Raw genomic sequence first — 57,671 nt, 5'->3', positions numbered from 1 at the left:
ATCAAACAGACTGATCTGTCGGCGGTCTGGCCGCTGAACAATAACTGGCGCCTGCTCGGTCGATGGAACTATGACCACAGCAACAGCAGGAACCTTGAAACCTTCGGCGGTGTCGAATACAGTAACTGTTGCGCCACCATACGGCTCATCGCCCGCGACTGGGTCAACGACTACGAATTCTTTGACCAGAACAGCCGACAGAACCGGGGCATCTTCTTCCAGCTGTCATTGCACGGTCTCGGCGATCTGACCGGTGGCGGCCTGGACAATCTGATAAGAAACAGCATTCCCGGCTTTAAGGAGCAAGACGTAAATGAATAAGTACACCAGCCAACTATTTTCGGGCTGCAAAGCCGTCAGCATCTGCGCCATCGCTACTCTGGTGCTGCTGAGCAGCAATGCCTTTGCGCAGGAGCGCCAGGTGCTGGACCGCGTGATTGCGCTGGTTGATGAAGGCGTCATCCTGCAAAGTGAGTACGACGAGCGGATACAGGAAATATTGCAACGCGCCCGCGAGATGGATATGCAATTGCCGCCGCCTGAACAACTGCAAGAGCAGGTCATGGAAAACCTCATTATTGAAAATCTGCAGTTGCAACTGGCAGAACGGGTCGGCATCCGCTTCGACGACGACACCCTGAACCGGGTCATGACCGACATGGCGCAACAGAACAACATGACGTTTGAGCAGTACGTTAATGCGCTGGAATCACAAGGTGTTTATCTGACCACGCGCGAGCGCATCCGCAAGGAACTGGCAGTGAATGAGGTACAGCGAGGCATGGTCAACCGGCGCATCAATATCACCGATCAGGAAATCGAAAACTACCTGAACTCGGAAAGTGGCCGCGAAGCCATGGCGCCCGATTACCTGGTCGATCAGATCCTGATCCCGGTGCTGGAAACAGACAGCGCCGATGTGGCGCGCGCTAAAGAAGCTTTCGCGCAGGATTTGGTCCAACGCATCCGCGACGGTGAGGATTTCGTTGACGTGCGTATGCAAGCGCAACAGGCCGCATCGGGCTTTGCAGTCAGCGGCGGTGAGTTGGGCTGGCGCAAAGCTGACCGATTGCCTACGCTGTTTGCGAGTATTGTTCCGGACATGACCACCGGCGAAGTATCGGACCCAATACGCAGCTCCAACGGCTTCCACCTGATCAAACTCAGCGATGTCCGCGGCGACTCCACCCGACTGGTAGAACAGACCGAGGCGCGACACGTGCTGATCGCACCCAATGAAATCCGCACCGAAGAGCAGGCACGTCGCCTGGCACAGGAAGTTTACGAACGCATCAGTGGCGGCGAAGCCTTTAACGTGGTCGCACGTCAACTGTCGGACGACACACAGTCGGTAGTTGCCGGTGGCGATCTGGGCTGGGTCAGTGACGGCGGCATGCCACCCGAGTTCGAAGAAGTTGTGCGCGACCTGGACATCGGCGAACTGAGCGAACCGTTCCGAACCAGTTTCGGCTGGCATGTCGCCGAAGTCACCGGACGCCGCGAGCAGGACCTGAGCCGGGAGTATCGGCGCCAGCAGGCGACCAATGCTCTGCGCGAGCGGAAGTTCGAAGTCGAGCTGGAAAACTGGATGCTCGAAATTCGTGATGAAGCCTACGTTAAACTCATCAATTGATCACCATTCAGATAACCTGAGCCAGGCGGCACTTCCCTATGTCACTGCAACCAGTGTCACGGCAACCAGCTTCACGCAGACCAGCGCCACTGCAATTGGCGGTCACGCCTGGTGAGCCCGCCGGCATTGGTCCGGATCTGCTTGTGAAACTGGCGCAGGATATCAGCCAACTGCCGGCAGGTTGTGAACTGATCGCCGTTGCCGATCCTGAGTTGCTCAGCCAACGCGCCGCTGCCCTTGGTCTGCCGTTGACCACATCGCTCTGGCAGCCAGGCGATCCGGTAAAACGAGCCAACTCTCACATGAGCGTGCTGCCCGTTGCAATGTCATCACCCTGCATTGCCGGCCAGTTGGATACCCGCAACGCCGACTATGTATTGCAGACGCTACGCACTGCCGCCCGCGCCTGCATCGATGGCGACCTGCAGGCGATGGTGACCGCTCCCGTTCACAAAGGTATCATCAATGATGCCGGCATCCCCTTTTCCGGCCATACGGAATTTCTGGCTGACTTCTGCCATGTTGAGCTGACCGTGATGATGCTGGCGACCCAGGATCTGCGAGTCGCCCTGGTGACCACTCACCTGCCTTTACGCGATGTTGCCGACGCCATCACTGCGCCCCTTTTACGCAACATCATCGGCATCCTGCATCAGGATCTGCGCCGCAAGTTCGGCATCGCCGAACCCCGGATTCTGGTCTGTGGCCTCAACCCGCATGCGGGTGAAGGCGGCCATCTGGGCCGGGAGGAAATTGATATCATTGCACCGGTCCTGCAGGAGATGCGGAATCAGGGCATGCAATTGACGGGTCCATTGCCCGCCGATACCTTGTTCACCGACAAATACCTGTCACAATGCGACGCCGTGCTGGCCATGTATCATGATCAGGGCCTGCCGGTACTGAAATTCAAAGGTTTTGGCCGCGCCAGCAATATCACACTGGGACTGCCCATCATCCGCACCTCCGTCGATCATGGCACAGCACTGGATCTGGCGGCGACAGGCAGGGCCGACGGCGGCAGCCTGATGAACGCCATTGCAACTGCCTGTCTGATGGCCGAACAACAACATATTCCCGACCATCAACATCAACCCGGTTGATGATCTCGAGGCAGAAACCAAGAGAACTCTTATGTCGCAACACAACGTGGGCACATCCATTGCCTTGCCAGACCACCGGGCCCGCAAGCGCTTTGGTCAGAATTTTCTGCAGGACGACAATATAATCCGCCGTATTGTGGCGGCCATCAACCCCAAGGCAGGCGAGCATATTGTGGAGATCGGGCCGGGTCAGGGCGCGATCACGACGCCCCTGCTGGCCAGCGGCGCGCGTCTTGATGCGATAGAGCTCGACCGTGATCTGGCCGCCTGGCTGCAGTCGCGTTTTGCTGACGTGGCAGGCTTCCGTCTGCACCAGGCCGATGTGCTGAAGTTTGACCTGGCAAGCCTGACCACCGAACCACATAGTCTGAATATTGTCGGCAACCTGCCCTATAATATTTCCACGCCATGCATTTTTCACCTGCTAAAGTACCAGCCACTGATTCACGAAATGACCTTCATGCTGCAACTGGAAGTGGTACAACGCCTGGCCGCGCAGGTGGGTGACAGCCAGTATGGTCGCCTCGGTATCATGGCGCAGTATTACTGCCAGATAGACCACCTGTTTGATGTGCCACCCGGCGCGTTCCATCCCCAACCGAAAGTTACCTCGGCGATCGTGCGCCTGACACCGCACCGGGAACAAAAACTGGTTGCGAGCGACACGGCCATGTTGCAGGATGTGGTACGGACCGCTTTTTCCCAGCGTCGCAAGACCCTGAGAAATTGCCTGAAACCACTTATAGCCGACATTGACCCAGAGGTTTTGCCGGTGGATCTTGGCCTGCGCCCGGAAAATCTGAGCCTGGCCGACTACGTCAATCTGAGCAATTTACTGAGCACCGCACGACAGGAGCAGTAATCGATGGCCACGACCGATACGGACGGCGATACCGAAATCGATATTTCCGTGCAGACCCAATACCTGAGTGAACAATCTGACCCGGGCAATGATCGCTTTGCTTTCGCCTATACCATCGGCATCGAAAATCGGGGCGAAGAACCTGTCAAACTGCTGTCACGCCACTGGTTTATAACCGATGACAACAACCGGGTAGAGGAAGTGCGTGGTGAGGGCGTTGTTGGCCTGCAGCCGCTGATCCAGCCGGGACAGAAATTTGTTTACAGCAGTGGTGCTGTACTCACGACACAATTTGGTACCATGCAGGGCAGTTACGAATTGGCAAAACCAGACGGCAGCCGGTTTGATGCAGAAATACCCGCTTTCCTGCTGTCGCGACCACACTCGGTACACTGATGGCGACCTACGCAATCGGAGACATCCAGGGCTGCTACAAATCCCTGCGCAAACTTCTCAAGGCGGTGGCGTTTCAACCCGGCGCCGACGAGCTCTGGTGCGTCGGCGACCTGATCAATCGCGGCCCGAAATCCCTGGATACACTGCGCTATCTGCGTGACATTGGCGATGCTGCCACCGTCGTGCTGGGCAACCACGATCTGCACTTTCTCGCGCTCTACTACGAATGTACACCCGACAGCATCAATGGCAAGCATACGCTTGATGAACTGCTTGCCGCGCCGGACTGTGGCGAGTTGGCCGAGTGGCTGCGCCAGAAACCCCTGACCCACTATGACAGCGTGCTGGGCACGCAGGGTATTCACAATTATCTGATGGTGCATGCCGGTGTGCCGCCGCAGTGGGATCTGCACAAGACGCTGACCCTGAGCGCCGAAGTGGAAACGGCGCTCAGGGGACCGGATTTTCGCAAACTGCTGAACAAAATGTACGGCAACAAGCCATTGCGCTGGAAAGACTCTCTGAGCGGTCGTAAACGGCTGCGCATGATCACCAACTACCTGACCCGTATGCGTTTCTGCGACGCAAGGGGCAAACTCGACCTGCTGATCAAGGAAGGCGTCAACGAAGCACCCGAAGGCTTCAGGCCCTGGTTCGAATTCGAAACAATTACGGACAGCCAGACCAGCATACTGTTCGGCCACTGGGCCGCTCTGCAGGGAGTCACCCTTCGCGATCGGGTTTATGCCCTGGACACCGGCTGCGTGTGGGGCCGGGAGTTGACCATGATGCGCCTGGAAGATCACAAACTGTTCAGCGTCTGATAGACTCAGGCGCATGACAACACAAACCGCCGACGCCCGCCCTTTTGACACCTACCTGGTAGGCGGCGCCGTGCGCGACGCACTGCTGGGCATCGACGGGTCCGATCGTGACTGGGTGGTCGTGGGCACCACACCTGACGCTATGCTCCGGGCAGGCTTCACCCCGGTAGGCAAAGACTTCCCGGTTTTTCTGCACCCCAAAACCAAAGAAGAATACGCCCTGGCGCGCACCGAACGGAAATCAGGCACGGGGTACAAGGGTTTTACAGTATACGCCACGCCCGAAGTAACGCTGGAAGAGGATCTGCAGCGCCGTGACCTGACCATCAACGCCATTGCCCAGGATAACGAAGGCAACCTGGTGGATCCGTGGGGTGGTGTCAGCGATCTGCAGAACCGTATCCTGCGCCATGTGTCTCCCGCTTTTGCCGAGGATCCGCTGCGCGTGCTGCGCGTTGCCCGCTTCGCCGCCCGTTTTGCCGGGCAGGGCTTTACCATTGCCAGCGAGACACAGGCTTTAATGCAGGCGATGAGCGCCAGCGGTGAACTCAATGATCTGGTGGCCGAACGCGTGTGGCGCGAATTCGACAAGGCCTTGCAGGAAGATCAGGCCCAGGTGTTCATTGAGATCCTGCACAGCTGCGGTGCGCTGGCAACACTGCTGCCCGAGGTCGACCGCCTGTTTGGTGTGCCGCAGCCCGAGCGCTGGCATCCGGAAATTGACACCGGCATCCATACCCTGATGACATTGCAGCAGGCCTGCCGCCTGAGCAGCGACCTTGCCGTACGTTTCGCCGCGCTGATGCACGATGCCGGCAAAGGGCTGACACCCAGCGCAGAGTGGCCACAGCACATCGCGCACGAACACAAAGGTGTGCAGCCTGTCGCCGAAGCCTGCCAACGACTGCGGGTCCCCACCGAGTGCGCCGATCTGGCTCGCCTGAGCAGTCAATACCACACGCACTGCCACCAGATGCAGGTGCTGAAACCAGCCACCGTATTAAAAACACTGGAAGGGCTGGATGCCTTCCGCCGTCCGCAACGTTTGCAGAAATTTCTGCTGGTGTGCGAGGCTGACGCACGCGGCCGCACCGGACTGGAAGAGCAACCCTATCCGCAGGCAGATCTGCTTTGGCAATGTTTTGTCGCTGCCGACAAAATTGAAGTGCCTGAGCTGTTGCAGCAAACCCCGGTCCCACCCGGTCCGCAGGCCGGCGAGAAGATCCGTGCCATGCTGCACCAGGCGCGCCTGTCGCAAATCAAGGTTGTTCTTGCTGAACGCAGGGCTGCGCCATGATCCAAACAGGTCAGGTGACTGATCAGCAGCCAGTTGTTTTTATCACTGGCGCCGCCAGACGCATCGGCGCCGAAATCGCTAACAGCTTCCACCAGGCTGGCTATCGCGTCATCATTCACTGCCATCGCTCGCGTCACGATGCTGAGGCGCTGGCAGCGCAGTTTAACCACATGCGCGCCGACAGCGCAGCAGTTGTCACCGCCGACCTGAACGATGAGTCTGCGCTATCGAAGCTGGGCGATGATGTCCTGTCCATCCACCAGCGCCTGGACGTTCTGGTCAACAATGCCAGCAGTTTCTACCCGACCCCGCTGGCGTCACTGACCCAGGCCCAATGGCTGGACCTGATGAACAGCAATGCGCGGGCCGGGCTGTTTCTGTCGCAACAACTGGCGCCCGCCCTGACCGCCCGCGGCGGCAGCATTGTCAGCCTCACTGATATCAATGTCGATCGCGGCATGACTGACTTTTCCGCCTACACCATGGCGAAAGCGGCGCTGGGGGCGATGACCAGATCACTGGCGCGCGAACTGGCACCCTCCGTTCGGGTCAACGCTGTGTCACCTGGCGCTATTTTGTGGCCAGAGCACACGCAGAACACCCCCTCCCAGGACGCCGAGCAGTCCAGAATCCTGGCCGGTATCCCGCTCTCCCGCCTTGGCAGGCCCACCGATATTGCCGACACTGTCCTGTTCCTGGCGCGTGACGCCAGCTACATCACCGGGCAGATCATTCGTGTCGACGGCGGGCGGGCCCTGAGCTGAAATTCACCGCCGACAAAAATGGTGAATGCATTCAAAAAAACGATGAATAGCCTTTGCCCTGTCCTGTCTAGTTCGTTAAGATTCGGGGGTCCGTCAATAACACCTATAAAATAAAAGAGACTCAGACTATGCTGTCAAAACGCCGAGAGGGAGATGTCCAGCCGGGCATTAAATGGGGTCCCTTCGTATTCCGCATTCCATTTGTCCACATGCGCTTTGCGCTGCCAGAGTTTCTGCAGGGTATCTGTGTCGCCGGCGCCACCGGCCTGGCGCTGGTGCCGGTGATGACCGCATCCTTTGGCCTCAGCTTTGAAGAAGCTGTCACCATGGCCATGTTCCACACCATGCTGATTTCCGCAGGATGGATGATTTTTGGCGACCCATTGGCGCCCGGCTGGCTGACCCCGGCACTGCCCTTCATCTTTGCCTTTGTGCTGGGCGGCGGTAATACGCCGGAAGAGCAATTTCAGCTAATGACTGCGCTGTCGCTCAACTTTGCTGCCCTGCTTATCTTCCTGGGCATCACCGGGCTGGGAGCCAAACTGGTTGCCTGGGTACCCAATGTGCTCAAAGGCGGCATCATCCTGGGTGCCGCCGTGGCCGCCTTCCTGCGTATATTTGACCCGAATGACGCGGCCAGCGCCCTGAATTCGACGCCGATCGCTGCAATTGCCGCGCTGGCGCTGTGCATGTTCCTGACCTTCTCCAAGCCCTTCCAGCGCCAGGCGGCACAAATGCCGATCCTGGCCAAGATTGCCGGGCTGGGCCTGTTACCCGCATTTGTTGTCGCCGGCGTGGTAGGTCTTATCACCGGTGAGATGCAGTTCAACATCCAGTCCGGCTTGCTCGACGTGCCTACACATGCGGCCAGCATGTGGGAGAAGGCTTCACCCATGTCGATTGGCTGGCCTGATGCCACCATGTTCCTGAATGCCCTGCCGCTGGCCTTTATCACCTACATCCTGTTTTTTGGTGATGTGGTGACCGGTAATGAAATGATCAAGAACTCGCAGCCACTGCGGCCTGACGAAAAGCTGGACGTCAACAGCAACCGCACCCACATGGCCACCGGTATCCGTAACGCCGCGATGGCTGTGGTGGCACCGTTTTTCGGCACCCAGGGCGTGCTGTGGACCGGTATCCAGGTAATCGTACTCAAGCGCTGGGTCACCGGCCGCGACAAGATGGATTCCATTTTCGATGGTATCTCCGCCTACTATGTCTACGGTTTCCCGGTGCTGTTTATCGTGCTGCCGATCGTTACCATGCTGCAGCCATTGCTGCCCATCGCATTGGCAGTAACACTGCTGCTGACCGGTTTTGCCTGCGCCACGCTGGCACTGACCACGGTCACCGACAGCACCGAGCGCGGCGCGATGGTGCTGACTGCGATTGCATTCTCACTGTTTGATCCATGGACCGGGCTGCTGGCCGGGCTGGCAACCATCCTTGTTGTGGTTGGACCCCGGGTATTCATGCAGAAAACGAGTGAACCTGACCCGGAAATCAAGGCGGCTGCGGCCGAGACGGTGGAAGACAACTGATCAGGCTCTTATGTCTGCTCTGACTCAGAGGGCGCTGGAGATCCGGCGCCCCTGCCAGTCAAAATCAATGGGCCACAGCGACTGCCGGGATTTGTCGTACTGCTGCCACAGGGTTGCGTATGTCAGACCGGTCTGCGGATCGCACCGCTCACCACAAATCTGTGACATCGGCCACAACACGTAGGCATTTTCGGTAATTTCCGGCCTGGGCAACAAGATGCCACGGTAGTCGCCGATACAATCGCCGTAGGTCAGGATGTCAATATCCAGCGTTCTTGGGCTGAAACGCGGCCCGCCTCTGACCCTGCCGTGTTCAGCCTCCAACGCTTTGATCCGGGCGCTGACCGTCGCCAGACTGTTATCAGTATGAATCGCCACCACCATGTTCAGAAAGTTGCTGCCATCAAAACCCACGGCTTTGCTTTCGAACACAGAGGATGTCTGCAAGGCACCAAAATCTGCCTGTAACGCATCCAGCGCTACCCGGATATGATGATCCGCCTGCCGGTTACTGCCCAGACTCAACGTTAATAAAGGCATAAAACACGATCCGTTTTTTTGCCAGCACTTGCGCTGGCGAGCTTAGAATCCGGGTAAACGATCCGGGCGTTCACCACGTTCGATGATCACCCCCACATCACGGGCACCGGTTACCGCGCCGGGCTTGCCCAGCCGCAGTCGCAGCCAGTTGACCGGGAATTCGGCAAGCACGATCGCCGCAACCTCTTCGGCCATGGTTTCGATCAGCAGAAATTCGGCCTCTTCGATAAACGCGATCAGGCGCTTGGACACCGCCTTGTAATCCAGCGTTTTGTTGATGTCCTCAGTCGCGGCAGCCGACCTGATATCGGTGGCCATGTCCAGATCCATGCTGATGGTCTGCCGGATTTCGCGCTCCCAGTCATAGATCCCGATCACGGTCTGTATTTCCAATTCTTTGATGTAAACAATATCCAAGATCAGGCTCCAGTCAGATTTCTGATTGACGGCAAAGTATCCATTGGCCAGCGCGCGCGGGCGCTGATGGCGAGCCCCTCGCGCTGACCGGCCAGCAGGCGCTGGCAGCCGGCATAGGCAATCATGGCGCCGTTGTCCGTGCAGAAGCGCGGCTGCGCGTAAAACAGCTGGCTGCGCTGTGCCTGCACCATGGCTTCGAGTCCCGCCCGCAGCCGGGTATTGGCACTGACACCACCGGCAATGATCAAACGTTGCAAGCCCGTTTGCTGCAAGGCACGACGGCATTTGATCACCAGCGTTTGCACCACGGCCTCTTCAAACGCCAGTGCCACATCGGCTTTGTCCTGCTCACTGATCTCGCCCGGCACGGCATTGTCCAGTTCCGCCAGCGTGTTGCGGACAAAGGTTTTCAGACCACTGAAGCTGAAATCCAGCCCCGGCCGGTTGGTCATTGGCCGCGGAAACACAAAACGACCCGGCACCCCCTGAGTCGCCAGCTTCGCTACCCTGGGCCCACCGGGATAGGACAAACCCAGCATTTTGGCAACCTTGTCAAAGGCCTCGCCGGCGGCGTCATCCAGAGATTCACCCAGCAATGTGTATTCACCGATACCCTGAACGGCGACCAGCTGGGTGTGACCACCCGATACCAGCAAGGCAACAAAGGGAAACTCAGGCGGATTGTCTTCCAGCATGGGCGCCAGCAGGTGACCTTCCATATGATGCACGCCCACGGCCGGCACCCCCCAGGCCATGGCCAGCGAACGCCCCAGGGCAGCGCCAACCAGCAGCGCACCGATAAGACCCGGTCCGGCGGTGTAGGCAACGCCGTCGATCGACGCGGCCGGCATGTTTTTGTCCGCCAGCAACTGCCGTATCATGGGCAGGGTTTTGCGAATATGGTCGCGCGAAGCCAGTTCCGGGATGACGCCACCGTATACGGCATGCATGTCCACCTGACTGTACAGCGCGTCGCCCAGCAGGCCCTGTTCGCTGTCGTAAATTGCCACCCCGGTCTCATCACAGGATGTTTCAAGTCCCAAAACGCGCATAATCGTTATTTTACCTGTTCCGCTGCAGTGATGAGGGTAACATGCCCACCTGGGGCTGCTACCGAGCCAAAGGCCGTAAAAAAGACGTGAATAATACGGCAGGCCCTTCCTTTTAGCCAGTATTGGCGGGTTTCTGTAATTTAGCTTTTGCATTTTGTCGCGCGCCGCATTAACATGTGCGCCCTTTTAAATTGAATGCAAAGGTGTCTCTGCACTATGCCAATGGTTAAACTGAAAGAAAACGAGCCGTTTGATGTGGCTCTGCGTCGCTTCAAGCGATCCTGCGAAAAAGCCGGTGTTCTGGCCGAAGTCCGTCGCAAGGAATTTTACGAAAAGCCGACTGCGGCCCGTAAGCGCAAAGCAGCCGCTGCGGTAAAGCGTCACCTGAAAAAGCTCTCTCGCGACAACAAGAAGACCAAACGCTTCTACTGATCGCCCGCGATTGCTGATCTGGACACCTCTATGGCCGATAGCGCACTAAAGCTTCAGCTCACTGAAGCGATGAAAGATGCCATGCGAGCGAAAGACAAGGCTCGCCTGGGCACCGTGCGCATGGCGCTGGCGGAAGTCAAACGCATCGAAGTCGATGAACGCATCGAGCCTGACGATGCGCGCGTTCTGAGCATTCTTGAAAAGATGATCAAGCAGCGCCGCGAGTCCATTCGTCAGTATGAAAGCGCCGAACGCAATGACTTGGCCGACATAGAGCAGGCGGAAATCAGGGTGCTGCAGACCTTCATGCCACAACCCCTGACAGACGCCGAAATCGATGCCATTGTCTCCCGCGCACTGACCGATACCGGTGCCAGCAGCGTGCAGGACATGGGCAAGGTCATGGCGGCCGTGAAACCTCAGATGGCCGGTCGGGCCGACATGGGCGCCGTAGGTCAACTGATCAAGAGCAAACTCGGCCAGGCCTGATTCTCTGGCGCCCGCATCCGGCAGCAGCCCTCCTGCTGCAGACTCCCGCTGCCAGGCCGCGTTAATTTGCTACACTACTGACAATACTAAATTGACCACCGACCACACTACCGGGTTTAGCGTCCATGGCTGGTCTGATTCCGCAGAATTTTATCGACGACCTGCTCAGCCGGGTCGACATCGTTGATGTCATCGACAAACGCGTCAAACTACGCAAAACCGGTAAAAACTATTCTGCCTGCTGCCCCTTCCACCAGGAAAAAACACCCTCCTTCAGCGTAGAGCCGGAGAAGCAGTTCTACTATTGCTTTGGCTGCGGCGCTGCCGGCAATGCCCTGGGTTTTGTGATGAATTTTGATCACAAGGAATTCCCCGAAGCGGTGGAAACCCTGGCGGCCGATTGCGGCCTGAGCGTGCCGCGCGAAGAGCGCTCGCCGGCAGGGCAGCAGCGCAGCAGCGAAAACAACGAACTACTGACCTCCCTGCAGCAGGCCAATCTGTTTTATCAGCAACAGTTACGCCAGCATCCGGCACGCACAAAAGCGGTGGCTTACCTGAAGTCACGAGGCCTGACCGGCGAGATCGCCAAGCGTTTTGCCATCGGGCTGGCGCCGCCGGGCTGGGACAACCTGCTCAATCACCTGGATGAGTACAAGATCAAACGTCCCATCCAGGAGAAGGCGGGCCTTATCATCGCCCGCGATGCGGAACGCCGCCAGGACGGCCAGGACACCCATTACGACCGTTTCCGCGACCGTATCATGTTCCCCATCCGCGATAGCCGTGGCAGGGTCATCGCCTTCGGTGGCCGGGTACTGGGCGACGACAAACCCAAATACCTGAATTCACCGGAAACGCCTGTTTACCACAAAGGCCGCGAGCTGTACGGACTCTACGAAGCACGCAAGGCCGCGCAGAAGCCGGAACGTTTTGTTATTGTTGAGGGTTACATGGACGTGGTGGCGCTGGCCCAGCACGGTATCAGCTTTGCCGTGGCGACGCTGGGCACGGCCACCAACACCAGCCACCTGGAAAAACTGTTTCGCCTGGTGCCGGAAATCATCTTTTGCTTTGATGGCGACAACGCCGGTCGCACAGCGGCATGGCGTGCGCTGCAGGCCTCACTGCCGGTGATGGCTGATGGTCGCCAGATCCGTTTTCTGTTTCTGCCCGAAGGCGAGGACCCGGACACGCTGGTGCGCAAAGAAGGCGCCGATGGTTTTCTGGCCCGCATGAACAAGGCGGACTCACTGTCCACTTACTTCTTTGATCACATGCAGCAAGACGCCGATGCCAGCAGCATGGACGGCAAGGCCCGCCTGTTCAGCCAGAGCATTCCGCTGATCAAATTGCTGCCACGCGGCCTGTTCCAGCAGCTCATGCTCGATCAGCTGGCACATATCACTGGCAGCCAGCGCGACACCATTGACCGATTGCTGCAGCAGACGCCTGCTGCGGCGCCGGTTGAGGCAGGGCCACCGACTGATGGGCCGCCCGACCGGGATGTGCCACCCCATGCCGCAGGCTCAACATCCGCCCGACAGGGCCAGCGTTCTGCCGCCGGCCCGGCCAGCGAACCGGCAGCGCGCGGCAAACGGGTCAGTAAACCGGCCGGCCTGATTGCCATTGAACTGCTGCTGCACCAGCCCGCACTGGCAGCGTCGGTGGAAGGTGACCTGAGCGCACTGCGCCAGCTTGGGGATCCGGACGTGGATTTATTGCTGGAACTCCTTGAATTTGCGCAATCTGACCCCGATATTACTACTTACGCATTATTGGGCCATTGTTATGGCACACCGCCCGGCAAACGCCTGACACAACTGCTGGAAAAAGAAAGAATCACGCCTGCGGCGGGCCAGGCCGAGGAATTCAGTTTTGTTATTCGACAACTACGCCAGGAAGCCGATAAACACCAGCAGCGCCGCCAGCTGCTTGAAAAGCTTAAACCACGATTGCGGTCGGTAAAAAACGAGAACCATGGTGATTGAATGTCACTGGAAACCATCCAGCACAAGGGCTATAATGCCCGGCTGATTTTTATTTAAGAAGCGGTTATATCTTAACCGAATGGGAAGCTATGTCTGATTCGCGCCTGAGTTCACCTCAATCCGGCTTAAAAGCTCTTATTGCCAAAGGCAAAGAGCAAGGTTATCTAACCTACGCCGAAGTCAACGATCACCTGCCCGAATCGATTTCGGATCCGGATCAGGTCGAAGACATCATTCAGATGATCAATGATATGGGCATCAAGGTGTTTGAAACCGCACCCGATGCCGATACCTTGTTACTGAACGATGGCGAAGAAGGCGGCACCGACGAGCTGGCGGCGGCCGAAGCCGCTGCTGCGCTGGCCGCCGTTGAGAACGAAGCCGGCCGTACCACTGATCCCGTGCGTATGTATATGCGCGAGATGGGCACGGTGGAGCTGCTGACGCGTGAGGGCGAGATTGTTATCGCCAAACGTATCGAAGAAGGCCTGCGCGAGCTGATGAAATCCATGTCCAGCTTTCCGGGCACCGTGGCGTATGTGCTGAACGAATACGATCAGGTGACTGCAGAAGAGCGTCGCCTGACCGACGTGATTACCGGCTACCTGGAAGTTGATGACCCCGAATTGCCGGCCGCCGCCGGCGCGGACGACGCAGCCGACACCAGCGCCGCGTCCGCCAGCACCAGCGACGATGATGACGACTCCACCACCATCGATGCCGATGACGAAGAAACCACGTCCGGTCCCGATCCGGAAGAGGCGCGCCTGCGCTTTGTCGATCTGCGCGCGCAGTACGAGCTCACCGAGAAATTGATCAGCAAGCACGGCCGCACCCATAAAAAGTCCCTGGCCGAACTGGACAAACTGGGTGAGATGTTCAAAACCTTCAAGCTGACACCCAAACTGTTTGAAGTGCTGGTCAACCAGGCCCGCGCCGCGCTGTTCCGCGTTCGTCGCCATGAGCGCGCCATCATGGCTCTGTGTGTACGCACCGCAGGCATGCCACGCAAGACATTCGTGACCACCTTCCCCGGCAGCGAAATTGATGAAAAATGGATAAACCAGTTTGCCAAAGGCAAGGAGCCCTGGGTTGCGCGCCTGAAGGACATCGCTGATGAAGTACACCGCTCCCAGCGCAAACTGCAGGCCATGGAAGCAGAAAGCGGCCTGACAGTCGCCGAAATCAAGGAAATCAACCGTGGCATGTCCATCGGTGAAGCCAAGTCACGCCGCGCCAAGAAAGAGATGGTCGAGGCGAACCTGCGCCTGGTGATCTCGATTGCCAAGAAGTACACCAACCGCGGCCTGCAGTTCCTCGACCTGATTCAGGAAGGCAACATCGGCCTGATGAAAGCGGTCGACAAGTTTGAATACCGTCGTGGCTACAAATTCTCGACCTATGCCACCTGGTGGATTCGCCAGGCCATTACCCGCTCCATTGCCGATCAGGCGCGCACCATCCGTATTCCGGTGCACATGATTGAGACCATCAACAAGCTGAACCGTATCAGCCGCCAGATGGTCCATGAGAAAGGCCGCGAGCCAACGCCGGAAGAACTCGGTGAGCGCATGGAGATGACGGAAGACAAGGTTCGACGTGTGCTGAAGATCGCCAAAGAGCCAATCTCCATGGAAACGCCGATCGGCGACGATGAAGACTCGCACCTGGGTGATTTTATTGAAGACTCAACGGTGGAATCACCGGTGGATTCGTCAATCGAGGAAGGCCTGCGTGAAGCCACGCGCGAAGTGCTGAACAGCCTGACCGCCCGCGAAGCCAAAGTGTTGCGCATGCGTTTCGGCATCGACATGAATACCGACCATACGCTGGAAGAGGTCGGCAAACAGTTTGACGTGACGCGTGAACGCATTCGTCAGATCGAAGCCAAGGCCCTGCGCAAACTGCGCCACCCGACCCGCTCCGACCACCTGCGTAGTTTCTTAGACGAGTAAGTCAGCAAGAGACGAGTAAGTCCATAAAAAGACGAGTAAGTCGGTAGAGAGACGAGTAAGTCAGCAGATAAAAAAAAGGGGACGGAGCCAAGGCTCCGTCCCCTTTTTTTATGCGGAGAGCTTAGATCTCCTGGTTAATGCGGACATACACCATTCGGCCACGAATATCGTGAACGAATGTTTCAATGCCGCCCAGGTTAAAGAACGGCTCAGGGAACCGGTCACCCAGGTTACGCGCACCCACTTCGAAGCGAGTGGCACGATCACCAATCAGGCTGTCAAAGGTGTAGGCATAGTTGGCATCAATGTAGGTCATGCTGGCAGCAGCCGAACGACCATTGATGGCAATCTGACCGGCCAACAGGGCACCCGAGTTGAACGAGTAGTCGAAACCATCAATCCAGCGAGCGCGCAACAGCGCACTGTGATTGCCCAGATTCCAGTTCATGGTAGCGTTGGCGCGGTACTCAGGCATCGGCGGTACTTCCGCGATGGACTCATTCTGGCTGCCAACACCGTCACCGGCCGGAATTCCCAGACCCAGGTCGTAGGAATATTCCAGAGCCTGTGTGGCATCCAGGTTGAACACCATGTTGCCGAAGCTGCCCAGATCCAGGTCATAACGCGCGTACAGATCGAGCGCGCGGTGCTTCATGGTCTGTGCATTCAGACGGGACACGATGACCCGGCTCATGACACCATCAACGTCACGGTTGATGTTCTTGTCCGAGTTGGGCCCATTGAACCACGCCAGCTTGCTGGCCTGGCTGTTAGGGTCACCACCGGCGGCCAGGAAAGCCTGGTAGTCCAGGTTAACCACCTGGTTCAATGTGGTGCTGGAAATACGATCTTTAAAGTCATATTCCGCATAGTCAACACCAATCGACAACGCGCCTTCCAGCAGACTCAATGACGCACCTACGTTAAACACATCGGCCGTTTCCGGTGTCAGGTTCAGGTTACCCTCGTTACAGGCCACGCGGAAAGCGTTTGAGCCATCAAACGGATCACCGGCATTCTGCAAAGCACAGGTTTGTGGCGAGTACAGGTCAGCCAGGCCCGGGGCAATAAATGCCGAACTCCAGGAACCACGCACGGACAAGATATCCAGCGGCTGCCACAGCAATGCCACTTTCGGATCGAATGAGTCACCGATAGAGCCGCCGTAGTCTGTGTAGCGACCGGCGATCTGGAACTCGGCCTCACCCAGGCGGTTGGTGGTCAACGGTACCGCCAGCTCGAAGAACGCAGAATTCACGTCCTGCTCGGCCGTATAGTCAACCGCACAGCCACCCTGGTGGTAGTCACACTGGTTACGCGCTGCATCAAAGTCAACGTCGACTTCGTCCTGACGATACTCGATACCAAAGGCACCCAGAATCATACCGGTAGGAATCTCAAACACCTCACCGGTTGCCGCCAGCTCCACTGACTTGAACGTATTCTCGGTCTGGGTCAGGCCCGCGATCGTGATAGCGTCGACGACTGCCTGAGAGTTCGCATACTGCGGTGTACCCGTGTTGGCACACACACGATCAGTACAGTTAAAGACCGAACTGGCAAACGGGTTGTAGTACGCTGTGGTTTCTGGCGATGACGGATCCGCCACCAGGGTGCCATTGATACCCTGAATCAGTGCCAACTGGCTTGAGTTCTTCTCCAGTGCATCATCCTGACCGAACTGATAGATACCGGCCAGCGATACCGCCCAGCTTGAGTTGGGCACTTCATAAGTCAGGGTATCTGCGAGCCTGATATCGAACCGGTCCACACCCTGCGGGAAGGCACCGTCATCATTCACAGCCGTTGGTTGTGTCTGCAGCTTAAATGCGTTTATACGCAGCTCGGTGATTCGCACGTCTTCGTTGAAGGGCACGCCCAACGCAGAGTTATAGGGATCTGCAGCGAGCTGCACAACACCGTTGGCATCACGCAACGGATTGCCATCAGGACCTGCCAGGGCGTATAGCGGTTCCATACCATTGCCACGGTTGGCCATGGCGCGGTAGGGGTTACCAGGGTGTTCACCCGCAACTACCGGCAGTTCCGGAATACGACCACCGGGGTTCTGCGGCGAACCACGGGTAAACGTTTCCAGACGTGACGCATTGATATTAAAATCATTGGTCAGGTTGTCATTAAAGCGGTGCTCATAGTTGGTCCACAAGCTCATCTTGTCCTGAGCGCTCATGAAGTCCCAGAACTCACCAAAATGGAAGTTACAGGTGGTACCCAGCAATTGACCACTGGCGTAATTTCCCTTTACCCCCACGTCGGTACCGGAGCCGTTGTCGATACCACAGCCCGGATCAGGTGTACGGGCAGAAGTACCGGTCAGCTGGCCGGAAGCATCACGTGTTGGCACGGCAAACGTACCCGGGTTACCGGTACCTGAACGCTGGAAACCGCTGCGCAGGAACTCGGGCCGGTCGGTCTGCTCCAACGTAGTGCGCGTGGAGTAGGACAGCGCCATGGCGAAATGGCCGTTGTCAGTCGCCGTACCCGTGATCAGTTCGTACTGTTTCTCTACCAGATCACCGCCACGGTCCTCCTGATGGAACAGACTGACGTCAGTGCCTTCATAACCCTTGTTAGTGATAACGTTCACCACACCCGCTACCGCATCAGAGCCATACAATGCCGAGGCACCGTCTTTCAGAATATCGATACGCGAGATGGCAATCTGCGGAATAGTTGCGTTGAGGTTGGTGTTGTTGGTGCGCTGACCGTCGACCAGGTTCAGCGTTGCGCCAGGGCCCAGGCCGCGCAGGTTGGCAGAGGAGGTAACCCCGCCCTGACCGCGCGCGGCATAACCGTTGGTCTGCACGTCGGTACCGTAATTGAATGTCTGATTGGCAAGTACTTCGCCCAGGTTGGGTGTCGCATTGGCTTCGATCGCTGCGGAATCGACTACAGTGACCGGTGACGATGAGTCGAAACTGTCCCGTCGGATTCGGGAGCCAGTTACAACAACTTCTTCGATATCAGCCGAGGTGCCTTGCTGGGCAACAGCGACCATGGGTAGTGGCAGCATGACGGACGCCGCCAAACCCATCTGTACGATGGATTTCTTCAGTTTCATGATTTCCCCTTTCTTTTATAAACTTCATTATTATTGTCAATAAAATACTAAGCGCATTGACTATTTTATCTCTTCGCTCAATCTCTACTGCATTCAAACATTAACCCAGCGAAAAGCTCGTTGATTGAACTACCAGTTAGACTTCACATAGCCAATTTCATGAAACGTCACCAAAATACCCATTTGTTTTTATTGGTTTCGCTACTGCACAAAAAACCGAGATATGACATACCTCAACTTCGCTGTCGCGAGAGAGTAGCCCAGAACTTAAAGCCAAGTCAATCAGTTGCTTCGACGGTTAACCTGAAGCCAATACCATGGTAAATTGCTTACCAGACAGCAAGATATTGTCATCGACCAAAAACGAGGTGAATCGGGTGCAGGAATTATTTGAATCGGTCAATAACCTCTTCGGTTTTATTGCCCCGATCTCCAATGCGGTTTGGGACTTCCCCACCCAGTTTGCGGCATACCGGGCAATACCCCTGCTCGGACAATTGTCTCTCGCGGTGATTATCCTGCTCGGCATGGGCATTGTCTTCACCGTTAAAACCCGGTTTGTGCAAACGCTGAGTTTCACCCGGGCGATACCCATCATGCTACGTAAACGCAGCGATCGGACCGGTATCAGCGCTCTGGCTTCCTTTCTGCTGGGACTGGCCATGCGCGCAGGTCCTGGCAATATCGTCGGCGTCACCGGCGCCATCACCGTTGGCGGTCCCGGCGCCCTGTTCTGGATGTGGGTTGCGGCACTGTTTGGCATGGCCACTGCATTTATGGAATCAGTACTGGCCCAGCTGTTCAAGGAAAAAAAAGACAGCGAATACGTAGGCGGCATGCCTTTTTATGGCCGCCGCATCATCGGCAACAAACGCATCGTCGGTATCATTCTCAGTGTCGCTTTTATGATCTACGCACTGTTCAACGTGCCGGTACAAACCTTTAACGTGTTTACTGCCATCGGCATGATTGCCGATACTGCCAGCGGCACTGTGTCTGAGCGTCAGTCAACACTGTACTACGTCATCGCCCTGGTATTGGTCGTCAGTTGCGCCTGGCTGATATTAGGTGGTATCCGGCGTGTCACCGCCTACACCAACGTGCTTGTTCCCATCAAAGCAACGGTGTTCTGTGTCATTTCACTGCTCATCGTGCTGATCAATTTCCCCCTGATTCCGAGCTTCTTTTCCGCCGTTGTTGTTGGCGCCTTCGCACCCGACGCACTGTTCGGTGGCGCCATGGGCGTGGCTCTGGCCGAAGGCGTCAAGCGCGGCCTGATGTCCAACGAGGCAGGCCAGGGCACCATCACCATGGCCGCAGCGGCTGCCGACAACGATCATCCCTGCGAACAGGGTTTTGTACAAAGCCTGGGTGTATTTTTCGACACCATCGTTATCTGCACACTCACCGGCTTTATTGTGGTGCTCGCGCATTTGTGGACCGATTCGGCCAGCAGCGCCGAATGGGCCACGGACAGCGCCTCGCGCATCGGCACTTATCTGGCCTCTGTGGAAGCACTGGTGCCCGTGTTTATTTCACAGACAGTGATCATCATTCTGGCAGCGTGTTACGCTCTGTTTGCCTTCACCACGTTGCTGGGCATGATTTCCTTTGCCGAGATATCGGCCAACTTCATCTCCCGCTCCACCGCGTTCATTATGGGAGTTCGGGTACTGGGCTCGCTGGTGTTTGTACCCTTCGGCGCCCTGACGGTGCTGGCCGGGCTGGAGCTGGGGAATTTATGGACCATCACCGACCTGACCAATATCATCATGGTCTACCTGAACATACCCATCCTGTTGCTCGGCGCACCGCTGGTATACAAGGCACTGGCGCACTACCGGGACACCAACGGCGGCAAATTTATCTCTGCCGACATCGGGCTGGAAACCGAGCACTGGACACACGAGAATCAGAGGCACCTGTAACGGCAAACCTGTAGCAACAAAAAAGGGCGCCAGGTCACGGAAATTTCACATACCGTCGTCAGAATGGAAATTCTGCCTATTTCGGAGGTTAACGCCATGCGCTCACCGCGTCGCCCGCTACCTGTACTAATAAGCCTGGCCGTCATCGCCAGCATGACCGCTTATCTTGTTCAGGCCCAAGGCCAATCAGATCGCGGACGCCAGTGGATTGCTGGCGACCACCATATCCACAGCCGTTTCAGCACCGGCTGGGATCGCGAACAGAATCCACCTGCCCCTATCCTGGGCGGTGACGCCATCTACCCGACGCCGATGAATGCCCTGATGGCGAGACATTACGGGCTGGGCTGGATGGTGACCACCGATCACGGCGGCCCCAACCACAGCCAGGTCAACCTGAATCAGGCCTATCCCGAACTGCAGCAATCCCGCATCGTGGTGCCAGATGTCATCCAGTTTTACGGCATGGAATTCGACACCCCCGGCGCCGACCACTCCAGCCTGATCATGCCCCATACCCAGGACGAGGCCCAGCGGTTACACAGCATCGAATCGAGTTTCAACAAACGCGAGCCCTGGCCCGCCGACCCCAGCTGGGATACCGAACCCAGGATACTCGAAGCACTGGATGTCATGAAAACGTTTCCGGAAACACCGGTAGTTTTCGCCCACCACCCGTCGCGCTCTGCTCGAGGTGAAGGTGAGTATGGGCTTTATACACCGCAGGAACTGCGCGCCTGGAATGACCTGGCGCCCGAAATCGCCATCGGCATGGAAGGTGCGCCGGGGCATCAGGCGGCGGCCCTGAATCCCGACGGTTCCATTGATGCGAATGGCCCGCGCGGCGGTTATGGCAATCACCCCACCATGGGCGGGTTCGATCAACTGACCGCGATTGTTGGTGGATTCTGGGACTCCATGCTCAGCGAAGGCCGGGACTGGTGGATCACGGCGAACTCGGACTCGCATGTGCACTACAGTGAGGGCGGCGTGGACTTCTGGCCTGGCGAGTACTCCAAGACCTACGTGTGGGCCGAGAAGAATTACCACGATATCCTGGATGGCATACGCGGTGGCCGGCTGTTTGTCACCACCGGCGATCTGATCACCGAGCTGCATGTCACTGCCGAATCCGCAGCCGGGCAAGCGCACATCGGCGGCACGTTAGAGGTGCCGGCCGATGAATCTGTCACCATCACCATCCGGTTTCTGGACCCCGACACCAGCAACCATCACGGCGACAACCCGTCAGTCGCCCGGGTCGACCTGATTGCCGGCGAAATGCGCGGCCGCGCCAGCGACCCGGCTACCGACACCCACCCTGAGACCGAGGTGCTTGCGCGCTTCACGGAAGCCGACTGGACTGTTGATGGCAACTATCGCGAAGTAAGTTACCACTTCGACGCCCTGCCCAGCGACCATTACATTAGGGTGAGAGGCACCAACACCGCGCAACTGGAACCCGAGCTCGACCCACGCGGCGAAGACCCCTGGTCAGACCTGTGGTTCTACTCGAATCCGATCCGGCTGCACGCTGCAGACTGAGCACTTACAGGGTTTCTACAAACGCCGCCAGATTTTCTATGTCGCGCTCCGACAGGGCTTCCGCAGATGGCCACATGAGTGCACTCTGAGCACCCCGGGTTTCGCGGTTCTTGTAGGCGGTCAGCGCCTGCGTGATAAACGCCGCGTCACGCTCCTGCAACTGCGGCCCGATACCACCCTGACCATCGGCGCCATGACAGGCCTGACAGCTGGCGTAGGTCTGTTGACCCAGCTCCGCAGGACTGGCGGAGGCAGCCGCTTCCGCCGCCGCACGCTGCTGTTCGACGATGGTGCCATTGGCCGCTATATAGTTCTGATAACACTCACCAGAACAGGAGTGGACACTGGGGCGGGACTTGACCTCCAGATCCGAATAGGCAATATCAAAAATGACAAAGGCAAAAACAAGGGCAATGGCGGGCAGGACAAGATTTTTCATGACAACTCCTGAATTGATGGGCCAGTTAAATACGCTGACTGCTGATCATCGGATTCAGGGCCACCGGGCAAAATCTTGCCTGGCAAACCGGAATGGGGCTGGCAACCTGGCGCGCAGAACCTTATAATCCGCCTTCCGCAGTACCGCGCGGGCCTATAACTCAGTTGGTTAGAGTAGCGGACTCATAATCCGTTTGTCCCTGGTTCGAGTCCAGGTGGGCCCACCAATTTATATTAATAATATCAATACGTTGCAATTATTTGCGCGTTAAAGTAAGCGCATATTATTGCTTGCACACCGCTTGCACACTCCCATTCACTTCTTGCACACCTTTTTGTTTGTAGTGCCGCACCTCCTGAAGAGCCCGAAACACGCGGCCCAGCCTTAGCTAGCGCTATAAACAACGACTAGTTTCCGCACAAGACCATCTGCCCTATTCTATCTTAAAGGCTCTTTTGAAGTGGCCGTGAAAACGGGGTAGAACCCTCCTTTAGTATTCGCTTACCAGCGTCATCACCCTCAATCAGCGCGACAGCAAGCGATAAGCCTACTCTCCGCAGTCCTCGAAGTTTGACTCAAAGCATTTTGTAGCGAGTACTTGAGCTTGTTCTAATGCTTGGGTAGAAAGTCGTGCTCTGATGTGATCTCTTGCGTCTGCTGCTTCAGTGTCTCCTCGAGCCGCCGCTACTGAAAACCATATATAAGCTCTTTGATCATTCTGTCTGACACCGTTGCCGTTTATATACTTAATAGCCAAATTGTATTGAGCGCCAGCATGACCTTGCTCAGCTGCCAACCGATACCATTTGACTGCTTCGTGAAAGTTTTGTGCGACGCCATCGCCGTTGTCATACATAAGAGCCAAGTTGAATTGCGCATCAGAAACACCTTGCTCAGCAGCCAATCGATACCAATCGACTGCTTCTTGAAAGTTTTGTGCGACACCATCGCCCTTGTCATACATGAGAGCCAAGTTGAATTGCGCTAAAGCAAAATCTTGATCAGCAGCTAAACGATACCACCTCACAGCTTCTTGTCCGTTCTGCGCAACACCCCTGCCATTTTCATACATATTACCCAAATTGAATTGCGCATGAGCAAGACCTTGTTCAGCAGCTAAACGATACCATCTCACAGCTTCTTGATAGTTTTGTACAACACCTCTGCCGCTCGAATACAAAACACCTAGGTTGTACTGAGCAGAATCAACGCCTTGCTCAGCAGCTAAGCGCCACCATTTCACAGCTTCTGAGAGGTCTTGCTCCACACCTCTGCCATTCGCATATGCCAAACCCAAATTGTATTGAGCAGAATCATCGCCCTGTTCAGCTTGAGCGCGGAGGGCATCAATCTGAGCAGTCTGAGCGGCGACTTGCGTCACCGAAAATAAAAGCGATAATGCGATAATGATCAAAATTCTCATAAACCTTTTCCTTCGATACATTGTGATGCCATCCGCTATCGCTCTAAACTCAACACTCACTCGCGCAGGGAGTGAGGCGATTCGCAAAGAAAGAAACTGTAGCTGTGATTGGCTTTGTTAGAGCGCAACATAATCATACTGAAAGATCACCGTCTTTGCTTAATTTCGCCACTTCTTTAGAGAACAGGCTTAGCAGCTCACCGTCATTCTCCATCGCGGCGCAGAGCCACATTTTAAACAGACCGACTCCAATACTAGTCATTTGATCTTCAGACCACATCTGCTTTTCAAGCATGGATAATCTATTTAGGTATTCAAATTGCTCTTCTCTCGATGCCTTCTGAAATTCCTCAACATTATTATAGTTTTTTAAGAAAATTGAGTTGGCCATATTGATGCTGTGGCCCACAGCTATCCTAGCGATTCGATTTGCTTGATTTAGAGATGTGATCACTGACTCAAACTGTTTTTTAAACTCATCTCTTTCTGGATTCGCTTTTTTCTTCTTGAACCATGACATTTATCGAATCTCGCTATTGCGCTTTAGTGCTCGCTTCAGCTGTGCCGAAGCCGTAGCATTTTTTTGTTAAATTTTTGGGCGTAGCTAGTGAAATAAAAACGAGTAGGTTTTGGCGTCAAACTGGAAGCGCTTGTTAAGAGCACGTTAGCCTGCCCACCCTTTTCCAGAATTCGCCTCGCTAATGTTTCCCTTATATATTTTTTTATTTCCAAACTCATCAATCCACGAAGCTGCATCATTCCTGAAATCAATCACGGCTCTTTGCCCTTTTGATCCGATAGCAATTAACTGCCCGTTTTCCCACGCAATATCGATCGGATCGAACGGAAGCATGTTTCCCTGCGCTATTTCAATGTTATCTGGCCATCTATTAATAGTTGGCAAATCCAACACCTCTAAGGCGTGGCTATAGATTTTTCTGGATGTCTCCAAACTTATTGATGATAGGCTTTTTGATTTGCTACTCCTGGCGTCATGCTCTAAGTTATTTCTCCAGTCTTTGACCAGCATGAGTTCTGTTGCCAAACTCTCAGGTATTAATCCTCTTTCCTCGCACTCCTTAATAATTTTCTCCAGACCCCATTCCTGATGTCGGTTTTGTTTCTCTATGTAAACTTCAAACGTAACACCCTTCTTTTTAAGTAGAGATTTACATATCTGCTCGATTAATCGCTTTGCAGCAAGAATACATTCCGTGTACTCACCCTTCATGTGGGCCGTTATGGCACGATTTGCCAGATCTCGAATTTTATGAATCATGTTCATCGATAGCTCTTACTTCAAATACTTATCCGTTTTGGCTAAATTATTTCTGATTCCTCATCAGAATCCGCTTAGGTCAAATTCCATACGCTCAAATACTTTTTCAAATGATTGTATTGAGGATTTTTTCTGAGACCAATACATAAAAAACATAAGTAACCAAAGAGGCCAGAAAAATATTCCAATCATAAACGTAAACCAGAACCAACCATTGGTTTTTGTATCTGCATCAATCATGACTTTCGCTCTATTGTCTTTTGTCTGAACGTTTATTTTCCCCTTGATTGATACAATCGGGTTCAGAAGCTTTGTTTTAACACGACAGTAAAGTTGAGGTTCGTTATCGGTACCTGCACCAATTTCTACTTTATCAAACTCCTTTCTTAGAGCGTCTTCGATTTTCGACATTACCTTCTCCTTTGGCAATACCTCTTCAAACGCAATGACTTTAGTGATCGTAAGTGCAGACATTTGTCAAATCTCCATTTTTCCATTTTCCCAAAAGGCTAATACATAATATTCGTGCCATTGTTTTCCCAAAAAGCATAACGCCTCAATCAGCCACTGTAGCGGACGGCTGTATTGATTTTTTATGTTCTATTTCGATACTGATAAGGTTTTCGATTATTCCAAGATACTCTTCGTTTTGTGCTCTAAGAAATTCTAGATTAGATGCAGTAGCCGCAACTTTCGTTTGAAGCTTAATAATTTCCTTGTCTTGATCTGATACTTCATTTCTAATTTTAACTAGCTCTCGGTCCACAGCAGCACCTCCAATAGATGAATAATAGTTCTGAGCAAGAGATAGAGCCGCAATCATCGTAGTTAAAAATGCAACATAGAACATCTTATTTGATGTTTTGCGCTGATTATCAAGGGATTTGGCCGAAAATAGTGCTGTAACAAATTGAATTTCGCTTTCATTAGAGCTTTTATTAGCTCGATCAATAACATCTTCTAGCGAAGCCGAAAGGTATTCTTTCCCCGTCGGTCTGTCACCTTTATCCACGAACTCAGAACCCATTATTAAGATGAACCTCTTTTGTAAAATAACGCTCGCCTCAAGTCGCGCGTACGCGTCACTTTACAAGCGCTTGCTATACATGGTATTTCTCATTGAGTGATTTCAGTTGCTTTATATAGTCCGTTGTTTTTTTAATGGACTCATAGGGCACTTCTGCTGTTACAAATTTTCCTTTGCAAGCATTACAATGCCTCACCCTCAAGAAAGGCTGGACACCAGAGAGTACTCGCTGACCAGGTCGACTCCTATAGACATTCAGCTGGTTAATCGGGATGCTTTCGCAGAATGTGTATTCGTCGCAGGTAGGGCAAAAGACTTTTGTGCCTGACATCAGATAATCTCCGTTAAATGCCGTACTTTGTTCTTATCTCAGAGTTCGTCTGGATCGCAGACAGAGCATCAGATGTCCCTGATCCAGAGAAATCACACTCGATCGAAACGAGAGGATAATCTGAACTTGATACATTTCCATCACTGTTAGTTGAAATCGAACTGACTAGTTGACGCTCAACGATTGCAAAGGTAATAGCAGTTACTTCCCTCTCCAACGCTAACTCTGAGCACCTTAGAATGGCGAAATCAGTCGCCCTTTCTAAAGATGTTCGAGAACGTCCTTCGAACGATACGAGGTGTCTATTTTGGCCAATGATAGAACTGCTGTAGCCTGAGCGACAGCCAACTTCAAAGCGCAAACGTTCTACAATGTCGCACTCAAGCTTCTGAGAATATGGAGTTGGTCCTAAAGATAAATCACTAGCGCATCCTGCAAATAATACAGATGTTGCGATTAACAAAATGTATCTCGTCATTCCTTGCCACTCCATAATTGCATTACAGCCGATTTGTTAGGCCTTCGGCCTTATAATAATATTTACGGTTCAACCGCCCATTTCGATATTTTGAATCGATAAATCATTGAGTTTACGCTTAATTTACTGATTTTAGGTATCAATGATTGTCGAGAGATTAACGGAAAAATTGGAGATTGGGTAGTTTTTCGCGATCTCGCGACAAACGGAAGGGGATACGGGATAAAGCTGCGACCATCTGATCAAATCCCTACCAAATCCACAGCGTTACGCAGCTTACCTGCTGATATTTCGATATATTTTTGAGTTGTAACCATACTCGCATGCCGTGCCAACTCCTGTATTACACGCACTGACACGCCCTTTTCACTGAGATTGGTTATAAATGAACGCCTGCCGCTATGTGATGAAGCATTCTCGATACCTGCCTCCTTGTACAGAGTGCGAAACAGGTTCTGGATTGTCTGAGAGCTAAACCCTTCGCATGTTTTTTGGGACCGAAGCAGGAATCCTTCACGATTCTTAAGTAACTGAGGGTTCTTGCTGATGTACAGGCCTATTTCCTTACGAAGCGTCTCATTAACTACCACTTGCTGATCTGAGCTGCCCTTTGTTTGATAGGACTTCAAGTAGATCGTGTCTTTGACTTCAACAATGTCGTCCCTGACGGACAAAACGTCCTTTACCTTAAGTTGGGCAATCTCACACGCACGCAAACCGGCCAGAAACGATAAGAGCACTACTAGTCTATTTCGGTCCTGATACCTCGTTACCTTCACGATCTTCAGAAGTCGCTTCAATTCGTCTTGGTTGAGTACCTTGGCTTGCTTCATTATCTAACTCCTCATCGATGAGCGGACTGATGACAACCTTACGAACTAGTAATAGCTCCTGTAATTCTTTCTCTGTCAGCTTCCAGTCTCTCGTCATATTATTGAACTATTGTTTGCTTTCGTTAAAAACAATAATAGTTTCAAACTTTTCGGATTCCTACTGAAATCCGAGGAGACTGCTATCTATTGTATTTATTGGGCTGGCAACACTATTGTTGGCTAATTGTAATTTTCATACATTATTACTCGACATGGAAATGCTTGCATATAAGTAGACATTACTTTTCTCAGCAAATAGCTGCATGGGCACGACAGAGAGCCCTGAAAGGTGAATAACAGGCTCTTAACTCATTAATAATGGGCACTAGGGATAAATACTATAAACAGCAGACAGGAGCACACATGCTACTACACGAAATATATTCAAACCTAAGCCCAAGGAAACGCAATAGTGTGCTTGATATTCCATTACGATCGAATTGGGACTATCGAACCGGACCACTCCCACAGACTGATGTCGAGCGGAAGCTTGGCAAAATGGAGAAAGAAATCCATCGGGATCAGACTGAACGCGATATTCAAGTCCCATTCCATATGATGAATGAGTATTACGATGATTCCTACGAAGACATGGTTGATGAAGAAACCGAAAGTCACTTGCTTGATCGCGAAGTTAATCGCGCGAGAATGAGTGCGCGCGGCATTACTCCTCCGAAGCCGCCGTATCCCAATAAAATTCGATAAACGGGCTGAGAGCCTGTACCAGACCATTTGTTGCTCACCGATACAGGCATCCCTGAAAAGGTCTACCTCGTGTTGACCAGTCTTAAGAATCAGTCAAATCAACATGTATATGCTTGATTTATAGGTAAAACCATTATTTTGCGCTTAATTATTTAACATTGCATAAATAAGGGTATGCAAACAATCAAATACGATAAACAAGAACAAGACGCAGGTCTGCGCCTGCAGGCGTTTCATGATGTCTACACCTTCATTACGGCCGGGGATACAGGCGAACCTGAAGAAAAGCTACATCTCTTCGTCACCGCGCACTTCGCCAAGAGAAAGCAAATTGACGTACACAAGTGTTGCTCTCACTTCCGCAACCGCCTTGATCGCGTAATCTTCCGGAAGGGTAACCACAGGTTGTATAAAGCATTGTGGCTTGAGGAGGGTGCCCAGCTAACAAAAAGCGCCTATAACACCACACACGCACACTGGCTGATCGAAATCCCGGAAAACGTCTCGGAGACGGCTTTTCGATGTGTCTTCAGCGACCTGTGGGTCGAGATCTGTGAGCACCGCGATATCAGGTTCGAATATGTAGACTTTGGACGAGGCGGAGTGCATGGCCTAATAAACTATGGCCTGAAGGAGTTCAGCAAAGGCAATCGTGGGACGTTCATTGAAAGCTGCTCTGACAACGCAAGACTGCAAAAAAATCGACAGCCGAATCGACGACAACAGCGATAAGCGCCTGACATCAACCCGAATCTTGGTGGAGTTTGCAATGCGAACCCACTGTCAGAGATGGAGGCCACTTGAAGTTAGCTCGCAAATCGTAGTGAATACCGGAACTGTTTTAATTAACAGTGCAGTTACTATAACCAAAATAAAGCACGTAACGATCACACCGACATAGGAGAGCATATTGACCAGAACAGAGACAGTAGAAGCTATCAAGGTCGAACTAAGCAAGAGAGAACTACGGCCAATATCAGACAATGAGTTCAGCAAGCAATACCTGAATAGAAGCCGAAGTTACTTGGCTGTAATGAAACACAAAAACATAGATATCTCTGAATCTGCCCTATTGGCTCTATACAGGAACTTGGCATCGCTGAGCTCCTCATGGATGGATATAGCAGCGTCATCACCTTTGGCCACAACAAGTAGGGCATGGCAGAATCACTCGTTATATAAGCGACTATCGGAGACTGTATGGCAAAATATTTCCCAAGAGACAATATTATAAAAATAGGACAGCAGGTATTCCGCTGTACTCACTCCGGTAGCGCAAATGAGCACCTGAATTGAAATAAGGCTGTATATTTGAAGTCAGCGAGAGTTTCACGAAAAGAACCACAATCGCTTGGCAAACCATACTGTCGGTAGGCCACCAAAAAAAGGAAGCATAGTGAATATTAAAGTTATCACTATGCTTCCTTTTTAAGACACACCACCGGCAACCAATATCCCTATTTTAATTAGGGATAAATTTCATCAAAACGGATGGCTTCAGGGGTATATATTGCGAGCATACCATCAATACCACCAGCGAAATTAACTCCTGACTTGAAGGCATTTACGTAGCTACAGAAACTGCCGGATAGCGCTATTACCTTGGCGTAATCGCTGACCTGTTTGTCACTCAATTCAGGGTCATTGAATATCAAACGAATCACTGCTTCACTCCAAGTCTTCGTCTGCTGGCTTTTGAGTATGTCTAATAGCTCCCCGGGATCAACTGAGCGCATATAATGCAGCTTGTGCCTGATGCGCATATATAACCTGTAAGCTACTTCCAGCTTGTCTAGCACGTCAGTCTTTCGGCGGGCATCTGCCTGAAGCCGTTTGATGGTTTTTCGTGTGTCTACAGTTACAGCCTTGTTCTTTCCTTTCGTTCCATCTCCTGTATCTTTAGCGAACGAGGAAGGAACTACTGTTTTCCCTGTAGAGCCCTGTTTTACATGCATATTTAAATCTCCATATGATCCGAACAATCCAGCCGCCCACGCAATGGCGAATGTTCAGAATTAATTGTGCGTGACGGGAACAGCACTTGCTGTTCAAATTCCTCCATACTATTAAGTATGATATTGCGCACCATGACCTACATGGCAGTCAAAAAGACCCCACGAATCACCTCGCGCGAAATTTATGCATCCGGCTACGGGCCGGAACGAATTGTTAAAGAGCGTTTGCAGAGAATCGCAATGGATTAACTGAGCCGAGCAAAAGAGCGGCGCACCCGGCAGTAGCTAAGGCATGCTTTTTTGGCTTTCAGCAGGAGGGATATTAAAGAATCTGGCGGTATTAAGTAAAAGACAAAAATGTTGCCGCTTTCGGGCAAAAAATGTCTCGCATTCATGTACGGCAAGTAAAAGGCAACAATATCACTAATTTACAAGAGGATGTATCTGACCATCAATAGGGGCTGGCGTCTTCTGGGAACGAGAACTCGTCGTTCAGCAATGCATAAATTATTTTTTGTCCCTTTTGATTCAACCGGTCTATGTGCCTAACAGCTGAATTCATGGTTTCTCTGTCAAGATCTTTTAAGCGCGTGACTCCTGCGTCAATTGCGCATTTTTTAACTGTTAACCTGAACTCGTCCCATGCGGGCTTTCGTTTCCGGTAAGCCATAGAAACTACTTGCACTGAGCTGAGCCCCCTAAACCGCCTCCAATATATTACGTCAAGTTCTCTTTCGAATTGATTCGCCTTTTTAATGCTGAAAGATGGATTCTTATTGAGCTTTAAAACGTAGTCGCCCACTGCCTTGTTCGCAACCGAAATTAACTCTTTCCTAGTGCTTTTGTATAACCGGGCAGCCGTATTTTTGTCCATTTTCCTTGGAACTGTGCAATATACAATTCCCTCTTTTGCTACGATCTTTTCACCAGCCCATACAACCTGAACGTCTTTGAAAGATATTTTGTGGAACTTGAAGTAGTTCAGCATAAACCACTGACGAAAGTACTTTATCTCGTCCAGCCGCCTATCAAATGAGTATATGTCGCCCCAGAAATCCCATATTATTTGTAGATTTGGGTACCTGGTGCGCAACTTCGCCACCCCTACATGATCTTCAGCTATCTTCGCTATGCAGTACTTCCGATATTCATCCGAAGCCAACAGCACTTTAAAATAAGGAAGCGCGACATTTAGTGGGTGTAGACTTTTATTCGCATTCTGTTCCGTAGGTAAGCGATTTTTGGGACTCAAAGATTGAACTCCTAACCAGTAATTTGTTCAATATAGCTGACGGTGATCGGAACTACTAATGGGCGAGCTCGGCATATATTACATGCTTATGGGGTTACACATCGTCCTGTACGCAGTGTTTCCCGCGCTAGCAAACCATAACAAAGAACACGACCCACAGCACCTAAAAGCGCCTATCAACAGAATCTTGATCTCTTGTGTGTGTTTGATTTGCTAGCGCTGGGAACGTGCTTTCTCGAAAAGCAGAGCGCATTGACTCAACATGGTCTATAACTAGTGTACAAGCCAGCAGGAAGCAGTGGTACCCGCCCTTCGGAACGGTTTTTTTTCGCTTTGGCGTATCCAAGACCTCTTGGACTGAGAGAAATGATAGTGATTCTCAATTATCCGTTTGGAGGACATTCCACATAACTACGGTGCTTCACACACTAAAAGTATACGAATACCCCTCAGACTCTGTGAGAAGTGCTCTCGTTGGATATCAGGGATCACTAGTAGCTTGAATGCAGTGGGCAGCGGCGCAGCTTAGAATTAATGGTGTACGGTCGTATGCTACGTAATACAGGACCCAACTCATTTCACAATTCTAGTTTGCTATGGCCTTTGCAGCATGTGGTACGCGGCCTTCATCTCTGCCAGATCGCAGATAATGCTCAAGGCCTGACCCAAGAGCGCCTACACTCACAGCGTTCCGCACATCCTCGTTATGCAGCAAGTAGTAGAATTCATTAAATCCTGGCGCACCATACTTAGCAGGATCAATTCCGTTAGGACCAGTGGATAGCTTCATATTCAAGCTACGGGTAATGACATCAACAGTAGCACTTCCATCTGGCTTGATAACTGTCCACTTCAGTTCACCTTTGCCATTCAGAGACGGCACATGAGACCTTAAATACTCTCCCGTTTCGTTGATTTGCTGATGCACAACAGTAGCGAAATGCCCCGTGCCATCATTTATCAATATCCGGCTTCCGCTTAGGTAAGCCCCGTCAATTGTATTGTTGTGGAACTTGTCGGGATACGCATTGTCGGAAGCGATAATATCCACAAACCCATCGAAATTTATATCCTTGAAATCTAACCGGTGGGATCCACTGCCCACTAACTGCCAATTGATGAGACGGCTATCTGTCTCATCAATGTATGTGCCATTATCATTAATGAGTATTTGTAAGACTCCGTAAGGGTTGTTGTAGCTCCAAATTAAGGACGAGATTATGATATCTAAGTCACCGTCATAGTCTACGTCAATCCCTTTTGCAGAAACATCATGTGACAACCCAACAGTGTCGTTCCAATTTTTATTCAAAGGTTTGACTCCAACAAAGTCGTCTCGCTCGAAGTATGGTTTCGGAAGGACAGTAGCTCCAATAAATTCAGAAAGATCACTGGAGTACGATGCTATGATATTCATCTTTGGTTCGAGGCCTTCGCTCTGTAGATTTACTGCATCACCAATGACTAGATCAAACGTCCCGTCGTCTTGAAACCCAAGAACGCCAACTGCATTGCTTCCCCGTATATACCGCATGTGTCCAAGCGGCATTGGTGTAAATTCTCCACCTTCGTTCAACAGTACGAGATATCTGCTTTCAAAGGGTTCATTCCAACTTTGGGCAACAATATCCATGTCGCCATCGTTGTCGATATCATATGGAATTGAGTTATGGCTAGCAGTTAAGTAATCCGATTGTGACCACGACTTGTCTTCTATATTGTAGAAGTAGGTGGGAGAGTTGGCTTGCTGACCATAGGCGAGCTTCCCCTCATCTACACCCATAAATACAACTGATTGTGTACCATCGCCATTGTCGAGCACCCAGTTATGAGTGGCACCTTCGATTGGGTGATAATCGAGCGCTTCTGGCACCCCGTTCTCATACGTTATGGCGAATGCAGAGCCACCATTTGCGACCTCCCACACCCAGTTGCTGTAAAATACCATTTCACTTGATTCAGACAGTTTCGCGTAACTTCCGTATCCCACGCCATGTTTGCTTATGCTGCCGCCTACCTCAAAGGTATCTGTTCTCGTGGTGAACTTGTTGGGAGATATCTGCAGGCTGTTAAACCAGCCATTGTCTACATTGATGGTTGTAGGTAGATTTTCATAGAGGTCAGCTATGGCGCTCAGAACGGATGCATACTTATTCCACTCAGTGGCATCATATGCAGTAGCAGTCTCAAAATCTCTTATAATGGAGTCAGCAGATATTTTCAGTTCAACGATGTTTGAGTAAGGGCTAATTCCGTCGAGGTTGTATGCTTCGACTGCTAAGAAGAAGGCAGCGTCTTTCCACAGGTCAGCACCAAACTCTCTAACGCTCCCTACATCGATCGCCTGAATGGTATGTTCGCCTTCATACGGTGCAGGTGCGTAGTGAAGTCTATATCCTGCAGCATCACCGACACTAGACCATGACGCTTTTAGCTGGACTCCATCAGTTTCAATGGAGAGCTGGGGTGCAATCGGGGGCGATGAAAGTACTAGCGGGGATGCTAGAGCTGCCGCCACTGAGATAGATAGCCTAAGTGATTGATTCATAATTTATTGTTCTCTTCTCCTAGCAGCAGCCTAGCAACTAATCGACTGAAATGCAGTGGAACTTGCTATCACTCAACTGGGGGCTAGTGTAGTTACATGGACAGTCTGCATAAACACGGTACTTCGCACACAAATTGACTACGATTAGCCCTATGACGCGGCTAGACGCCCTATCGCCGGGGACAGTGACCAACTTTTAGCTTCATTGCAGGTACCCACTGAACCGCATGTATCCCGTCTAACAACGCCTATTAGGGGCCAGGCAGGCGCTAGGCCTGTACACGATTTCGTCAGACCACACAGGCCGACAGCTGAACAACAAAGTCAATATGTGACTCTATAACTCTTTATCGACTCCTTCTGAATCCTCCTCCACTATCAATGGCCGTTTAAAGACATAGAGCATTACAATTCTATGCACCCAAAGAATTATCCGTGCCAACATTCTGCCTATAAAAGCAAACAGCGGGGGTATCCAGCTTAAACTAAAATTAACCAGCCAACGAATCCCAAAAATATCAGTACTATTATTCCATTTTCTTTCATACCCATTTTCGTGACCTCACACCATTTTACGTACATGAGATTAGCGCTATATTTATACATGCGTGAAAACTTTCACACCAAGCGCCTTTTACATCGGTCCTATTTCAAACTCATAGTTTTGGCCATCGCGTCACAGAGCGCGCCCGCTCTGGATGTACCTATTTTGGGTACATTTTACATTGTCCCTAATATAGGTACAATGAAAAAGACACTTCACTCTCCCGATTATCAAAAACTCACGGAATGGCTAAAGCACCAACGTAAGGCAAAAGGGATGAGCATGCGTGATTTAGGGGAGAAGCTGGATATCAGCCATTCGTTCGTTGCAAAGATTGAGCAAAGAGAGCGCAGATTAGACGTAATAGAGTACACAGCGTACTGCAAGGCTCTTGGGGTATCGCCGCTTGATGGATTAATGCAGATTGGCAACGATCATTGAACTAGTGGGAATGTCCGTATGCCGATTTCGTCCGTTTAAAGGGCATTCTTAGTACTATTCATGTGCTTTCCGAACACAACTTGCCTACGAACACAGTCGTATTGATTGCTACGCTAGGCTAGTAGATCGCTAGTAAGAGACCTAGTAATTATAGCCCAATCATTTCATTCCACTTCTTCTACTTCGCCTTCAAACCAAAGCAAAGTTGCCGCATATCCATTTTCTTGAACCAAAACTTCTTCTATTAGAAATTCAGGAAGACTAAAACCTTCCGCATCATCGAACCAAATTGATGCGTCAATCTCATCATTAGTAATGCCACCCTCTAATGTGAAACTAACAGTCTTTGTGTGGCAACCAGATGGCAACGGTGAGCCTTTCGGAGCATTAAGCCAAAAAGGATTATTGACACCACAGAAACCATACAAAATCACACCGTTACGACTAAAAATTACAGCCACAGGATCGTCATAAAGTGCCATAAAACGGTTTGCACATGCCTGAAAACTGACATCAAATATGTCTGCGAGCTCCACTAGTGAACTCATCGACGGTTCACGACCAAACGCAGGCGCTGATCGAAATCGATTTACTGGCATTATGAGCTCTGCCGCAAAAGCATTTGCTTCAGCTTCTATCTGATTCTTTGAAGAGGCCCCCTTACTGGTCTGCACCAACATGTCCTTCGCGCTACAACTCATGTTGTGACCGTGTCTCGGAATCAAAAAATGCCCCAACTCATGACTAATTGTAAATCGCCTTCTATGATATATAGCCCCTTCATTGACGATAATAATCCCTTCTGATTTTGATGCATTTGCTACTAGTGCTCCTTCTAGATTGTCAAGCTTGCTGATTCGTATCTCACTAATTCCGACCGCAATCGCAATTTCTTCTATCGGAGTACTCGATAGACTTCCCTGAGGAGTTTGCCTAATAATCTCAGAAGCAATCTCTTTAGGCTGTGCTAAATCAGCCAGTTCCATTAGGTCGATACGTTGCATTATTTTTTACTCAGTGCGTCTGCCGCAGCTCGCAACACAGCCAAGTCAGAACTTGAAAGCCCTTTCTCTGCAAGCTCTCTAGCAAATGTTCTAATTTCAGGACTCTCACCAATCTCGCTTTGACCCGCTGTTACTAAGTAATCAACGCTAACACCATAGTAATTTGCCAATCGCGTCAACAAATCCATCGAAGGATTCTTGGTATCACCTCTCTCAAGCTCCCAAATATGCGACTTGGAGACTTCCACGACAGTTGCGACATCTTGTAAAGATGCGTTTTTCTTCATTCTTAGTTCTTTTAAACAAACGCCTAGTGACATAGCCCCTCCGAGGGTAAATAGCTCAAACATGATACATCTTACGAAATTGTAATGATAGATGTTGACATTCCATTGCTGTTCGATATATCCTTACGTCATCATACAACTATTTCATTTATTTTATGGATCCAGTTCGACCACACCACTAATAGCTGAGTCGTAACAGGTTGCAATAGATTAAGAAAATGTTGGATGAGTGCCGCCGGCGCATTGCATCTGATGATGCCTTGAAGTTGCCGACGACAATTAACTTTCCACTAATTGATAGAGGTAACTTAGCTATGAACGGTAAATTTCAGATATTTAACGGCTCGAACAAGCAGTATTACTTCCGACTTAAAGCTTCCAACGGGGAGACTATCGGTCATTCAGAAGGGTATATTGCAAAACAATCAGCAGAGAATGGGATTGCCTCTGTGCGAGCAAACTCCCAGTCCGACTCGCGCTATACGATCTTTCAAGGTAGCGATAAGCAGTACTACTTTAACCTTAAGGCAGCAAACGGAGAAATCATTTTGTCGTCGGAAGGTTATGTTACAAAGCAAGGAGCTGAGAATGGCAAAGAGGCTGTTAAAAAGTACGCACCTACAGCAGATGTGGAGGATTTGACTAGCGCCGCCACGTAGGCTTCAGGTAACCAGATCATGCTACCGACTGAGTTTTCAGTGTTAGTTGACTCGAACACTGTCAGTAGGTAGCTGATCTAAATATTCATACCGTATAACCATTTGATGTTTTGCTTTCTATATGGAGAAATCTAAATGAGCAACAAAAAGGATATTCATGTTGTACCTCACAATGGGACCTGGGCTACTCGCCGAGAAGGCGCGAGTCGAGTTGGCTCAACCGCTCGCACTCAGGGCGAAGCTATAGATAAAGCGCGCTCTCAGGCTCAGCGAGCTCGCGCCGAAGTCGTTATTCACCGGCCCGATGGTCGTATTCGTGATAGCGACAGCCATGGCAACGATCCATTTCCTCCACGCGATAAAAAACACTAATAGACGTGATCTAGCAGGGCCAGGCATTGCTCCTGCATCCCGTGACTCACTGCGATTCTAAATTTCAGCTAGCAAGTAGAGCTAGCATGGTTGCATCAATTACGGAAAGTACGGTTACAGAACAACGAGCCAGAGCATATATTATTCAGGTCATTAATAATGATGAACGATGAAATTCAAGGAAAACTTAGACCCATTTCGGACATATTCAAACTCGACGCCGGGAATTCTTCGTTTGGCTCAACGCTTGAAAGCGATCATTTGTTTTTATCTCAAATTACACTCTCAGAATCAGTACCCGCAGATGTGCGACAGCTATTCGAGACAGCCAAAAATTTAAGCCTCTACTCATGGTTCGTCTATCGCTTCCACCAAGTCGCGGAACTGATTGGCTTTTCGGCAATGGAAATGGCACTTAGAGAAAGATATGTAAGCGAGCTTCCAGCTGATGAAGAACCCGCAATAGGCGCTGAAAATGGGCTAAAGAAGAGACGCAGAACCCCTTCACTAAGCGCACTGCTTACCCACGCTCAGAATAAACATTGGATAACTAATCACGGATTCCCAGATTTCTACGAAATTGCCTATCGTGCCGCTCAAGCTAAAAAGAGAGACGAGATAATTCAATCCGGGGCACTGAATGTAGATGAATCAGTTGAAATTCCGTATCCAACCGAAGAAGAGATAAACGCAGCCCTTTCGTCACTAGACATCGTCGGCGGAATTGTGAAATACGCACCTATACTCAGAAACGACTTGGCACACGGTTCCGCAATGCTATTACCAGGCAGCATATCCACACTGAAAAAAATAGCAGACCTAATCAATCAGATTTTTACAAAGCCCTGACCAGCCCACCACACAATAAGTGTACGAACACCCCCTCAGACTCTGCTAGACGCTGTGTCGCGGGGTATCAAAGATCATTAGTAGCTTGAATGCTGTTGGCGTCGCCGTTGCTCAGGCCCGCTCTTATAGAGCCGACAGAAATGTCGTTTCGGACGAATTTGTAGAAAGTACTCAGCACTTCCAATCCCCAAAGGCAGAAATCGAGCTCACGCCACTTCAACACTTTAAAATCTGCTTCTTTCTTAAGCGGGAAAATCCTTTAGCGTTCTATATTAGCACTTACCTGACTCACATAGGCTCGACCGTTAAACTGGCATTCTCAGCCTATCTTTGGTTTGTACGCCGTATCTATATCGCCTAAGCTACGCAATAATGCCCCTACTTTCTCGCCACGTAGCTGCGATTTCGCCTCTTTAAGGTTCAAATGGCTGTAGTGCTTTTCGATCATTTGCACGCTAGTACCCATGTGCTCAGCAAGCGTATGAATAGCAGTGCCTTCGTGTGTAATCCTCAATGTCGCATACGTATGGCGCAAGCTATAGAGAACTCGCTTCTCGCCTGTTTTAAGGTCATGCAGCAGATTGTGATCATCCAGATACTTTTCAAACAACTTTTGGAAGCTGGTAGGCTCAGTGCCATCTTTAAGCCTAAAGACGTAGTCGTTTTGTTTTGGCGTTATGAATGATTCCAACCAGAAAGGCTGTGACTTATCAACTTCATAGTTACGCTCTGCAATCCGCTCAAGGGCCGCAATAGTCAGCCCATTGCCTAGAACAGTTCGTGTACCCGTCTTCCCGGATACTGTTACCCAGCACTCTCTCAACAGCTTCACGTCGCGTACTGGGTCGCCAGTGGGCTCGTACACAACTTGTGTACCATCCTCATTGGTATCGGAAGTCTCTCCTCTATCCAAGACCTCTCTCGTCAGCTCAATTTGGTTCCACTTCAGGCCCATTAGCTCGACTCCAGGGCGAACGCCTGTATCGATCATCACATTGACATAGTCTTTAAGAAGCAAGGCAAGCTCCTTGCTTTTGGCTTGCCTTTTTTTAGCTCCCCAAGCATCAAATCCGGCCAACAGTGCCTGTATCTCCTTAACCTCAAAAGCAGGTCTTCTATTTGCTTTTGCTCCCTTCTCAGTCCGCAGCGCTGGGCGAGCTGCTTCGGTTAGGAAGCCCCGTATTACTGCCTCATCAAACACTCTGTTCAAAGCCGCATTATGAGTCTGCAGAGTACTTCGGCTGGGTCTCTTTCGCATCAAGCCTATACGCCAATCATCGAACTGATTAATCAGGGCATAGTCGATGCTCGACATGTTGTAGTTGCCAAAGAAGGGGGTTAGGTACTTATCTACTACGGTGAGGTAGTCTTTATGCTTGCGGAGCCCTCTGTCATTCTCAGCTTCATCTTCCAGACGTTTTTTAGCTAGCTTGGCAATATCTCTAAATTTACGACTCACTACTGGGAGGCCCAATCGTTTGAGTGCCTGCCCATCATATAGAAACTCTAGCGCTTTTTTCTTAGCTGCCGGCAGGTCTGTTTCGCCAGTACTCCTGCGCTGCCACTTCTTATCGACTTTAAAGCGGCACTGCCACAAGCTACTGTGACCACGCCTATACAGGATTAGCTCATTTGGCAGGACAGCGTGTGTAGTATCAACGAGTGCAGGCATGATGCTAGGATACTCCTTGCTTTGAGAAAAAATCGCAGTCGTTGACTAGCGATACTTCATAAGCAAGATTATACTTTACTTGCACATTTTGTTGCACACTTGATTTATACTACTTTAACCAACTGTTTTAAATAATGTTATTTTATATGCGGTAAACTCATAATCCGTTTGTCCCTGGTTCGAGTCCAGGTGGGCCCACCACTATTTCTCCATTTTTTTCATCTACTTACGCTCCTTTTTGCCCATTTTTGGTGGCACAAGTGACGGACTATGCATCCGTTACTCCCGGGCATAGTCCGTTACTCCCAGATTGGCCCCGATTTGCGCTCTGCTCTTAGAAGCTGGTCCGAACAAGTCGGACCATCTCTGTTATCCCGCGCCGGACGATTTTGATGGGAAGATTCAGGCAGGATGCCGAGGTGGCATCTTTGCCGTCGAATGGGTGGCAGGCTTCGTCTGGAATCAGTGGCAACCTTGGTCTTGAATACGCACCTCAGCTCTGCCCTACTCAGGCCGCCACAGGCCACACAGGAGCACAAATCGGCCGCCAGGCAGACCTCCACTGGTCCGCTCGCGCCGGCCAAGTGCGGCACATGAGGAGTGACCTCCTGAAATCCCCGTTGTAATTCCTTGTGGCAGCATGAGTTTCTACGGACAGCTGCTGCGGAAAATGAGAGGATTACACTATCATGCCCATTTATATGTGAAGCTTACGAGGTACTTCCAGGTTCTGTCTCCTATGACGACACTAGAGGCCTTGCCATTTTCACTGCTGATGAAAAATAGCTTTCCAAAACCAAAAAAATAATCGAACATCTTACGTCCGAAACTAAGTAGCCTCTACGATGGATACCGGTGCACTCAAGCTTCTCTACACCAATGTTAGCCAAATAATCTCTAAACATTCTGCACTAGCAGAGGCTACAGGTGAAAATTTTAACGTATTCCAGATTTTGGGCCTGGAAAGCGCAGAAGTCCGGACGCATTCGGCGTTCTTGTGCGAACTCCTCAATTCAAAAGGTTCTCATGGGCAAGGTGATCGATATCTTCGACTATTCGCTGACAGATTTTCGATAGAAGATTTCCACACGCCCTCATCCACCATCGAAGTAGAAAAATATATTGGCGGTATCACTTCTGATTATGAAAATGGCGGACGCATCGATATTCTAATTAAAGACAAAGACAATCGACAGATACTAATTGAAAACAAGATCTACGCATCTGACCAAGAAAAACAATTATTGCGTTATCACCGCTTCGATCCGCATGCTCGTTTAATTTATCTTACTCTCAACGGGCTACCTCCACCCGAACGCAGCACGGGAAACACTCTGAGTAAAGATCACGTGCTGAGCCTTTCCTATAAAGATGACATTATAGGCTGGCTTGACGCATGCCTTAAGGAATCCGTATCAAAGCCTCTAATAAGAGAAACCATAACGCAGTACATCACATTAGTCAGGAATCTTACAGGTCAAATTGAGAATCAACGCATGAGTAGTGATATTAGAATGTTTATTGCTAATAACCCCGAATTACTCGACTCCATGGAAGCATGTACCAAGGAGCTTCAAGCATTGAAATTGGAAACGCAGGCCCTATTTGTTTCGAAGATGCACGCACGATTCATTTCCGGAGAAATCATGCGCACCGACGACGTATCCATTATTGCAAAATGGGACGAGGATAGTGATGGCGTTCATTTTGGTTATCAAGCAATTCAACATGGTAAGAATATCAGCGCAAATCCTGACCTTGCCACCATAGTAGCGACACTAAAAACAATTGACGGTAATTTCCATTTTCATGATTTTTGGCTAGGATGGATTAACCCTGAGCCGTTCAAATATCGAAAGCGATTTATTCAAATGGCTTCGTCAGATTTGGTGGCTTTGTATCAAGACGAAAGCCTATTAAATACTTTTGTGGATAAGATAGTTCTTCAGGAAAAGATAATAAGAGATCGACTATTAGCGTCAATCCAATCATTCAAGCTTCCTACGCAAAAAATATCGAATTCGGAATAATTTGTCGGATCAGGAAGAATGGAGCCTGGCACATATTACCATTCCGAATTTAGTCAACCAGCCTGCCTGTTGATGGAATAGTACTGTGAAATGCGCGGCTTGATATGAACCACTGACATGAAGCACGCGTCACTTTGTTACATCGGGAATTTTAATAACTGAAACTGTATTCTCACTAACCTTAACTACCAATCCACCATCTATCATTCTTATGAGGATAGACTCTGCTTCATTAAACCGCATTCGTAATAGTAACTGAATATGGGAAATTGGGTAATTTATTTCCCATTCATTGTGCTTCGCTGCTGCTAGGTAGCTATCGTACACCGCCTTTACCACATCGCTCATAATAGGTTCTCCGTGTTTAGATTCCTACATTCGACTACAATTTATTTTAATATCTATCTAGCCCGCTACTAGGACTACGTTTTTACGCGTGGCCATATTTAGACTTGCCGAGCCCATAATAGCCTAACTGGCTTTAGTGGATCCTAGCCCTCAATATTTTTTTGTATTAATTATCGATCTACAATATATTTCTTGCATGGCATATTTAAATCTTTTTCACGTAAAATCGCACCTCAAATCACAGAGTACTTAGCTAGTGCTTAGACGCCTTAATATCTACGGTAAACCTAAACAGGAACTAGGACTTTAAAACATGCGGGTATACCTTGATGATGAACGCCCTACTCCTATTGGCTGGGTACGCGCTTACTGGCCCCAAGAAGTAATCGCACTGATTGAGGCGGGCGAGGTGACCGAGGTTAGCCTAGATCACGACCTCGGCGATGACGAAAGAGGCACCGGCTATGATGTAATTAATTGGTTGGAAGAAGCTGTCGCAGTTCGAGGCCTAGTGCCGCCGAAGATCGTTGTACACTCTGCAAATTCGAGTGCACGTGTAAAAATGGAGAGCGGGATCGCAAGCATTATACGTTTCGCTCGGCGCAATTCTACTCGGTGATTGAGTAACGATCATCACCACCACCTATGTAAGCAACACCATTATTTGGATTCCTATTTAGGGGAGATATGATTACTGGAATATTTTTCCCGTTAGTTTCCGGAGAGGATTACACTACCAATCAATCTTGATCGCCAATCCAAATTCACGCTGAATAGCCTCAACGACTGGCCGTGTCGCTTTGCCCCATTGATTGGAGAATACATAGGTATTGCCATTTGAGTGAAAGAGTTGATCATCTTGTAGAAAATATTTCTTGGACCTAAACTCGAAGCCGCGCTCTGCGACCTTCTTCGTCATCGCTTCTATAACCGCATCGCTGTCCAGATGCCCTGAGAGCTCGAGCCATTTGGTTGCGGGCATCAATGATCTAATTTTTTCTATGCTTGCTCCACGGTTGATAGCGGCCTCAACAACCAAGAATGCGATCATTCTTTTTGTCATGGCCTCATGGATCTGACCGTCAACTATAATGTCCCTTTTCCTGGTATCCCTCGTGGCAACTTTCTCGATATTCTGCTGAGCTCTTTTCGCCCTCACTCCGACTTGATACCCTTCCGCCTCAGGGAGGGGGATTATTTGTTCAACATTGACTAGAAGTTCACTATTGCTTCGATACGGCTTCATGCGAATACACCGGATATCGAGCCCTTTCTCGTTGAGCCACAATACGGTCGTAGTGAGTTCGATTGAAAACTCACCCGAAGCCAAAACTATTCGCACGTCATTACCGAAGTCATCTTCGCTTGGTTCATCCCATCCAAGGAAACTAAGAATCTCTTCTTCTGCTTGCACAGCGCTCTCAGTCGAAGCATATTCAGCAAATATTTCAACAGCATCTTTAAATGTTAGCGTTGATATCATAGATGCGTAACGGAGTGCCTGGAGCTCCATGTGCCCCCCATCCTGTGTCCGCTTCAGCTCTATCACAACCAGATTAGCATTTTTATCAATCGCCAGAAGATCAATGCGGCGTTGACTGTTTGTCCATCGTCCAAACTCTTCGGCAATGACCTTCGTGCCCGGAGCGATCACGTCAATGCAGTTCTTTAGTAATCGCTGCAAATCGTAACGCTCATTGATACGCTCTAACTGGAATGTTGTCTCCGGCAGCTTTTCAAAATCATTGTCACCAAACTTGTATATCGCCATAATTTGTAATTTCCCAGTACTACGATTCCTATAGGTCTACTTCGCCCATTCTACAGTAGCATTCGGCTCTAGAGTTTGCGGCGGCGCCGGTGAAAGGCGTTGCCGTTATTAAGTTGAATTATTCTAGCAGAGTCCGCTGTCAATCTAACGGGTTTGATGTCTGTACGTCAAAGCCAATCAGCCACTGATTTCGATCATCATTTTTAATATGACACGCCACATAGATGTCTCGATCACTCAGTAATAGCACGATCATATCAGACACGATATCTGGCGCTAGCCAAAGAGCTGACGACCACTGCCTTGCGCCATGCTGCTTATGTAGCGCACCGAGACCTTTTGGCACATCTTAGACCGCGATATCAATGCCCCTGATTTTCCGGTACTTCTTGAAACCCTGTGCATCGCAGACATGACAGTCAGCAAGAGTAAGCTCAGGATTGACCTGATCATCGACGCTACCATACTGGCTAAATTGATAGATATCCGTTGGCGGGTCATCTGGATCAATGTTGCGGCAGGACAGCTCTATTGATGAGGACTGATGGTACACCTTGGTGTCAGGAGGGCTGTATTTATTGTCTCTTGCCCTTAGACTGATCATGACATTTGTCCTGATGTTGAAATCAGTAATCGCCAAGGACAAGAAAGAGTATTGTAACGTTTTTGCGGCCTTGGAAGGCATGGTCCTACTCCCAGCTGATGGCCCGATTGGAAAGCACTGGTTTTTTGCCGAGACTTTAACGTAATATCAGTGCGAATAATCTACGCATTGAACATACAGGAGATGCACAGATTCCGGTTATGGCTCAAACACGATCGTACAAACGAGGAATGGAGTTTCCGCACGAAGGGTTTGTGCAAAATTCTATCGAAGCATATTTTCGAAATGATGGATATATCTTGGTCGTCGACGGCCATGTAGACCTGCTTTGCACCCATCCAGAAACCGGTGATTCATGGCACATTGAAGCAAAGGGAGTGACTACTCAAGTGGGTCTAGACTTCAGGACCGGCCTAGGGCAACTTGTCCAATCCATGCAGCATCAAGAATACAATCATGGCATAGCGGTCCCCGACACACCGGCCTTCAGGTCCCAAATCGCTAAAGTTAGTTCCTGGGTAGTATCACTCCTCTGCATTCACTGGCTCCTAATCTCTTCAGATGGGTCAGTGCTATTAGTAGCGCCTAACGAGATCTGAATCTTATCGCCAGCGAGAAGAGTATATTTGGTTCTTGTTTTTTGAAAGTGTCTGCGGCGATAAATGCTACTATATCACATCGATATTCTTTGGGATTTTTATAATGATGCAGAGCTCATTGTGGTCATTCGTTGAATCTGACGCCCAAAAATTAGGTAGGCGTCTCGCGCGCCAAGGTATTAAAAGTATAGCTGCGATGGAATATGAACAATACCTAAGATCTACTCTTTGGAAGAAGATACGTGAATGGGTTCTAGAGCGAGATGGCGCAACTTGCACAGTTTGTCAATCTAAGCATTACAACCCCAATAAAGACGGCATGGAAATTCATCACAGGGATTACAGTATTGATACACTGGAGGGTAGGCATGATGCAATGCTCGTCACCCTATGCCCGCGATGTCATCACAAGGTTGAGCATTATGCAAATGGCGTTCGGAGAACGTCGATCCAAGAAAAGGATGTTGAACTTCAGCGCCTTATCACTCTTCACAAATCAATCGTTGAAGACGGACTTATTCTAAAAGTATTGGACGCGTCGACCCATCGAGGCAAGAAGCTCCATCTTTTCTACGCTGGGCCTCTTGAATACAATGTATTCTATACTCTAGAGGATTTTGCGGCAGGACTGATATATGGTTACTGGAATGATAATTTAAACCTGCTACGTATTCCTATCCCATTTTCCCGTGATAAATTGTTTCAGAAAACAGGAGCATGCGTCATCAATAAAGAATCGAATAAAAAGGAACTTATCGTCAAGGTTCGGAATAATGTAGTGGAGATAACTCAGCCGACCAATGCTCTGTATGACATATCTTCATACCTTCGTTCGCATATCGATTCTAGACGTTACTGGAAGCTAGATGATGCTTCGATTTTAGAGAAGCAAAGATAATTGTAATCACCCCAAAAATACGAGGCAGTTATAAGTGGAAAATTCCGATAAAGACGAATACTGGTAATTTTATAATTATATCTCCTCCATATTTATGGGAGAATTACACCACCACAACAACTAAGAATGCCAAGGGATCACAAAAATGAGTCAACCTCGGGTGGTAATTACTGGTGTTAGCCGGAGGCTCGGGCTTTATCTAGCTCAAAGTTTTTTAAATGAAGGCTGGGAGGTGATTGGAATTACACGATCCGCCAGCAAGGAACTGAGAGACTTGCAGAATAATAGCATCACAATTTTTAAAGTTAAAGAATATGATGGTGAAGCGGCTGCTAAGCTAGGTTGCACTATTGCTCAGCAGTTTGACTTTATTGATGTAATTGTTCATAACGCTTCATTCTTCGGAAGAGATGAAGACTTCTCTGATAATCCCGTTAGTTTTTTCAATAAGCTCTTTCAAGTTCATATGGCATTCCCAGCCGAGCTCAACGATAGACTGCGAAAAAACTTATCAATGAGAGCTAGTTCAGGCAACATTGTCCATATTACAGATATATATGCTGTAGATCCTTCCGAACATTTCTCCTACTATTGTGCTACCAAAGCTGGCCTTGAGAATCTAACAAAGAGCATGGCACTGAGATTTGCTCCGAATATACGAGTTAATAGCGTGCTTCCCGGACCTATTCAGTTCTTGCCTGAGCACGATTCAGCTTACAGAAGCAAAGTTTTAAGCGAAACCCCTTTGAAACAAGAAGGCGGGTTCGGCCCCATCTACCAGGCGATTTGTAGCATCATTGAGAATCCTTATATCACCGGTAGCAGTATCAAAGTTGATGGTGGCCGGTCTTTGAAAAACTGGTAGCCCATAAATTGACAAGTCTGCAATGCCTGCACTTCTATAAGCCAAAATCTCTTCAATATATTTATTCCGCTGAGAACTGAATATTTCGGGTTTAAATTTCTCAGATACCCCCATGATATCCAAGTCGGCCGGACGGTCTATTTTAGAGCTATCCGGATCCTCTCTATTCCTCCCTAAATCTTCCTCTATTAAATTAAGCGCTAATTTGACCTTTTCGATACTCATATCGGATTGAAATATGCAAAGCGAATTAATAAATATTGACTGACTTTTAATACCCTCCGGAATTGTATACACACAAGGATAACAGATAATCTCACCATATTTTTGGCTGAGCTGCTTTATTATACGAGCGATATTAAATTCCGGCGCGACATTGCTTCCAATAGACAGATAATAGAGCATTATCTCAGCAACTTTCGAATGTAAGCGCCAACGAAAACGGTTGTGCACAATAGGCCTAAGAATGATTCGAATGTTACAATGGCAGCGGTTTTACCACTCGGATCGTAATCGCTCCAATCACCGAAGAACGAACTTATAAAACTCTGGGTGCTAATTGAAATACTGTGCAAAAAAGACGAACCTGGGTCTAGTGCTTGGAATACGAGAGAAAATATGCCAACTATAAAAAGAGATGATAAGGCTATGTTTCTTAGGCGTACGCCCCACCCAAAGATTCGGCCGAGGAGGACTTTCGCGAACCATTTGGATTGATGGTAATCCCGCATATGAAAGAAAGCGACGTCCTCTAAATCTAACTGCCCAGTATCCGCTAACCAATGCTTTAGAGAACAGTACTGATCACCCAGCAGTCGATCCTCTGTTGACTGAAGGATCTCGAATTTAGCGGGTTGAAAGAATCGACGCTTAGCGCCTCCAAAAAGTAGATCAGCAGGGTAAAACAGAAAGCGTGAGGTTGTATAACGCACCAGTGATATTCTCATTTCTCGGCCTAACTTGTTATTCTCAAAATGCGTCATCCCCCCGGTGGCACTTCCCGACAGGTCGACCAATCCATCGAGTCTATTTTCGATCAGCTTTAGGTGACGGCCTACACTAGCACTCGCACAATCTATAGATCCTATGGAACTGAATTCTATTATTAAGTCACTAGTTAGAGATAAGTCAACAAACGAAATATATGACGCCCTTAGCTTTTCGATTTGAACCGAATGGGCATCAAGGCTACATACGGTAAGCTCCTCTGCGATATCGATATTTCCTATTCTAATCAGTCCTTGGACCTTTGTCTTATTAGCAGATTCATTTTTATACAGCTCTTTCCCTATAATCAACTTACCAAGTAGAGGTTGACGAGCTGGCTCGACGCTTTCATCCTGCCGCCCTAGGAGCTGAATTTCCGAGTTGAAATACCCACCTATTGATACGACGCCTGGGACATGTAGTTCGTTAAGCCAAAAAAAATCAGAACCTCCTTGAATACCTAAGTCTAGATAAAGATTATCGGCCATCATGCCACGAAATGAGGCACCACCTTCCCCGGTAAAATTCGCCCCTTCGAGGTGTACATTTCCATCTATTCGGCATGACTTCAGTGAGAAGTGTTTTTTAAATGAACTATTGCAGAGCCACAAATCGCCTATTGTTTTACATCTGATTAGTCTAAAATTCTCTACGAATTCGCAGGAAAGAAAGGCAACACAACGATTGCATTCTATATCTGCCAGTTCGATATCTTCAAATATGCAATTGATAAAGATAAGCGGAGCGGTTATGCTTTCATCTACGAGAAGGTCGCGCAAGGTACTTACAGCGACTTTTTCATTCTCTATTGTCTTGGTCGCACCCGATTCAATTCTCCCTTTCCTGTTACATGAATTAAAAGATAAGCCGCGGAAGTTACTAACTGCGTTATAGTAAACCTCTGCTTCCAACTCATCTCCAACTTCGAGTGCACGGATCCCATGTTTTTGTAATTCATGCCAGTAAACAAAGTGAAGGCAATTACTTTGGCCTCTCACGAGCGCGAAAAAATGATTCTTTTTGTCATAATAGACAGTGCTATAATTAGCGATCATGAAGCTCGAATTCCATTCCTTGTGCGGCCAGCCCCCTAAAATCTTGTTTTACTTTATCCTCGAATTTACGCCAAGTATCTTCATAACTCATCAGATAGAGCTTTTGACGAATGGAGGATGGATACCATTTAAGTAGAGATTCCAAAGTAGCATGGACAGGATTTTCAGCAGTGAAAGTAACATCATGAAAACCGACGCGGAAGTCCAGGCATTCAATCAGCTCAGGAATGGCAGTTGTGTCGGTCGTGTATAAAATATCATTATTAATTAATAGCCCAAACGCAGGTTTACCCGGTGTATGCTTGACAGGTAATAACTGATAGTAATTACCGAATATTTCGAACTCCAATCTATCCAGCTGATAAACTTCGAAATAGTCCTCCAGCGCAGCCGGCCCTTCCCCTAACAGCCCTAGAGAACCTTTTAGTGTTTCATGCCAGAGCTCTCTATATAGGCTGTGATGAAAAAATAGTTTGATTCTCTTTTTGTACTTAAATAAAGCTTCATAGGCAACGCGTTCTAGGCCGAAGACATGATCTCCATGCACATGAGAAATATAAATTGCGTCTATATCGGAAATTGAAAGGTCTTGAGCGTAAAGGGCGTGTTTAACTGTGTGCCCACAGTCTATCAAGAGATTTCCGGCTTCCGAAAGTACGGCTGCATTATTATTGAAGTGTTCGAGAGACTCGGAGTGGCCACACCCCAAGATCTTAAACATACTACCGGTAAACATAGTAGGGTTTATCCGTTGCCTTTTCGATAAATATGTAGCCATGAGTCATTTCAGCGAGATCCAAATAGAGGTATGGGACACTGTCAAAGGTGGTTTCGGGGTGGTTTTGAGTCAAAAAGTTAATCGCTTCGTACATGTCTGCCCAACTTTTACCGTTGTAATCGGAGTCAAATGGGACAAGTCGGTGACGCAAGAACTCTGGTAGGGGTTTAAATATCTTAATCTGCATAGAATTTGTTCTCTGCTGTAATACTTGAATTCACATTAGAAGTGTAACCAACTAATGAAGGCTAAGGAAGCTGAAGATCGGCTTAATTGCAATTGCCGGATTGAAGGTGGTACACCGGTATTTTAGCGGCCAACTTCCAATAGCCCGGTCGGCAGTTTCAACTTCTGGCTTGTAGAACAGTTACTTAGGGGGCATCCATAAGACATACTTCAACCCAACTGATTTGGGGTCTGATTTGTAACTCATAGCAAAGTGGAAGCCACCATCCTAGCCGTATGTCCATTGCGCAGACGTCATCACCCCCAGTCACATATCACCACACTCTGCATCACCTGGTGTTGGTGGTGCACGCGATTCAATGAAAATAACCTCATGGCGACCTGAATCCCCACCAGTTTTATAGAGCCCCTTTAGCGCTACAATGAAGCTAAATTGATAAAAGTTCTTTTTTTAATCAACCAAAAGCCTCGTTGGCGCTAGAAGTGTCCGGGAAACCGGGATCAGTCCACTGGCTAATGGGTGGTGTTCGGTTTGGCAGGGGCAGCTACAGATGCCCAGTTGGGCAAGATGTCGCGAGAGCTGGAAACATAATCGCGAAAGCCATTAGATCTTGCGACGCCCTTAGATCGGTATCCTCGAACCAACCACCATAATTTGATGGTAAATTTCTATTAAAGTTAGCGCTTTCGTCGCCGACATATCCAAAGATACTCGCTCTTCTAACACTGGCGCCCTGCTCCCGAACTAAAGGATTGGAGAGTAATATGAATAAGAAAAATCACGGCAATTCGTTTTTAAGATACTTTCCTTTGTTCAGCCTCGCAATATCCCACTGAGCTACTACTTCACTAAACTCTTCCGCGTTGCCGGATTTCCGCAGAACTCCCGGCTCGATAGGCCGCGATTAAAGAAAGGAATCACATCCTATGAATTCACCGAGCGCCATAATCACTATGCTCGTACTGGGGCTTTCGCAGTCCTTGCCCGCCATCGCCAAACAATCCGGAAATATTAATGAAGGCTATCGCATCGATACCACTCAACGCTCAACGGTCAGTCTGTTCTATAGGACAGTGTTTCGTTCTTCCGAGGGAGTCGACAGCGGCTGGAACGGCAATATTCAAGGCTGTGATGCGGGCGATACCAGTGCTGAATACAAATCTGCTGTACTCAGGCGCATCAACTGGTTTCGCGCCATGGCTGGAGTACCCGCCAATGTCGAACTAGATCCGGAGCTCAATGCCAAGGCGCAACAGGCAGCGCTGCTGATGTCTGCAAATAGATCCCTGAGCCATTATCCACCGTCCGACTGGACATGTTTTGGCTCTGATGCAAGCGAGGCCGCAGCTAAATCTAATCTCGCCTTGGGAAATGCAGGGCCAGATGCGATGGTTGCATATATGGAGGACTACGGAGACACCAATTCAGCGGTAGGTCACCGGCGCTGGCTCCTGCATCCGAAGACGCTACGAATGGGAACCGGAGATGTTTTTGGCAGCTTGCCCAGCAATACCCATTGGGTGGTCTCTTCTACACACAATTTACCCCGGCCTGCGGTACGCGATGATTTTGTGGCCTGGCCCCCGCCCGGTCATGTGCCATTTGATATGGTATTTCCCCGTTGGTCCATTTCCTATCCCAAGGCAGATTTCTCTGGAGCTACTGTCAGCATGAGTCTTGGCGGCGTCCAAGTACAAGTTCAACTGGAAACGGTACGCGATGGTCCTGGTGAGAATACACTGGTCTGGCTCGCCGATGGGTACGCAGATGGCGAACGATGGGAGAAGCCATCCGGCGACACGAAATATGAAGTACTCGTCGAGAATGTCATCATAGGCGGCAAACCCATAACCTTTTCTTACAACGTTACGGTTTTCGATCCCGAACAGGACATCGAAACCCCCACCATCATCGCCGAGGTAGGCATACAGGAGAATTCATCCGCCCTTGTATTCGAGACCAGCATCAAAGAAGGTGCTCTCCAATATCAGTGGCGACAGTCCATGCTGTCACCGTTTACGCTGCATGACACGGCGGATAATGGGTTATTGAATTTCAAAGTGAGTCATAATTCAGGCTATCATCCCCATATTGATGCCGATAGCAACGGAGAGTCCTATTTCCGTCTGGCCCACCCAAGCGGTACTCGCCCTGGCAATGTCGAGTCCCTTGAACTACGCGAGGAGCTGCTTGTAGGTCCGGGCTCGCAACTTCAATTCAAAAGTCGCATGGGCCTGTCTACGAACAATCAGATCGCATCTGTCGAAATCTCTCTCGATAGTGGCATGAACTGGCAGTCTATCTACCTAAGAGAGGGAGACAGACTGCGAGAGCCCTTATTTTCAGAGAAATCTGTATCATTGGCGCCATGGCAAGGACGGGTGGTCCGTTTGCGCTTCCAATATTCTGTCGAATGCAATGCCAGTTGTTCTTTCTATCTGTACGAGGAAGGAAGCAGTCATTGGGATATCGATGATGTTCGCCTGTCCGGCGTGGAAAAAGCGTCTGAGCTTGCCCGAAGCTTACCCTTATCAGAGCCGCAAGTCGCGTTTACTCCAGCCGAGGCGGGCAGACAGTTGCTGCAGTCACGAGCGGGTATGTATGGACAATTCGACAATTGGGGTAGCGCCTACGTCCTCTCCGTGAGTGCATCGCAACTGAAACCGGACAGCACTGCTCAAATGGTAATTCAGCCCACGCCCGGCCCAGTAGAGCCGATTCCTGGTGTTGACGCGTGGCTCGGGCACTATAACGGCGTGTCACCTGACCCAGCGCTGGGCCTGCAATACAACAATATCGGAATTCTGGATCTATCCACGCTTAAAGCTTATTCCTGTGTCCGCTTCCTTGCGAACGGAGAACCTAGCGTTATGGATGGTGTTGAGCAAATGGACATTATTTTCGATCCCGTTTCGCTACAGAACGGCACGATTCAAGTCAGTATTGCGAGAGCCTTCAATCAAGGAAATGCTTTGACTGAATCAGCTGAGTGGCCTGACTGCAGTGGAACCTTCGATATGAACACGGGAGTATATGCAGATACTTTGCAGGTCGGAGATCAGGTCTTCCGCACGGAATTCGCTCTAAGAGACGACACTTTGCTTATATTTGAATTGCTTACTGCAGACGAAGTGCTGCCATGAGGCTGGTTGATTGATTACGGCGGGAACAGCAGTGTCCCGCCGGTGTCATGATTTGTTTTTCAGTATATCTTTTCTTCATATCGGAATTTCCACACCGCGAGGTTAAGTGTAAATCTCATCAACATCTTGGTTCTAAATTTGTGGGGTAAGGTCAGCCCGGAAACAATGCTCATCGCAATTCAGCCAACGGCTCGGAAAAAGTTCGGAGTTCGGTCTGAGGAAAATTCTGCCAACTCTTACACTTAGCAGGTTCGGTGGGGTTCGATGAGGCAAGAAAAGTTCGGAATAAGTTCGGTTTGAGGCAAATTTAGAGATACGAAATCAGTATATTTTTTAGCTTTCTTCAGCTAACTGCACCGAACTTCGTCGATTTGCGCTTACTCATAATCCGTTTGTCCCTGGTTCGAGTCCAGGTGGGCCCACCAATTTATATTAACAATATCAATGTATTACAGTTATACTGACGCTTTAAAATACGTCACTTGTTGCTTGCACACCGCTTGCACACTCCTTTTTCCTTCTTGCACACCTTTTTGTTTGTAGTGCCGCACATCCTGAAGAGCCCGAGACACGCGGCTCAGCCTTAGCTAGCGCTATAAACACCGACTAGTTTCCGCACAAGACCATCTGCCCTTTCCTATCTTAAAGGCTCTTTTGAAATGACCGTGAAAACGGGGTAGAACCCTCTCCATTCACTAGTGCTATGAGTATAGATTACAAAAGCACCTTCCTCCTTCGACACACCCCGTAAAATCGGGGTGGAACCCTCTCATTGAATATTAATTGAAATATATTGCTACTTAAGGGAATTCTGACAATTCGGCTACTAAAAAATCAACGGATGCTCTGACTTTTTTTAAACTATATTTGGGTCGATGATATAAAAGGAAGATACCTCCGTTATCGTTACGGGATATTGATAACTGCCCATCTTCAAGGATAATTTGCGTTAATCTTCCATCGGCTAATGGTTCTCTTATGCCCCATTCGGGTAACAATGCGAGACCTCCGCCTGAAATCGCTTCGTTAACCAAGGTATCCCCTTGATTACTGATAAAAGAAGCCTGGGTGTGCAACTCTTTCCATCCATGCTGCATGTTAGCTTGCCAATTCAAGATGCCACTGGGCGCTCGATATAATAGTGTTTGATGTTTGAGAATATCAGAAACTGTTTGTGGTATTCCGTTCTTCAAAAGGTAGTCAGGTGATGCAACCAGTAAAAATTGATTGTTGGAAAGCCTACGAGCAACGGCTCGATCTGGAGGGTTCGTTGTCGCTCGAATAGCAATATCAATCTGATTATGCGCCAAGTTAGAGACATGATCAGTCATCTCTACATCCACAACTATATTTGGGAAGCGTTTTCTTAATTTTGCTAATGCAGGCTCTAGGCAGAATCGACCATAGCCAGGGATTGCCGAGATTTTCAAAACTCCAGATGGAATATCTGAGTGTTGTTCTATCAAATTATCTGCATCATCCAAAGCCTGGACTGCTGGACTGATTTGTTCAAGATAGAGAGCTCCCAGCTCTGTCATTTGAACCACTCGAGTCGATCGCTGTATCAATAAAACACCAAGCTGAATCTCAAGATCCTGAATACGCCTTGAAACAGAAGACGCAGGCACGCCTAAAACCTTAGCAGCTCCAGAAAAACTTCCCGTTTCTGCCACTTCTAAAAAATATTTAAGCGCTCGCAATTTATCCATTTATTCCTTAGATGTAAAAAACAGCCATTATTGTCTTAAAGACAATTCTGATTGACTATTCTTAGTATTTAACTAAATATTCGATCGTATTATATTATTATAAACAATAATTGAAAGCACGAAAATAAAGGTTGAATAATGGGTAACAATTCTTTGGCAACTTCAATCAAAGAAATACTTGGACGAGTTTTTTGCTGGAGTACTATTTTATTAGTAATGCTTACTTCACCGAACATAATTGCCGCTACTACTGGAGAACCAACACCAGCAGGATTTCTGCCTCACTTTGAGAGCTTAATCACCCTGGCGATCGTTTTTTTTGCGGGCATAATTGCTTGGTTGTTAAACCATAGTTCAGCAACGTTCCGGGCAACAGGTACAAGCTTTTCTGCACTGGCATGTATTGCCGTTGTGGTATGGTTTTATTTCGCCCTGCAAACTGGCGTGTTAGACAATCCTAAGCCTCATCAGGTACCGATGGATGCTGCAAAACCTGTCTTAATGTGGATCCAGATAAGTGTCTTTCTGATAGCCGGTTTAACGTTATTCGTGGTGGCATTTAACCAAAGTAAAAGCCAGGAAATACTCACACTAACGGCACACAACGAAACCAACCGTTATGGACAAGTGTCACGTATGCTGCATTGGATAACTGCCATTTTGTTCATTTTTCTTATTCCAACAGGCATATTTTCTTCAATGATCCCTGAAGATGCCTGGTATCGAACCGAATATAGTATCGTACACAAAACGATCGGACTTATTGTCTTTGGGCTTTTTATCGCCAGAATAATTTGGAACAAAAAATCGAAACGCCCAGATCTGGATAATTCGTTGAAGCCAAAAGAGCAAAAAATGGCACACATGGCTCACATTGCGTTATATGTGTTGCTTTTTTTCATCCCAATTACGGGATATATAATGACAAGCCTGCATGGCTATTCGTCGTGGTTCTTTATTTGGGAGATAGAGCCTTTTTTATCAGAAAGTCCAGCTTATCAATTCTGGGGGTTTTTTCACAAATATCTGCTTCAATATCTTGTATATATCATCCTTGGCGGCCACATTTTAGGTGCATTGAAACATCACTTTATAGATAAGCATACCAAAGCACTAAAACGCATGGTTTCCTAACGAACCTAATCTTTGTTAAAAAATACCCTGTTCAAGCGCCTCTGGCTCGTGACTCGGGGTATATGGATTTAAATCAAAAGTACTGAAAAATGATGCAAGCGCAAAACTAAGGAGAACACAAAATGACTTCAGGAAAACAACTTTTCAGCACACTGGCGGATGGCATACTAACCGTAGAGATTCTAGAAACAAACTACTCTGATCCTACAGGAAACCAGGTGCTGGTTAAGATGGAAGCCGCTCCTATCAATCCATCTGACCTGGCCCTTCTTACCGGTGCTGCAGATCTCGAAAACGCTGAATATTCAGACGGAAAATTCGTCGCAAGCATGCCGGAGCCTTTCTACAGTGCTCAGAAGGGGCGCCATGGCTTACGTCTTCCTGTTGGCAATGAGGGAGCAGGCACTGTGGTCGCTGCAGGTGAAGACGAAGCCGCACAGGCATTGATAGGTCAGCGAGTTGCCTGCGTACCGGGATCGGCTTATTCACAGTATTGCGTTGTCGATGCCAGCATGTGTCTCCCGCTGGGAGATATCTCCTCTGAAGACGGCGCATCTGCCTTCGTTAATCCAATGACTGCTCTTAGCTTCGCCGAAACCGCAAGGGCGGAAGGGCACAACGCCATTATTCATACCGCTGCCGCCTCAAATCTGGGCCAGATGCTGATCAGGATCTGTCAGGAAGATGATATTGCCTTGGTCAACATTGTACGCAAGCCAGAGCATGTCGAGCTACTCTCGAATATGGGTGCAAAGCATGTTGTTAATTCCTCTGATGAGGATTTCGCCGACCAACTGCGCGGAGCCATCGACAGCACCGGTGCCTACCTGGGCTTTGATCCCATTGGTGGCGGACAAACAGTGGATAGCTGCTTCAGGGCTATGGAACAAGTTGCTGTAAAATATATGGACGAATATTCACGCTACGGTTCTAACCAGCAAAAGAAAATGTACATCTACGGTCGACTGGACATGGGGCCTACTATTCTGACCCCAGCCTATGGCTTTGGCTGGACTTTGTCAGGTTGGCTGCTATTTCCTTTCCTGCAAAAAGCAGGTACGGAAACGGCGGCGCGCATGCGCCAACGTGTGCTGAGTGGCCTGACGTCTACATTTGCCAGCTCATACAAGAGCAAGGTCACTTTGGAAGAGATGTTAACGAAAGAAGCTGTGACGGATTATCGTTTAATGAAGACGGGTGAAAAGTATCTGGTTACACCACAGGAGTAATTGAGTCATTGGGCATATTTAGTCCATAGACCAATTAACCGACGTCACATCATGATTGAGTAGCAGCGCAAAATAGAGCCCGATAAACCTTTGAGCCAATATAGTAGGCCATTCACCAAACACAATATGCAGCTCGGAAAACGTTCGGAGTTTGGTTGGCGAGACCCCCTGTCAGTTCTTCCACTTAGCAGGTTCGGTCGGAGCAAAGTTCGGGGAAAGAGTTCGGTATACGGTCGGTTTCGGTGCGGAGAAGTGATATTAAATAAAATAATTTGTTAGCTTTCTTAAGCTTACCGCGCCGACCTGCTCTGACTCATAATCCGTTTGTCCCTGGTTCGAGTCCAGG

The 57,671-nt window shown here is 49.5% G+C and carries 52 protein-coding genes, 1 tRNA gene and 1 pseudogene (1 of these 54 running past the window's edge); 30 read left to right on the top strand and 24 right to left on the bottom strand.

What is annotated here, in order from left to right; all coding sequences use genetic code 11:
* From WD071_RS11040 to WD071_RS11000, 9 genes are all read left to right on the top strand, one after another.
* Nucleotides 1-321: the 3' portion of an LPS-assembly protein LptD gene (locus WD071_RS11040; RefSeq protein WP_368048432.1), read on the top strand. Its footprint begins 2,223 nt before the window's first position; the window shows 321 of its 2,544 coding nt (coding positions 2,224-2,544); the start codon falls outside the window, past its left edge; its stop codon occupies nt 319-321.
* A complete protein-coding gene (locus WD071_RS11035) occupies nt 314-1,633 on the top strand; it encodes a peptidylprolyl isomerase (RefSeq protein WP_368048431.1) in 1,320 nt (439 codons plus the stop codon). The genes WD071_RS11040 and WD071_RS11035 overlap by 8 nt, the downstream gene beginning before the upstream one ends.
* Before the next feature lie 38 nt (nt 1,634-1,671).
* A complete protein-coding gene (pdxA, locus tag WD071_RS11030; RefSeq protein ID WP_368048430.1) occupies nt 1,672-2,736 on the top strand; it encodes a 4-hydroxythreonine-4-phosphate dehydrogenase PdxA in 1,065 nt (354 codons plus the stop codon).
* Between the two features lie 31 nt (nt 2,737-2,767).
* Nucleotides 2,768-3,598 carry a 16S rRNA (adenine(1518)-N(6)/adenine(1519)-N(6))-dimethyltransferase RsmA gene (gene rsmA, locus WD071_RS11025; protein WP_368048429.1) on the top strand — a complete coding sequence of 277 codons (831 nt, stop codon included), beginning with the start codon at nt 2,768-2,770 and terminating at the stop codon, nt 3,596-3,598.
* 3 nt (nt 3,599-3,601) lie between these two features.
* Nucleotides 3,602-3,994: a Co2+/Mg2+ efflux protein ApaG gene (apaG, locus tag WD071_RS11020; RefSeq protein WP_368048428.1), complete on the top strand. Its 393-nt coding sequence runs from the start codon at nt 3,602-3,604 to the stop codon at nt 3,992-3,994.
* Nucleotides 3,994-4,818, top strand: a complete 825-nt coding sequence (locus tag WD071_RS11015; protein ID WP_368048427.1) for a symmetrical bis(5'-nucleosyl)-tetraphosphatase — start codon at nt 3,994-3,996, stop codon at nt 4,816-4,818. Before apaG ends, WD071_RS11015 begins: the two co-directional genes overlap by 1 nt.
* A 13-nt stretch (nt 4,819-4,831) precedes the next feature.
* A complete protein-coding gene (locus WD071_RS11010) occupies nt 4,832-6,115 on the top strand; it encodes a multifunctional CCA addition/repair protein (RefSeq protein ID WP_368048426.1) in 1,284 nt (427 codons plus the stop codon).
* Nucleotides 6,112-6,879 (top strand): pteridine reductase, encoded by a 768-nt coding sequence (locus WD071_RS11005; protein WP_368048425.1) that lies wholly within the window; start codon nt 6,112-6,114, stop codon nt 6,877-6,879. Before WD071_RS11010 ends, WD071_RS11005 begins: the two co-directional genes overlap by 4 nt.
* Nucleotides 6,880-7,007: 128 nt before the next feature.
* A complete protein-coding gene (locus WD071_RS11000) occupies nt 7,008-8,423 on the top strand; it encodes a hypothetical protein (protein ID WP_368048424.1) in 1,416 nt (471 codons plus the stop codon).
* 24 nt (nt 8,424-8,447) lie between these two features.
* Here WD071_RS11000 and folK read toward each other — a convergent pair whose 3' ends face one another.
* Genes folK through tsaD form a run of 3 tightly spaced genes read right to left on the bottom strand, consistent with a single transcriptional unit; the run spans nt 8,448 to nt 10,432 of the window.
* Nucleotides 8,448-8,963: a 2-amino-4-hydroxy-6-hydroxymethyldihydropteridine diphosphokinase gene (gene folK / locus WD071_RS10995; protein ID WP_368048423.1), complete on the bottom strand. Its 516-nt coding sequence runs from the start codon at nt 8,961-8,963 to the stop codon at nt 8,448-8,450.
* A gap of 42 nt (nt 8,964-9,005) precedes the next feature.
* On the bottom strand, nt 9,006-9,380 hold the full coding sequence (gene folB, locus WD071_RS10990) for a dihydroneopterin aldolase (protein ID WP_368048422.1): 375 nt from the start codon (nt 9,378-9,380) through the stop codon (nt 9,006-9,008).
* A 2-nt stretch (nt 9,381-9,382) separates the two neighbouring features.
* Nucleotides 9,383-10,432: a tRNA (adenosine(37)-N6)-threonylcarbamoyltransferase complex transferase subunit TsaD gene (tsaD, locus tag WD071_RS10985; protein WP_368048421.1), complete on the bottom strand. Its 1,050-nt coding sequence runs from the start codon at nt 10,430-10,432 to the stop codon at nt 9,383-9,385.
* 216 nt (nt 10,433-10,648) lie between these two features.
* Here tsaD and rpsU point away from each other — a divergent pair, with 216 nt between their 5' ends.
* The 4 genes from rpsU to rpoD all read left to right on the top strand — a co-directional run bounded on the left by rpsU (nt 10,649) and on the right by rpoD (nt 15,296).
* Nucleotides 10,649-10,864, top strand: a complete 216-nt coding sequence (gene rpsU, locus WD071_RS10980; protein ID WP_070117807.1) for a 30S ribosomal protein S21 — start codon at nt 10,649-10,651, stop codon at nt 10,862-10,864.
* Nucleotides 10,865-10,894: 30 nt separating this feature from the next.
* Nucleotides 10,895-11,353, top strand: a complete 459-nt coding sequence (locus WD071_RS10975) for a GatB/YqeY domain-containing protein (protein WP_368048420.1) — start codon at nt 10,895-10,897, stop codon at nt 11,351-11,353.
* 125 nt (nt 11,354-11,478) lie between these two features.
* Nucleotides 11,479-13,341, top strand: a complete 1,863-nt coding sequence (dnaG, locus tag WD071_RS10970; protein ID WP_368048419.1) for a DNA primase — start codon at nt 11,479-11,481, stop codon at nt 13,339-13,341.
* An 89-nt stretch (nt 13,342-13,430) separates the two neighbouring features.
* Nucleotides 13,431-15,296 carry an RNA polymerase sigma factor RpoD gene (gene rpoD, locus WD071_RS10965; protein WP_368048418.1) on the top strand — a complete coding sequence of 622 codons (1,866 nt, stop codon included), beginning with the start codon at nt 13,431-13,433 and terminating at the stop codon, nt 15,294-15,296.
* A gap of 121 nt (nt 15,297-15,417) precedes the next feature.
* Here the strand turns inward: rpoD and WD071_RS10960 are convergent, their stop codons facing one another.
* Nucleotides 15,418-18,378: a TonB-dependent receptor gene (locus WD071_RS10960; RefSeq protein ID WP_368048417.1), complete on the bottom strand. Its 2,961-nt coding sequence runs from the start codon at nt 18,376-18,378 to the stop codon at nt 15,418-15,420.
* 347 nt (nt 18,379-18,725) lie between these two features.
* Here WD071_RS10960 and WD071_RS10955 point away from each other — a divergent pair, with 347 nt between their 5' ends.
* Together WD071_RS10955 and WD071_RS10950 are read left to right on the top strand one after the other, a co-directional pair.
* Nucleotides 18,726-20,306, top strand: a complete 1,581-nt coding sequence (locus WD071_RS10955) for an alanine/glycine:cation symporter family protein (protein ID WP_368048416.1) — start codon at nt 18,726-18,728, stop codon at nt 20,304-20,306.
* A gap of 96 nt (nt 20,307-20,402) precedes the next feature.
* Nucleotides 20,403-21,851 carry a hypothetical protein gene (locus WD071_RS10950; protein ID WP_368048415.1) on the top strand — a complete coding sequence of 483 codons (1,449 nt, stop codon included), beginning with the start codon at nt 20,403-20,405 and terminating at the stop codon, nt 21,849-21,851.
* A 4-nt stretch (nt 21,852-21,855) separates the two neighbouring features.
* Here WD071_RS10950 and WD071_RS10945 read toward each other — a convergent pair whose 3' ends face one another.
* The gene (locus tag WD071_RS10945) at nt 21,856-22,290 is read right to left on the bottom strand and encodes a cytochrome c (RefSeq protein ID WP_368048414.1); all 435 of its coding nucleotides are present in this window, start codon (nt 22,288-22,290) and stop codon (nt 21,856-21,858) included.
* A gap of 149 nt (nt 22,291-22,439) precedes the next feature.
* Here WD071_RS10945 and WD071_RS10940 point away from each other — a divergent pair.
* A tRNA-Ile gene (locus tag WD071_RS10940) sits at nt 22,440-22,516 on the top strand.
* Between the two features lie 321 nt (nt 22,517-22,837).
* On the opposite strand, the gene WD071_RS10935 is transcribed toward WD071_RS10940, so the two are convergent.
* The 6 genes from WD071_RS10935 to WD071_RS10910 form a co-directional block, all read right to left on the bottom strand.
* Nucleotides 22,838-23,713, bottom strand: coding sequence for a tetratricopeptide repeat protein (locus WD071_RS10935; RefSeq protein ID WP_368048413.1), 876 nt, complete (start codon nt 23,711-23,713; stop codon nt 22,838-22,840).
* A 133-nt stretch (nt 23,714-23,846) separates the two neighbouring features.
* Nucleotides 23,847-24,233, bottom strand: a complete 387-nt coding sequence (locus WD071_RS10930; RefSeq protein WP_368048412.1) for a hypothetical protein — start codon at nt 24,231-24,233, stop codon at nt 23,847-23,849.
* A 144-nt stretch (nt 24,234-24,377) separates the two neighbouring features.
* Nucleotides 24,378-24,998: a hypothetical protein gene (locus tag WD071_RS10925; RefSeq protein ID WP_368048411.1), complete on the bottom strand. Its 621-nt coding sequence runs from the start codon at nt 24,996-24,998 to the stop codon at nt 24,378-24,380.
* Nucleotides 24,999-25,055: 57 nt separating this feature from the next.
* Nucleotides 25,056-25,466, bottom strand: a complete 411-nt coding sequence (locus tag WD071_RS10920; RefSeq protein ID WP_368048410.1) for a hypothetical protein — start codon at nt 25,464-25,466, stop codon at nt 25,056-25,058.
* Nucleotides 25,467-25,548: 82 nt separating this feature from the next.
* Nucleotides 25,549-26,019 (bottom strand): hypothetical protein, encoded by a 471-nt coding sequence (locus WD071_RS10915; protein WP_368048409.1) that lies wholly within the window; start codon nt 26,017-26,019, stop codon nt 25,549-25,551.
* 1,051 nt (nt 26,020-27,070) lie between these two features.
* Complete coding sequence (locus WD071_RS10910; protein WP_368048408.1) at nt 27,071-27,661, bottom strand: tyrosine-type recombinase/integrase; 591 nt, start codon at nt 27,659-27,661, stop codon at nt 27,071-27,073.
* Between the two features lie 453 nt (nt 27,662-28,114).
* Here WD071_RS10910 and WD071_RS10905 point away from each other — a divergent pair, with 453 nt between their 5' ends.
* The 3 genes from WD071_RS10905 (at nt 28,115) to WD071_RS10895 (ending at nt 29,639) form a co-directional block, all read left to right on the top strand.
* The gene (locus WD071_RS10905; protein ID WP_368048407.1) at nt 28,115-28,405 is read left to right on the top strand and encodes a hypothetical protein; all 291 of its coding nucleotides are present in this window, start codon (nt 28,115-28,117) and stop codon (nt 28,403-28,405) included.
* Nucleotides 28,406-28,579: 174 nt separating this feature from the next.
* The gene (locus WD071_RS10900) at nt 28,580-29,137 is read left to right on the top strand and encodes a hypothetical protein (RefSeq protein WP_368048406.1); all 558 of its coding nucleotides are present in this window, start codon (nt 28,580-28,582) and stop codon (nt 29,135-29,137) included.
* Between the two features lie 178 nt (nt 29,138-29,315).
* Nucleotides 29,316-29,639, top strand: coding sequence for a DUF6626 family protein (locus tag WD071_RS10895; RefSeq protein ID WP_368048405.1), 324 nt, complete (start codon nt 29,316-29,318; stop codon nt 29,637-29,639).
* Between the two features lie 232 nt (nt 29,640-29,871).
* Here the strand turns inward: WD071_RS10895 and WD071_RS10890 are convergent, their stop codons facing one another.
* From WD071_RS10890 to WD071_RS10880, 3 genes are all read right to left on the bottom strand, one after another.
* On the bottom strand, nt 29,872-30,360 hold the full coding sequence (locus tag WD071_RS10890) for a hypothetical protein (protein WP_368048404.1): 489 nt from the start codon (nt 30,358-30,360) through the stop codon (nt 29,872-29,874).
* A gap of 451 nt (nt 30,361-30,811) precedes the next feature.
* Nucleotides 30,812-31,522, bottom strand: coding sequence for a hypothetical protein (locus tag WD071_RS10885; protein ID WP_368048403.1), 711 nt, complete (start codon nt 31,520-31,522; stop codon nt 30,812-30,814).
* A 676-nt stretch (nt 31,523-32,198) separates the two neighbouring features.
* Complete coding sequence (locus WD071_RS10880) at nt 32,199-34,160, bottom strand: hypothetical protein (protein ID WP_368048402.1); 1,962 nt, start codon at nt 34,158-34,160, stop codon at nt 32,199-32,201.
* A gap of 745 nt (nt 34,161-34,905) precedes the next feature.
* On the opposite strand from WD071_RS10880, the gene WD071_RS10875 reads away from it, so the two are divergent.
* Nucleotides 34,906-35,145, top strand: a complete 240-nt coding sequence (locus WD071_RS10875) for a helix-turn-helix domain-containing protein (RefSeq protein WP_368048401.1) — start codon at nt 34,906-34,908, stop codon at nt 35,143-35,145.
* A gap of 164 nt (nt 35,146-35,309) precedes the next feature.
* Here the strand turns inward: WD071_RS10875 and WD071_RS10870 are convergent, their stop codons facing one another.
* Nucleotides 35,310-36,149: an ImmA/IrrE family metallo-endopeptidase gene (locus WD071_RS10870; protein WP_368048400.1), complete on the bottom strand. Its 840-nt coding sequence runs from the start codon at nt 36,147-36,149 to the stop codon at nt 35,310-35,312.
* Complete coding sequence (locus WD071_RS10865; protein WP_368048438.1) at nt 36,149-36,469, bottom strand: helix-turn-helix domain-containing protein; 321 nt, start codon at nt 36,467-36,469, stop codon at nt 36,149-36,151. Before WD071_RS10865 ends, WD071_RS10870 begins: the two co-directional genes overlap by 1 nt.
* Nucleotides 36,470-36,750: 281 nt before the next feature.
* Between WD071_RS10865 and WD071_RS10860 the strand changes: the two genes are divergently transcribed.
* The 3 genes from WD071_RS10860 (at nt 36,751) to WD071_RS10850 (ending at nt 38,316) form a co-directional block, all read left to right on the top strand.
* Nucleotides 36,751-37,095 (top strand): YegP family protein, encoded by a 345-nt coding sequence (locus WD071_RS10860; protein WP_368048399.1) that lies wholly within the window; start codon nt 36,751-36,753, stop codon nt 37,093-37,095.
* 135 nt (nt 37,096-37,230) lie between these two features.
* Nucleotides 37,231-37,467 carry a DUF2188 domain-containing protein gene (locus WD071_RS10855; protein WP_368048398.1) on the top strand — a complete coding sequence of 79 codons (237 nt, stop codon included), beginning with the start codon at nt 37,231-37,233 and terminating at the stop codon, nt 37,465-37,467.
* 159 nt (nt 37,468-37,626) lie between these two features.
* Entirely contained in the window at nt 37,627-38,316 is a 690-nt protein-coding gene (locus WD071_RS10850) for a hypothetical protein (RefSeq protein WP_368048397.1), read from the top strand.
* Between the two features lie 319 nt (nt 38,317-38,635).
* Here WD071_RS10850 and WD071_RS10845 read toward each other — a convergent pair whose 3' ends face one another.
* A complete protein-coding gene (locus WD071_RS10845; RefSeq protein WP_368048396.1) occupies nt 38,636-39,988 on the bottom strand; it encodes a tyrosine-type recombinase/integrase in 1,353 nt (450 codons plus the stop codon).
* A gap of 845 nt (nt 39,989-40,833) precedes the next feature.
* Between WD071_RS10845 and WD071_RS10840 the strand changes: the two genes are divergently transcribed.
* On the top strand, nt 40,834-42,018 hold the full coding sequence (locus WD071_RS10840; protein WP_368048395.1) for a PD-(D/E)XK nuclease family protein: 1,185 nt from the start codon (nt 40,834-40,836) through the stop codon (nt 42,016-42,018).
* A 129-nt stretch (nt 42,019-42,147) separates the two neighbouring features.
* Here the strand turns inward: WD071_RS10840 and WD071_RS10835 are convergent, their stop codons facing one another.
* Nucleotides 42,148-42,366, bottom strand: a complete 219-nt coding sequence (locus tag WD071_RS10835) for a hypothetical protein (RefSeq protein WP_368048394.1) — start codon at nt 42,364-42,366, stop codon at nt 42,148-42,150.
* A gap of 313 nt (nt 42,367-42,679) precedes the next feature.
* Between WD071_RS10835 and WD071_RS10830 the strand changes: the two genes are divergently transcribed.
* Nucleotides 42,680-42,985: a cyclic-phosphate processing receiver domain-containing protein gene (locus WD071_RS10830; RefSeq protein ID WP_368048393.1), complete on the top strand. Its 306-nt coding sequence runs from the start codon at nt 42,680-42,682 to the stop codon at nt 42,983-42,985.
* A gap of 114 nt (nt 42,986-43,099) precedes the next feature.
* Here the strand turns inward: WD071_RS10830 and WD071_RS10825 are convergent, their stop codons facing one another.
* Both WD071_RS10825 and WD071_RS10820 read right to left on the bottom strand, forming a co-directional pair.
* On the bottom strand, nt 43,100-44,137 hold the full coding sequence (locus WD071_RS10825) for an endonuclease NucS domain-containing protein (protein ID WP_368048392.1): 1,038 nt from the start codon (nt 44,135-44,137) through the stop codon (nt 43,100-43,102).
* 349 nt (nt 44,138-44,486) lie between these two features.
* Nucleotides 44,487-44,822 (bottom strand): hypothetical protein, encoded by a 336-nt coding sequence (locus tag WD071_RS10820; protein WP_368048391.1) that lies wholly within the window; start codon nt 44,820-44,822, stop codon nt 44,487-44,489.
* A 621-nt stretch (nt 44,823-45,443) separates the two neighbouring features.
* Here WD071_RS10820 and WD071_RS10815 point away from each other — a divergent pair.
* A complete protein-coding gene (locus WD071_RS10815; RefSeq protein ID WP_368048390.1) occupies nt 45,444-46,238 on the top strand; it encodes an HNH endonuclease in 795 nt (264 codons plus the stop codon).
* 145 nt (nt 46,239-46,383) lie between these two features.
* Nucleotides 46,384-47,103 (top strand): SDR family oxidoreductase, encoded by a 720-nt coding sequence (locus tag WD071_RS10810; RefSeq protein ID WP_368048389.1) that lies wholly within the window; start codon nt 46,384-46,386, stop codon nt 47,101-47,103.
* Nucleotides 47,104-47,220: 117 nt separating this feature from the next.
* On the opposite strand, the pseudogene WD071_RS10805 reads toward WD071_RS10810, so the two are convergent.
* From WD071_RS10805 to WD071_RS10795, 3 genes and pseudogenes are all read right to left on the bottom strand, one after another.
* A pseudogene (locus WD071_RS10805) lies at nt 47,221-47,508 on the bottom strand (2-amino-4-hydroxy-6-hydroxymethyldihydropteridine diphosphokinase); the annotation flags it as partial.
* Nucleotides 47,508-49,145, bottom strand: a complete 1,638-nt coding sequence (locus WD071_RS10800; protein ID WP_368048388.1) for a hypothetical protein — start codon at nt 49,143-49,145, stop codon at nt 47,508-47,510. The pseudogene WD071_RS10805 and the gene WD071_RS10800, both read right to left, overlap by 1 nt.
* Nucleotides 49,135-49,881: an MBL fold metallo-hydrolase gene (locus WD071_RS10795; RefSeq protein WP_368048387.1), complete on the bottom strand. Its 747-nt coding sequence runs from the start codon at nt 49,879-49,881 to the stop codon at nt 49,135-49,137. Before WD071_RS10795 ends, WD071_RS10800 begins: the two co-directional genes overlap by 11 nt.
* A 1,155-nt stretch (nt 49,882-51,036) precedes the next feature.
* Between WD071_RS10795 and WD071_RS10790 the strand changes: the two genes are divergently transcribed.
* Nucleotides 51,037-53,253 (top strand): CAP domain-containing protein, encoded by a 2,217-nt coding sequence (locus WD071_RS10790; protein WP_368048386.1) that lies wholly within the window; start codon nt 51,037-51,039, stop codon nt 53,251-53,253.
* An 800-nt stretch (nt 53,254-54,053) separates the two neighbouring features.
* Here the strand turns inward: WD071_RS10790 and WD071_RS10785 are convergent.
* Nucleotides 54,054-54,962 carry a LysR family transcriptional regulator gene (locus WD071_RS10785; RefSeq protein ID WP_368048385.1) on the bottom strand — a complete coding sequence of 303 codons (909 nt, stop codon included), beginning with the start codon at nt 54,960-54,962 and terminating at the stop codon, nt 54,054-54,056.
* A gap of 138 nt (nt 54,963-55,100) precedes the next feature.
* Here WD071_RS10785 and WD071_RS10780 point away from each other — a divergent pair, with 138 nt between their 5' ends.
* Both WD071_RS10780 and WD071_RS10775 read left to right on the top strand, forming a co-directional pair.
* On the top strand, nt 55,101-56,096 hold the full coding sequence (locus WD071_RS10780; protein WP_368048384.1) for a cytochrome b: 996 nt from the start codon (nt 55,101-55,103) through the stop codon (nt 56,094-56,096).
* 122 nt (nt 56,097-56,218) lie between these two features.
* Entirely contained in the window at nt 56,219-57,325 is a 1,107-nt protein-coding gene (locus WD071_RS10775) for a zinc-binding dehydrogenase (RefSeq protein WP_368048383.1), read from the top strand.
* Nucleotides 57,326-57,671: the final 346 nt, after the last annotated feature.

It is taken from the genome of Pseudohongiella sp. (genome assembly GCF_040877505.1).
Lineage (GTDB): Bacteria > Pseudomonadota > Gammaproteobacteria > Pseudomonadales > Pseudohongiellaceae > Pseudohongiella.
This window is presented reverse-complemented; position numbering and strand designations above follow the sequence as displayed.

Excerpts from the sequence above, each read along its gene's own strand:
- WD071_RS10870 (WP_368048400.1), bottom strand. The coding sequence starts at position 36,149 with ATGCAACGTATCGACCTAATGGAACTGGCTGATTTAGCACAGCCTAAA.
- apaG (WP_368048428.1), top strand. The coding sequence starts at position 3,602 with ATGGCCACGACCGATACGGACGGCGATACCGAAATCGATATTTCCGTG.
- WD071_RS10935 (WP_368048413.1), bottom strand. The coding sequence starts at position 23,713 with ATGAGAATTTTGATCATTATCGCATTATCGCTTTTATTTTCGGTGACG.
- WD071_RS10865 (WP_368048438.1), bottom strand. The coding sequence starts at position 36,469 with ATGTCACTAGGCGTTTGTTTAAAAGAACTAAGAATGAAGAAAAACGCA.
- WD071_RS10840 (WP_368048395.1), top strand. The coding sequence starts at position 40,834 with ATGGATACCGGTGCACTCAAGCTTCTCTACACCAATGTTAGCCAAATA.
- WD071_RS10845 (WP_368048396.1), bottom strand. The coding sequence starts at position 39,988 with ATGCCTGCACTCGTTGATACTACACACGCTGTCCTGCCAAATGAGCTA.
- tsaD (WP_368048421.1), bottom strand. The coding sequence starts at position 10,432 with ATGCGCGTTTTGGGACTTGAAACATCCTGTGATGAGACCGGGGTGGCA.
- WD071_RS10910 (WP_368048408.1), bottom strand. The coding sequence starts at position 27,661 with ATGAAGCAAGCCAAGGTACTCAACCAAGACGAATTGAAGCGACTTCTG.
- dnaG (WP_368048419.1), top strand. The coding sequence starts at position 11,479 with ATGGCTGGTCTGATTCCGCAGAATTTTATCGACGACCTGCTCAGCCGG.
- WD071_RS11015 (WP_368048427.1), top strand. The coding sequence starts at position 3,994 with ATGGCGACCTACGCAATCGGAGACATCCAGGGCTGCTACAAATCCCTG.
- WD071_RS11035 (WP_368048431.1), top strand. The coding sequence starts at position 314 with ATGAATAAGTACACCAGCCAACTATTTTCGGGCTGCAAAGCCGTCAGC.
- WD071_RS10900 (WP_368048406.1), top strand. The coding sequence starts at position 28,580 with ATGCAAACAATCAAATACGATAAACAAGAACAAGACGCAGGTCTGCGC.
- WD071_RS10800 (WP_368048388.1), bottom strand. The coding sequence starts at position 49,145 with ATGATCGCTAATTATAGCACTGTCTATTATGACAAAAAGAATCATTTT.
- WD071_RS10950 (WP_368048415.1), top strand. The coding sequence starts at position 20,403 with ATGCGCTCACCGCGTCGCCCGCTACCTGTACTAATAAGCCTGGCCGTC.
- WD071_RS10775 (WP_368048383.1), top strand. The coding sequence starts at position 56,219 with ATGACTTCAGGAAAACAACTTTTCAGCACACTGGCGGATGGCATACTA.
- WD071_RS10815 (WP_368048390.1), top strand. The coding sequence starts at position 45,444 with ATGATGCAGAGCTCATTGTGGTCATTCGTTGAATCTGACGCCCAAAAA.
- WD071_RS10860 (WP_368048399.1), top strand. The coding sequence starts at position 36,751 with ATGAACGGTAAATTTCAGATATTTAACGGCTCGAACAAGCAGTATTAC.
- WD071_RS10915 (WP_368048409.1), bottom strand. The coding sequence starts at position 26,019 with ATGGGTTCTGAGTTCGTGGATAAAGGTGACAGACCGACGGGGAAAGAA.
- WD071_RS11010 (WP_368048426.1), top strand. The coding sequence starts at position 4,832 with ATGACAACACAAACCGCCGACGCCCGCCCTTTTGACACCTACCTGGTA.
- WD071_RS10960 (WP_368048417.1), bottom strand. The coding sequence starts at position 18,378 with ATGAAACTGAAGAAATCCATCGTACAGATGGGTTTGGCGGCGTCCGTC.
- rsmA (WP_368048429.1), top strand. The coding sequence starts at position 2,768 with ATGTCGCAACACAACGTGGGCACATCCATTGCCTTGCCAGACCACCGG.
- WD071_RS10810 (WP_368048389.1), top strand. The coding sequence starts at position 46,384 with ATGAGTCAACCTCGGGTGGTAATTACTGGTGTTAGCCGGAGGCTCGGG.
- WD071_RS10825 (WP_368048392.1), bottom strand. The coding sequence starts at position 44,137 with ATGGCGATATACAAGTTTGGTGACAATGATTTTGAAAAGCTGCCGGAG.
- WD071_RS10820 (WP_368048391.1), bottom strand. The coding sequence starts at position 44,822 with ATGCCTTCCAAGGCCGCAAAAACGTTACAATACTCTTTCTTGTCCTTG.
- WD071_RS10925 (WP_368048411.1), bottom strand. The coding sequence starts at position 24,998 with ATGAACATGATTCATAAAATTCGAGATCTGGCAAATCGTGCCATAACG.
- WD071_RS10945 (WP_368048414.1), bottom strand. The coding sequence starts at position 22,290 with ATGAAAAATCTTGTCCTGCCCGCCATTGCCCTTGTTTTTGCCTTTGTC.
- WD071_RS10930 (WP_368048412.1), bottom strand. The coding sequence starts at position 24,233 with ATGTCATGGTTCAAGAAGAAAAAAGCGAATCCAGAAAGAGATGAGTTT.
- WD071_RS10890 (WP_368048404.1), bottom strand. The coding sequence starts at position 30,360 with ATGCATGTAAAACAGGGCTCTACAGGGAAAACAGTAGTTCCTTCCTCG.
- rpoD (WP_368048418.1), top strand. The coding sequence starts at position 13,431 with ATGTCTGATTCGCGCCTGAGTTCACCTCAATCCGGCTTAAAAGCTCTT.
- WD071_RS10795 (WP_368048387.1), bottom strand. The coding sequence starts at position 49,881 with ATGTTTACCGGTAGTATGTTTAAGATCTTGGGGTGTGGCCACTCCGAG.
- WD071_RS10835 (WP_368048394.1), bottom strand. The coding sequence starts at position 42,366 with ATGAGCGATGTGGTAAAGGCGGTGTACGATAGCTACCTAGCAGCAGCG.
- WD071_RS10785 (WP_368048385.1), bottom strand. The coding sequence starts at position 54,962 with ATGGATAAATTGCGAGCGCTTAAATATTTTTTAGAAGTGGCAGAAACG.
- WD071_RS10875 (WP_368048401.1), top strand. The coding sequence starts at position 34,906 with ATGAAAAAGACACTTCACTCTCCCGATTATCAAAAACTCACGGAATGG.
- WD071_RS11005 (WP_368048425.1), top strand. The coding sequence starts at position 6,112 with ATGATCCAAACAGGTCAGGTGACTGATCAGCAGCCAGTTGTTTTTATC.
- WD071_RS10850 (WP_368048397.1), top strand. The coding sequence starts at position 37,627 with ATGATGAACGATGAAATTCAAGGAAAACTTAGACCCATTTCGGACATA.
- WD071_RS10830 (WP_368048393.1), top strand. The coding sequence starts at position 42,680 with ATGCGGGTATACCTTGATGATGAACGCCCTACTCCTATTGGCTGGGTA.
- WD071_RS11000 (WP_368048424.1), top strand. The coding sequence starts at position 7,008 with ATGCTGTCAAAACGCCGAGAGGGAGATGTCCAGCCGGGCATTAAATGG.
- folK (WP_368048423.1), bottom strand. The coding sequence starts at position 8,963 with ATGCCTTTATTAACGTTGAGTCTGGGCAGTAACCGGCAGGCGGATCAT.
- WD071_RS10855 (WP_368048398.1), top strand. The coding sequence starts at position 37,231 with ATGAGCAACAAAAAGGATATTCATGTTGTACCTCACAATGGGACCTGG.
- WD071_RS10920 (WP_368048410.1), bottom strand. The coding sequence starts at position 25,466 with ATGTCTGCACTTACGATCACTAAAGTCATTGCGTTTGAAGAGGTATTG.
- rpsU (WP_070117807.1), top strand. The coding sequence starts at position 10,649 with ATGCCAATGGTTAAACTGAAAGAAAACGAGCCGTTTGATGTGGCTCTG.
- WD071_RS10975 (WP_368048420.1), top strand. The coding sequence starts at position 10,895 with ATGGCCGATAGCGCACTAAAGCTTCAGCTCACTGAAGCGATGAAAGAT.
- WD071_RS10790 (WP_368048386.1), top strand. The coding sequence starts at position 51,037 with ATGAATTCACCGAGCGCCATAATCACTATGCTCGTACTGGGGCTTTCG.
- WD071_RS10780 (WP_368048384.1), top strand. The coding sequence starts at position 55,101 with ATGGGTAACAATTCTTTGGCAACTTCAATCAAAGAAATACTTGGACGA.
- WD071_RS10880 (WP_368048402.1), bottom strand. The coding sequence starts at position 34,160 with ATGAATCAATCACTTAGGCTATCTATCTCAGTGGCGGCAGCTCTAGCA.
- pdxA (WP_368048430.1), top strand. The coding sequence starts at position 1,672 with ATGTCACTGCAACCAGTGTCACGGCAACCAGCTTCACGCAGACCAGCG.